This is a genomic window from Microbacterium sp. NPDC076768 (genome assembly GCF_040687205.1).
Lineage (GTDB): Bacteria > Actinomycetota > Actinomycetes > Actinomycetales > Microbacteriaceae > Microbacterium.
Map to the genome: position 1 here is coordinate 1 of NZ_JBFBMU010000002.1, position 57,295 is coordinate 57,295.

Annotated in this window: 50 protein-coding genes and 1 rRNA gene (1 of these 51 cut by a window edge); 29 read left to right on the forward strand and 22 right to left on the reverse strand. The window is 62.3% G+C overall.

Annotation, left to right across the window (positions count from 1 at the left end; all coding sequences use genetic code 11):
• Positions 1-87: ribosomal RNA gene (gene rrf / locus AB0O87_RS06480) — 5S ribosomal RNA — on the forward strand; the annotation flags it as partial.
• Positions 88-177: 90 nt separating this feature from the next.
• Here rrf and AB0O87_RS06485 read toward each other — a convergent pair.
• Positions 178-1,011 carry an IclR family transcriptional regulator gene (locus tag AB0O87_RS06485; RefSeq protein WP_363512987.1) on the reverse strand — a complete coding sequence of 278 codons (834 nt, stop codon included), beginning with the start codon at positions 1,009-1,011 and terminating at the stop codon, positions 178-180.
• Positions 1,012-1,033: 22 nt separating this feature from the next.
• Between AB0O87_RS06485 and hutH the strand changes: the two genes are divergently transcribed.
• The 3 genes from hutH to hutI are packed head-to-tail and all read left to right on the forward strand — an operon-like array spanning position 1,034 to position 5,441.
• The gene (gene hutH / locus AB0O87_RS06490) at positions 1,034-2,575 is read left to right on the forward strand and encodes a histidine ammonia-lyase (protein ID WP_363512990.1); all 1,542 of its coding nucleotides are present in this window, start codon (positions 1,034-1,036) and stop codon (positions 2,573-2,575) included.
• On the forward strand, positions 2,568-4,232 hold the full coding sequence (gene hutU, locus AB0O87_RS06495; RefSeq protein ID WP_363512993.1) for a urocanate hydratase: 1,665 nt from the start codon (positions 2,568-2,570) through the stop codon (positions 4,230-4,232). The genes hutH and hutU overlap by 8 nt, the downstream gene beginning before the upstream one ends.
• 36 nt (positions 4,233-4,268) lie before the next feature.
• Positions 4,269-5,441: an imidazolonepropionase gene (hutI, locus tag AB0O87_RS06500; protein ID WP_363513001.1), complete on the forward strand. Its 1,173-nt coding sequence runs from the start codon at positions 4,269-4,271 to the stop codon at positions 5,439-5,441.
• Between the two features lie 30 nt (positions 5,442-5,471).
• On the opposite strand, the gene AB0O87_RS06505 is transcribed toward hutI, so the two are convergent.
• Together AB0O87_RS06505 and AB0O87_RS06510 are read right to left on the reverse strand one after the other, a co-directional pair.
• Positions 5,472-6,425 (reverse strand): agmatinase family protein, encoded by a 954-nt coding sequence (locus AB0O87_RS06505; RefSeq protein ID WP_363513004.1) that lies wholly within the window; start codon positions 6,423-6,425, stop codon positions 5,472-5,474.
• A gap of 1 nt (position 6,426) precedes the next feature.
• Positions 6,427-7,704: a DUF445 domain-containing protein gene (locus AB0O87_RS06510; RefSeq protein ID WP_363513007.1), complete on the reverse strand. Its 1,278-nt coding sequence runs from the start codon at positions 7,702-7,704 to the stop codon at positions 6,427-6,429.
• On the opposite strand from AB0O87_RS06510, the gene AB0O87_RS06515 reads away from it, so the two are divergent.
• The gene (locus AB0O87_RS06515) at positions 7,703-8,038 is read left to right on the forward strand and encodes a metal-sensitive transcriptional regulator (RefSeq protein ID WP_363513010.1); all 336 of its coding nucleotides are present in this window, start codon (positions 7,703-7,705) and stop codon (positions 8,036-8,038) included. The genes AB0O87_RS06510 and AB0O87_RS06515 overlap by 2 nt on opposite strands.
• Positions 8,039-8,062: 24 nt before the next feature.
• On the opposite strand, the gene AB0O87_RS06520 is transcribed toward AB0O87_RS06515, so the two are convergent.
• Positions 8,063-9,556 carry an amino acid permease gene (locus AB0O87_RS06520; protein WP_363513013.1) on the reverse strand — a complete coding sequence of 498 codons (1,494 nt, stop codon included), beginning with the start codon at positions 9,554-9,556 and terminating at the stop codon, positions 8,063-8,065.
• Positions 9,557-9,715: 159 nt separating this feature from the next.
• On the opposite strand from AB0O87_RS06520, the gene AB0O87_RS06525 reads away from it, so the two are divergent.
• From AB0O87_RS06525 to AB0O87_RS06545, 5 genes are read left to right on the forward strand one after another with little or no spacing between them, the layout of a single operon-like run.
• Positions 9,716-11,071, forward strand: a complete 1,356-nt coding sequence (locus AB0O87_RS06525) for a glutamine synthetase family protein (RefSeq protein WP_363513016.1) — start codon at positions 9,716-9,718, stop codon at positions 11,069-11,071.
• Entirely contained in the window at positions 11,052-11,804 is a 753-nt protein-coding gene (locus tag AB0O87_RS06530; protein ID WP_363513019.1) for a gamma-glutamyl-gamma-aminobutyrate hydrolase family protein, read from the forward strand. The genes AB0O87_RS06525 and AB0O87_RS06530 overlap by 20 nt, the downstream gene beginning before the upstream one ends.
• Entirely contained in the window at positions 11,801-13,162 is a 1,362-nt protein-coding gene (locus tag AB0O87_RS06535) for an aldehyde dehydrogenase family protein (protein ID WP_363513022.1), read from the forward strand. Before AB0O87_RS06530 ends, AB0O87_RS06535 begins: the two co-directional genes overlap by 4 nt.
• 39 nt (positions 13,163-13,201) lie before the next feature.
• Positions 13,202-13,981, forward strand: coding sequence for a 3-oxoacyl-ACP reductase (locus AB0O87_RS06540; RefSeq protein WP_363513025.1), 780 nt, complete (start codon positions 13,202-13,204; stop codon positions 13,979-13,981).
• A 33-nt stretch (positions 13,982-14,014) separates the two neighbouring features.
• Positions 14,015-14,746, forward strand: a complete 732-nt coding sequence (locus tag AB0O87_RS06545; protein ID WP_363513028.1) for an FCD domain-containing protein — start codon at positions 14,015-14,017, stop codon at positions 14,744-14,746.
• 21 nt (positions 14,747-14,767) lie between these two features.
• Here the strand turns inward: AB0O87_RS06545 and AB0O87_RS06550 are convergent, their stop codons facing one another.
• Positions 14,768-16,156, reverse strand: a complete 1,389-nt coding sequence (locus AB0O87_RS06550) for an aspartate aminotransferase family protein (protein WP_363513031.1) — start codon at positions 16,154-16,156, stop codon at positions 14,768-14,770.
• Between the two features lie 15 nt (positions 16,157-16,171).
• Entirely contained in the window at positions 16,172-17,656 is a 1,485-nt protein-coding gene (locus tag AB0O87_RS06555; protein ID WP_363513034.1) for a CoA-acylating methylmalonate-semialdehyde dehydrogenase, read from the reverse strand.
• A 101-nt stretch (positions 17,657-17,757) separates the two neighbouring features.
• Between AB0O87_RS06555 and AB0O87_RS06560 the strand changes: the two genes are divergently transcribed.
• On the forward strand, positions 17,758-19,317 hold the full coding sequence (locus AB0O87_RS06560) for a PucR family transcriptional regulator (RefSeq protein ID WP_363513037.1): 1,560 nt from the start codon (positions 17,758-17,760) through the stop codon (positions 19,315-19,317).
• Here AB0O87_RS06560 and AB0O87_RS06565 read toward each other — a convergent pair.
• From AB0O87_RS06565 to AB0O87_RS06585, 5 genes are all read right to left on the reverse strand, one after another.
• A complete protein-coding gene (locus AB0O87_RS06565; RefSeq protein WP_363513040.1) occupies positions 19,296-19,763 on the reverse strand; it encodes an Lrp/AsnC family transcriptional regulator in 468 nt (155 codons plus the stop codon). The genes AB0O87_RS06560 and AB0O87_RS06565 overlap by 22 nt on opposite strands.
• Positions 19,764-19,847: 84 nt before the next feature.
• Entirely contained in the window at positions 19,848-21,008 is a 1,161-nt protein-coding gene (locus AB0O87_RS06570; RefSeq protein ID WP_363513043.1) for an acyl-CoA dehydrogenase family protein, read from the reverse strand.
• Complete coding sequence (locus AB0O87_RS06575; protein ID WP_363513046.1) at positions 21,005-21,763, reverse strand: alpha/beta hydrolase; 759 nt, start codon at positions 21,761-21,763, stop codon at positions 21,005-21,007. The genes AB0O87_RS06570 and AB0O87_RS06575 overlap by 4 nt, the downstream gene beginning before the upstream one ends.
• A gap of 39 nt (positions 21,764-21,802) precedes the next feature.
• Positions 21,803-22,714, reverse strand: a complete 912-nt coding sequence (locus AB0O87_RS06580) for a sugar kinase (RefSeq protein ID WP_363513049.1) — start codon at positions 22,712-22,714, stop codon at positions 21,803-21,805.
• Positions 22,711-23,919, reverse strand: a complete 1,209-nt coding sequence (locus tag AB0O87_RS06585; RefSeq protein WP_363513052.1) for an MFS transporter — start codon at positions 23,917-23,919, stop codon at positions 22,711-22,713. The genes AB0O87_RS06580 and AB0O87_RS06585 overlap by 4 nt, the downstream gene beginning before the upstream one ends.
• A gap of 358 nt (positions 23,920-24,277) precedes the next feature.
• Here AB0O87_RS06585 and nrdH point away from each other — a divergent pair, with 358 nt between their 5' ends.
• The 4 genes from nrdH to nrdF all read left to right on the forward strand — a co-directional run bounded on the left by nrdH (position 24,278) and on the right by nrdF (position 28,222).
• Positions 24,278-24,511 (forward strand): glutaredoxin-like protein NrdH, encoded by a 234-nt coding sequence (gene nrdH / locus AB0O87_RS06590; RefSeq protein WP_363513055.1) that lies wholly within the window; start codon positions 24,278-24,280, stop codon positions 24,509-24,511.
• A 98-nt stretch (positions 24,512-24,609) separates the two neighbouring features.
• Complete coding sequence (gene nrdI / locus AB0O87_RS06595) at positions 24,610-25,044, forward strand: class Ib ribonucleoside-diphosphate reductase assembly flavoprotein NrdI (protein WP_363513058.1); 435 nt, start codon at positions 24,610-24,612, stop codon at positions 25,042-25,044.
• On the forward strand, positions 25,041-27,185 hold the full coding sequence (gene nrdE, locus AB0O87_RS06600; protein WP_363513061.1) for a class 1b ribonucleoside-diphosphate reductase subunit alpha: 2,145 nt from the start codon (positions 25,041-25,043) through the stop codon (positions 27,183-27,185). The genes nrdI and nrdE overlap by 4 nt, the downstream gene beginning before the upstream one ends.
• A 59-nt stretch (positions 27,186-27,244) precedes the next feature.
• Complete coding sequence (gene nrdF / locus AB0O87_RS06605; RefSeq protein ID WP_363513064.1) at positions 27,245-28,222, forward strand: class 1b ribonucleoside-diphosphate reductase subunit beta; 978 nt, start codon at positions 27,245-27,247, stop codon at positions 28,220-28,222.
• 101 nt (positions 28,223-28,323) lie between these two features.
• On the opposite strand, the gene AB0O87_RS06610 is transcribed toward nrdF, so the two are convergent.
• From AB0O87_RS06610 to AB0O87_RS06625, 4 genes are all read right to left on the reverse strand, one after another.
• On the reverse strand, positions 28,324-29,055 hold the full coding sequence (locus AB0O87_RS06610; RefSeq protein ID WP_363513067.1) for a DUF981 family protein: 732 nt from the start codon (positions 29,053-29,055) through the stop codon (positions 28,324-28,326).
• A 97-nt stretch (positions 29,056-29,152) separates the two neighbouring features.
• Positions 29,153-30,496, reverse strand: a complete 1,344-nt coding sequence (locus AB0O87_RS06615) for a threonine/serine exporter family protein (RefSeq protein ID WP_363513070.1) — start codon at positions 30,494-30,496, stop codon at positions 29,153-29,155.
• 5 nt (positions 30,497-30,501) lie between these two features.
• On the reverse strand, positions 30,502-32,055 hold the full coding sequence (locus tag AB0O87_RS06620) for a LuxR C-terminal-related transcriptional regulator (protein WP_363513073.1): 1,554 nt from the start codon (positions 32,053-32,055) through the stop codon (positions 30,502-30,504).
• 13 nt (positions 32,056-32,068) lie between these two features.
• Positions 32,069-32,320 (reverse strand): LapA family protein, encoded by a 252-nt coding sequence (locus tag AB0O87_RS06625; protein ID WP_363513075.1) that lies wholly within the window; start codon positions 32,318-32,320, stop codon positions 32,069-32,071.
• 193 nt (positions 32,321-32,513) lie between these two features.
• Here AB0O87_RS06625 and AB0O87_RS06630 point away from each other — a divergent pair, with 193 nt between their 5' ends.
• The 7 genes from AB0O87_RS06630 to AB0O87_RS06660 all read left to right on the forward strand — a co-directional run bounded on the left by AB0O87_RS06630 (position 32,514) and on the right by AB0O87_RS06660 (position 40,535).
• On the forward strand, positions 32,514-33,797 hold the full coding sequence (locus tag AB0O87_RS06630) for an amidohydrolase family protein (protein WP_363513078.1): 1,284 nt from the start codon (positions 32,514-32,516) through the stop codon (positions 33,795-33,797).
• A gap of 72 nt (positions 33,798-33,869) precedes the next feature.
• Positions 33,870-35,279 (forward strand): glutamate decarboxylase, encoded by a 1,410-nt coding sequence (locus AB0O87_RS06635; protein WP_363513081.1) that lies wholly within the window; start codon positions 33,870-33,872, stop codon positions 35,277-35,279.
• An 81-nt stretch (positions 35,280-35,360) separates the two neighbouring features.
• Positions 35,361-36,044: a hypothetical protein gene (locus AB0O87_RS06640; RefSeq protein ID WP_363513084.1), complete on the forward strand. Its 684-nt coding sequence runs from the start codon at positions 35,361-35,363 to the stop codon at positions 36,042-36,044.
• Positions 36,041-37,087, forward strand: coding sequence for a DUF998 domain-containing protein (locus tag AB0O87_RS06645; protein WP_363513087.1), 1,047 nt, complete (start codon positions 36,041-36,043; stop codon positions 37,085-37,087). The genes AB0O87_RS06640 and AB0O87_RS06645 overlap by 4 nt, the downstream gene beginning before the upstream one ends.
• Positions 37,084-37,755, forward strand: coding sequence for a GAP family protein (locus AB0O87_RS06650; RefSeq protein ID WP_363513090.1), 672 nt, complete (start codon positions 37,084-37,086; stop codon positions 37,753-37,755). Before AB0O87_RS06645 ends, AB0O87_RS06650 begins: the two co-directional genes overlap by 4 nt.
• Positions 37,756-37,795: 40 nt before the next feature.
• Entirely contained in the window at positions 37,796-38,695 is a 900-nt protein-coding gene (locus tag AB0O87_RS06655) for a DMT family transporter (RefSeq protein ID WP_363516114.1), read from the forward strand.
• A gap of 292 nt (positions 38,696-38,987) precedes the next feature.
• Positions 38,988-40,535, forward strand: coding sequence for a LuxR C-terminal-related transcriptional regulator (locus AB0O87_RS06660; RefSeq protein WP_363513093.1), 1,548 nt, complete (start codon positions 38,988-38,990; stop codon positions 40,533-40,535).
• A 27-nt stretch (positions 40,536-40,562) separates the two neighbouring features.
• Here AB0O87_RS06660 and AB0O87_RS06665 read toward each other — a convergent pair whose 3' ends face one another.
• The 3 genes from AB0O87_RS06665 to AB0O87_RS06675 form a co-directional block, all read right to left on the reverse strand.
• Positions 40,563-41,102: a DUF308 domain-containing protein gene (locus tag AB0O87_RS06665; protein ID WP_363513096.1), complete on the reverse strand. Its 540-nt coding sequence runs from the start codon at positions 41,100-41,102 to the stop codon at positions 40,563-40,565.
• A 63-nt stretch (positions 41,103-41,165) separates the two neighbouring features.
• Positions 41,166-42,257, reverse strand: a complete 1,092-nt coding sequence (locus AB0O87_RS06670; protein WP_363513099.1) for a linear amide C-N hydrolase — start codon at positions 42,255-42,257, stop codon at positions 41,166-41,168.
• Between the two features lie 155 nt (positions 42,258-42,412).
• Positions 42,413-43,177 (reverse strand): sulfite exporter TauE/SafE family protein, encoded by a 765-nt coding sequence (locus AB0O87_RS06675; protein ID WP_363513102.1) that lies wholly within the window; start codon positions 43,175-43,177, stop codon positions 42,413-42,415.
• Positions 43,178-43,278: 101 nt separating this feature from the next.
• On the opposite strand from AB0O87_RS06675, the gene AB0O87_RS06680 reads away from it, so the two are divergent.
• The 3 genes from AB0O87_RS06680 (at position 43,279) to AB0O87_RS06690 (ending at position 47,392) form a co-directional block, all read left to right on the forward strand.
• Positions 43,279-45,009 (forward strand): hypothetical protein, encoded by a 1,731-nt coding sequence (locus tag AB0O87_RS06680; RefSeq protein ID WP_363513105.1) that lies wholly within the window; start codon positions 43,279-43,281, stop codon positions 45,007-45,009.
• Between the two features lie 172 nt (positions 45,010-45,181).
• Complete coding sequence (locus AB0O87_RS06685; protein ID WP_363513108.1) at positions 45,182-47,140, forward strand: BCCT family transporter; 1,959 nt, start codon at positions 45,182-45,184, stop codon at positions 47,138-47,140.
• A gap of 48 nt (positions 47,141-47,188) precedes the next feature.
• A complete protein-coding gene (locus tag AB0O87_RS06690; RefSeq protein ID WP_363513111.1) occupies positions 47,189-47,392 on the forward strand; it encodes a hypothetical protein in 204 nt (67 codons plus the stop codon).
• 23 nt (positions 47,393-47,415) lie between these two features.
• Here AB0O87_RS06690 and AB0O87_RS06695 read toward each other — a convergent pair whose 3' ends face one another.
• From AB0O87_RS06695 to AB0O87_RS06710, 4 genes are all read right to left on the reverse strand, one after another.
• Positions 47,416-49,416, reverse strand: coding sequence for a hypothetical protein (locus tag AB0O87_RS06695; protein ID WP_363513114.1), 2,001 nt, complete (start codon positions 49,414-49,416; stop codon positions 47,416-47,418).
• A gap of 35 nt (positions 49,417-49,451) precedes the next feature.
• Entirely contained in the window at positions 49,452-51,101 is a 1,650-nt protein-coding gene (locus AB0O87_RS06700) for a beta-xylosidase (RefSeq protein WP_363513117.1), read from the reverse strand.
• Complete coding sequence (locus AB0O87_RS06705; protein WP_363513120.1) at positions 51,098-52,477, reverse strand: sulfatase-like hydrolase/transferase; 1,380 nt, start codon at positions 52,475-52,477, stop codon at positions 51,098-51,100. The genes AB0O87_RS06700 and AB0O87_RS06705 overlap by 4 nt, the downstream gene beginning before the upstream one ends.
• A 103-nt stretch (positions 52,478-52,580) precedes the next feature.
• The gene (locus AB0O87_RS06710) at positions 52,581-53,198 is read right to left on the reverse strand and encodes a hypothetical protein (protein ID WP_363513123.1); all 618 of its coding nucleotides are present in this window, start codon (positions 53,196-53,198) and stop codon (positions 52,581-52,583) included.
• Between the two features lie 109 nt (positions 53,199-53,307).
• Between AB0O87_RS06710 and AB0O87_RS06715 the strand changes: the two genes are divergently transcribed.
• From AB0O87_RS06715 to AB0O87_RS06730, 4 genes are all read left to right on the forward strand, one after another.
• The gene (locus tag AB0O87_RS06715) at positions 53,308-54,585 is read left to right on the forward strand and encodes an extracellular solute-binding protein (protein ID WP_363513126.1); all 1,278 of its coding nucleotides are present in this window, start codon (positions 53,308-53,310) and stop codon (positions 54,583-54,585) included.
• A gap of 80 nt (positions 54,586-54,665) precedes the next feature.
• Positions 54,666-55,625 carry a sugar ABC transporter permease gene (locus tag AB0O87_RS06720; protein WP_363513129.1) on the forward strand — a complete coding sequence of 320 codons (960 nt, stop codon included), beginning with the start codon at positions 54,666-54,668 and terminating at the stop codon, positions 55,623-55,625.
• Positions 55,615-56,520, forward strand: coding sequence for a carbohydrate ABC transporter permease (locus AB0O87_RS06725; RefSeq protein WP_363513132.1), 906 nt, complete (start codon positions 55,615-55,617; stop codon positions 56,518-56,520). The genes AB0O87_RS06720 and AB0O87_RS06725 overlap by 11 nt, the downstream gene beginning before the upstream one ends.
• Positions 56,517-57,295, forward strand: the 5' portion of a protein-coding gene (locus AB0O87_RS06730) for a hydroxyacid dehydrogenase (protein WP_363513135.1). Its footprint extends 280 nt past the window's final position; the window shows 779 of its 1,059 coding nt (coding positions 1-779); the start codon lies at positions 56,517-56,519; its stop codon lies off the right edge, out of view. The genes AB0O87_RS06725 and AB0O87_RS06730 overlap by 4 nt, the downstream gene beginning before the upstream one ends.

Here is a 57,295-nt window from a genome sequence, read left to right on the forward strand (position 1 = left end):
GGTTACATTCCGAACCCGGAAGCTAAGCCTCACAGCGCCGATGGTACTGCAGGGGGGACCCTGTGGGAGAGTAGGACACCGCCGAACTTCTTTTAAACAAAATGGCCACCCAATGTTGGGTGGCCATTTTGCGTTAACACGTCGCTATCGCACAACCCACGTAGGTGTCGGCACGGTTCATCGCTTCACACGAGCTTCGAGAGCGTGGGCGCATGCGCGCACCGCTGTGGCTAACGCCTCTTCATCGAGGTTATGGTCAGCCCAGGTGACTGCGACCGCAGCGATCGGCCAACCGGCGTGGTCCCGGACCGCGGCACCTACGCTGCGGAGCCCGTCTTCGATCATGCTGTCTTCGGTGGCGTAACCGCGCGCCCTCACCTCTCGAAGCAGCTCTCGGAGCTCTCGCGGAGTCTGAGGGCCGTTTGCCTGTCGGTCCGAGAAGGCGGAAGCATCGGGGTAGAGCGCGCGTACCTGCTCACCGGGAAGTGCCGCCAACATGGCTCGCCCTGACGCTGTCAGGTGCGCTGGTAGACGCACACCCACATCAGTAACCAACGCGGGCCGGCGTGGAGCGCGCTCTTCTACGATGTAGAGCACATCCCCGCCACTCATGACAGCCAGATGAGCGCTCTCTCCGAGCTGGTCAGACAGTGCGGCGACCAGTGGTCGTCCGCGGCGGGCGAGCGGCTGTTGTCTGGTGTATCCACCCGCGAGTTCGAACGCTGATGTGCCGAGGCCCCAACGTCTTTCTTCACGGAGATGAAGTACGTAGCCGTGCGCCGAAAGGGTAGTGAGCAGGTGGTACACCGTGGATCGCGGGAGCGTCAGGTCTCGTGCAATCGCGGAGGCTGCAACCGGGGTAGGGCGTCCAGCGAGATAGGTCAAGATCCTCAGGGTTTGATCGGCGGCAGGGACTACGGCGCCAGGGGCCACTGTGGCAGGGACGGCTGCGGCGTTGTCGTTGTCTGGGATCACAGACAGAGCATCCCACAATGCCGTGGTGGGGCGCATGGTTCAGGTGTGAAATCGACTCATGAGCGTTCCTCCCTCCATATCTGTCGGTCAGCTACCGCTGACACCCGCCGAGGTCGTCGCTGTTGCACGCCACGGTCGGCCAGTGGTGGTCGACCCAGCGGCTGTGACCAGGGTCGCCGAGACGCGCAGGGTCGTTGATGCTCTTGCGGCAGACCCGCACCCGCATTACGGCGTCTCGACAGGGTTCGGCGCACTCGCCACGACGTTCATTGCGCCCGATCGGCGGCTGCAGTTGCAAGCGAGTTTGATCAGGTCTCACGCCGCAGGCACGGGGGCTGAGGTCGAGAAGGAAGTGGTGCGCGGCCTCCAGCTCCTGCGTTTGCAGACGCTCGCCTCTGGGCGTACTGGTGTGCGGCCGGTCGTGGTGGAGACGTATGCGGCGATGCTCAATGCCGGTCTCACCCCCGTGGTTCGCGAGTATGGCTCTCTGGGCTGTTCGGGGGATCTGGCGCCGCTGGCGCACGTCGCTCTCGCCGCTACAGGCGAAGGCGAGGTGCGCGACAGGGCCGGAAATTTGCTGCCGGCAGCCATCGCCCTCGCGGGGGAGCGGATTGAACCGCTGACGCTGGTGGAGAAAGAGGGGCTCGCGCTCATCAACGGCACTGACGGCATGCTGTCTATGTTGCTGTTGGCGATGCACGACATTGAGATGCTGCTTGTGACCGCCGACGTCGCGGCTGCGATGTCGGTGGAGTCTCAGTTCGGCACGGACGCCGTGTTCGCCGAAGACCTCATGGCGCTGCGGCCACAGGGCGGGCAGTCCACGTCTGCGTCGAATCTGCGCGGATTGTTGCGCAATTCCCCGATAGTGGCGAGTCATAAAGGGCCAGACGATGGCCGTGTACAGGACGCGTACTCACTTCGCTGTTCGCCGCAGGTGCACGGCACCGCACGGGACACTCTCGCTCACGCGGCGATGATTGCGGATCGCGAGCTTGCCAGCGTCATCGACAACCCGGTGATCACCCTGGATGGACGTATCGAATCGAACGGGAACTTTCACGGTGCCCCTGTCGCTGCTGTTCTCGATTTTCTGGCGATCTCGGTCGCGGACGTTGCCTCGATATCTGAGCGCCGAACGGATCGGGCGTTGGATCCGTCGCGCAGTCGCGGTCTTCCGCCGTTCCTGGCAGATGAGGTTGGGGTCGACTCTGGGCTCATGATCGCGCAGTACGCGGCGGCCGGGATCGTCTCCGAGCTCAAGCGCCTGGCTGTGCCAGCTTCGGTGGATTCGATTCCATCGTCGGCGATGCAAGAGGATCATGTATCCATGGGCTGGGCTGCTGCCCGCAAGCTGCGTCGCGCTGTCGACGGGCTTGGCCGGGTGCTGGCTATCGAGGTACTCACCGCTGCGCGTGCGCTCGACCTGCGGTCGCCGCTGCAGCCGGGACCCGCGACAGGGGCGGTCCGTGATTTGGTGCGAAGTGTGGTGCCTGGACCGGGCCCCGACCGCTTTCTCTCGCCGGAACTGGAAGCCGTCACCGCACTCGTTCAGTCGGGCGACATAGCCCGCATTGCAAAGGAGCATCTTGATGACTGAAGAAACCACAGCAGGACACCGTGTCGTTCGCGCGGAGCGAGGAAGCCACCGCACAGCGAAAAGCTGGGGTGCTGAAGCCGCTAAACGCATGCTGATGAACAACCTCGATCCAGAGGTCGCCGAACATCCAGAAGACCTTGTGGTCTACGGGGGCACAGGCAAAGCTGCGCGCAGCTGGGAAGCGTATGACGCCATCGTCCGCACACTCGACGAGCTGGAACCGGATGAAACACTGCTGGTGCAGTCCGGTAAACCCGTTGGCGTCTTTCGCACGCATGAGTGGGCCCCTCGAGTTCTGATCGCCAACTCCAACCTGGTGGGGGATTGGGCCAACTGGCCGGAGTTTCGCAGACTCGAGGCGCTCGGCCTCACCATGTACGGGCAGATGACAGCCGGCTCGTGGATCTATATAGGCACGCAGGGCATTTTGCAGGGGACGTACGAGACGTTCGCCGCCGTGGCACGTTCGCTGGGTCGCGATTCGTTGCGCGGCACCCTCACCCTCACCGGTGGGGCAGGAGGAATGGGCGGCGCACAGCCGCTCGCCGTCACTCTGAACGAAGGCACAGTACTGATCGTCGATGTCGATGAGTCGCGCTTGGCGAGGCGCGTGGCGCACGGTTATCTCGACGAGTACACGACGTCCCTCGACGATGCGGTCGACAGGGTGGTGGCCGCCCGCGATTCAGGCGAAGCGCTCTCGGTGGGAGTCGTCGGTAATGCCGCTGCGGTGTTCCCCGAGCTTCAGCGACGGGGCTTGCCGATTGACATCGTGACTGACCAGACCAGCGCGCACGATCCGCTGGCCTACCTTCCTGTCGGCATCAGCATCACAGATTGGAAGAGCGAAGCCGAGCGCGACGCCGAGGAGTTCACACGACGCGCTCGCGCGTCGATGGCTGCGCAGGTCGAAGCAATGGTGGCGTTCCAGGATGCCGGCGCCGCGGTATTCGACTACGGCAACTCGCTCAGGGCTGAAGCGCAGTTGGGAGGCTACGACAGGGCCTTCGAATTTCCCGGATTCGTACCCGCCTACATTCGCCCGCAGTTCGAGGAGGGGCGTGGGCCGTTCCGCTGGGCCGCGCTTTCGGGCGACCCAGAAGACATCTACAAAACAGACCGCGCGATTGCCGAACTCTTTCCCGAAGACGCAGCCCTGCATCGGTGGCTGGAGAAAGCGAAAGAGAAAGTGCAGTTCGAGGGTCTCCCCGCTCGCATTTGCTGGCTCGGGTACAAAGAACGCCATCTCGCCGGTCTCAAATTCAACGAGATGGTGGCTTCGGGTGAGCTTTCTGCACCAATCGTGATTGGGCGCGACCATCTTGACGCTGGCTCCGTTGCCTCCCCTTACCGTGAGACAGAAGCGATGCAAGACGGGTCCGATGCCATCGCCGACTGGCCGCTTCTCAACGCGCTGCTGAACACGGCCTCTGGTGCATCTTGGGTGTCGTTGCATCACGGAGGCGGGGTGGGCATCGGGCGCTCCTTGCATGCCGGACAGGTGTCGGTTGCCGATGGGAGCACGCTCGCGGCAGAGAAGCTCGAGCGCGTGTTGACCAACGATCCGGGAACAGGGGTGATGCGACATGTGGACGCCGGGTACGAGCGCGCTCGCGACGTTGCACGCGAGCGCGGCCTCCATATTCCGATGCTCTGACCCGCACCGGCATCAGCCCTCTCCGAAAGGATCCAGATGCGCACCCTGATCACTCATATTGCCGAGTTGACGACCAATGTCTCCGAGCAGGGAGATCTATGCGGAACCCGCTATGACGCGGCCGTGCTGATTGACGGCGACCGGATCGCCTGGGTGGGGGATGCGAAGGACGCACCCTCGGTAAATGCGGCTGGGGATGCGACGGTGGATGCCAGCGGGCGCGCGGTTATCCCCGGATTCGTGGACAGCCACAGCCACATTGTGTTTGGTGGAGATCGCGCGACCGAGTTCGAAGCGCGCATGGCGGGACAGAAGTATGCGGCAGGCGGCATCCGGTCGACCGTCGCTGCCACGCGCGCCGCGAGCGACGACGAACTACGCGCACGATTGCGGGCACTGCAGGAGGAAATGCGTGCGCAAGGCACGACCACGGTAGAGATCAAAAGCGGTTATGGACTCACCGTGGTTGACGAAGAGCGCCTGGTGCGCCTGGCCTCTGAAGTGACATCCGAGGTGACTTTTCTCGGTGCACACGTTGTGCCCGCCGAGTACGAGGGGCGAGCAGAGGAGTACGTCGATCTGGTTGTCGGGCCGATGCTCGACGCGTGCGCCCCGCACTCCCGTTGGATCGACGTGTTCTGTGAGACAGGTGCCTTTACGGTGGCACAGTCGAAGCGGGTGCTGGAGGCTGGCGTGGCGCACGGGCTGCTCCCTCGAGTGCATGCCAGCCAACTGGGCCCGGGGGAGGGCGTACGCCTGGCAGTGGAGTTGGGGGCCGCCTCGATCGACCACGGCACCTACCTGACAGAGGCTGACGTGGCCGCACTCGCTGGCTCGGACACCGTACTGACTCTGCTGCCCGGCGTGGAGTTCTCGACGCGGCAGCCCTACCCGGATGCACGGCGTCTGATCGATGCCGGAGTGCGCGTCGCGCTCGCTTGCGATACCAATCCAGGGTCAAGCTTCACCTCGTCGATGCCGTTCTGCATCGCGGTGGCAGTACGCGATATGGGGATGACTCCTGCCGAAGCCGTCTGGGCCGCCACCGCCGGCGGGGCGGCAGCGCTACGGCGAGACGACATCGGTGTCATCGCGCCGGGTGCCAGGGCAGATCTGTTGCTGCTGGAGGCTCCCACCCGCATCCACCTCGCCTATCGACCAGGCGTTCCGCTGGTGCGGACGGTGTGGAAAGACGGCAGCGTCTCTTAGATGTGCGTGATTTAGGCAGATGTGCGTGATTTAGGTGATGTCGCGGGCGGCGAGACCCGTGAGCAATTCGAGGACGCACAGGGCGGCGAGCCGCACGGTACGGCCATCCTCGACGTCGGCGGTCGCGTCGACTTCGGCGAGGTCGGCGCTGGCGACACGTGAGTCCGTCGCCACAGCCCTGGTCAGTGCGCGCAGCTCCCAGGCCTGGAGCCCGCCAGGCACGCTTGCAGGGCAGCCAGGGGCGACAGCCCGGTCGCACACGTCGACGTCGATGTCGAGGTGGATGCGTGGATCTGCGCCCGCTCCCGCAATCTCGACCGCCTCGGCGACCACGTCGGTGATGCCTCGTCGACGTACCTCATCGAGTGTGATCACCCGGATGCCCCACGCGGCTGCGCGCTGGGCGTAGGCGACCGAGTTCGCGAAGTCTGCGATGCCGATCTGCACGATGCGCGTGGGGTCGATGGGAGCGGTGGGAAGCGAAGTGGCGGCGGGGCGGTCCTCGACGAGCCGTCGCACTGGCGTGCCGTTGGAAACGCCGTCTCGGAGGTCGAAGTGCGCGTCGAAAGTGATGAGCCCTGTTGCCTCAGCGCCGAGCGCCACAGGGTACGTAAGGGAGTTGTCGCCACCGAGCGCGATCACGAGGTCTGCCGCGTAGGCGAGTTCTCGTACGCGGGAGATGACGGCTGCTTCGCCATCGTCGCCGTCTGGGTCGGTCACATCACCGGCGTCGGCGATGTCGAGGATCTCGTTCAGGTCTGCGGCGGGCGGCCCCATCACCGTCGCGCCGTAGCGCGGCAGTGCTTCGCGGATGGCGGTCGGCGTGGCATGTGCCCCTGTCGGTGAGAGCGAAGTGCGCCAGGTCGGCACTCCGAGCAACACGGCATCTGCCATGCCGCTGAAGGCCGGCCACGATCCGGCGCGCGGCCACAGTGGATCAGAAGCCAGCGGATCAGAAGACAGGGGATCAGAAGAGAGTGCCATCTCAGACTCCTGGAATCAGTGCGTGGGCGACAGTAAAGATGACGAGACCGGCCAGGGCTCCGACGAAGGTGCCGTTCAGGCGGATGTACTGCAGGTCCCGGCCGACCATGAGCTCGATTTTCTCTGTGGTTTCCACAGGATCCCAGCGTTCGACGGTGTCCGTGATGATCGACGCGATGTCATGGCGATACCGATCAACTAGGAAGACCGTCGCATCTGATACCCAGGTGTCTACGCGATGTTGCAGGGCAGCATCCGTCGTCAGACGCTCACCTACCTCTTCCAGTGCCTCGACGGCACGGCGGCGCAGGCCGCTCTCTGGGTCAGCGAGGGCTGCGAGAAGCCCGTTCTTGGCGGTGTTCCATGCCTCGGCGGCGAGGGCCCCCACTCGTGGGCTGTCAAACAACGAGGCTTTGGCGTTTTCGAGTTTCGCACGAGTGTCTGGGTCATTCTGCAGGCTGTCTGCGAGACGTCCGAGGTAGCCATCAATGGCGAGCCGAGCCGGATGCTGCGGGTCGGCCTGCACAGCCCGAACGAACTTGATCGCCTCGTGATAGACGGTGTCGTCGACAAGGCGGTGGGCGAGTTTGGGAACCCAGCCGGGGAGACGTCGCGAGACCAGCCCCGTGAACGATTCTGCGTTCGTTTCCAGCCAACGCTCGATACTGTCTGCCGCGAGATCGACGGCTCCATGATGGGCATCCGCTTCGACGATCTTCTCTAACCAGGCACCCGCAGGGGGCCCCCATTCAGGGGAGACCAGGTGCTCGCGGGCGAGGTCGGTGATGAGGTCGCGGACATCGTCGTCGCTGAGCGCATTCAGAATGGCGGTCGCGATAGTTGCGCCCTCTGCGCTTACCCGCTCGGCGTGCGGAGTCTCACGCAACCATTCCCCTGCACGCTGGGCGATATGCGTGCTTGCGAGTTTGGTGCGGACAACATCGCCCTCAAGAAAGTTGGTTTCGACGAACTCGCCCAGCGTGCGCCCGATCTCATCTTTGCGGCTGGGGATGATCGCCGTGTGCGGGATAGGCAGCCCGAGGGGGCGGCGAAAGAGCGCCGTCACCGCAAACCAGTCCGCGAGCGCGCCGACCATGCCGCCCTCGGCGGCAGCACGTACATAGCTGAGCCAACCGATGCGCTCTTGGAAAGCGAACGCAAAGACGAAGACGACGGCCATGAAGATCAATGCGCCTAGCGCGACCGCCTTCATGCGTCGCAGCGCGCGAAATCGGTCTTGATCGGCTGGCGAGAGCTGCGTTAGGGGTGTTCGCGGCATGACGTCATCCTTTCACGGAGCTTGGGTGACTGCGTTGGTTGATGGCAGGTACTCTCAAGACGTGATCGAAGACATCAAGAAGCGTGCTCTGCACCGCACCAGCATCCTTGAGGGACAGATGCGCGGCGTCGCGCGGATGATCGAGAACGAGGAGTACTGCATAGACATCATCACGCAGTCGCGCGCGATTCAGCGCTCACTCGAATCCTTGAACCGGCTGTTGCTGGAAAACCACCTCCGCACGCACGTCACCGAGATGTTTGACGATGGCGGTGACGAGCGTGAGAAGGCGGTGAAGGAGCTGCTGAAAGCGTTTGACTTCGACTCGAAGTAGCTCCGCACCGGCCACTCGTGGTGACTACTCCTCGGTGTTGCCACCGGACAGCGCATACTCCTCTTCGGGGGAGAGCACGAGGCGGTGGCGGAAGAAGAGTCCGAAGCCGAGCAGAATGATGGCGTAGACGATCGCGATCGCGATGATGGCGGGGCCGAACGTCGGGTTCAACAGGAATCCGACGAAGATCAGCGCGGCGATCACGAGGGCGATTGCGGCACCTGGCACACCCCACGGACTGCGGTATGGGCGGTTGGCGTTGGGGTACTTCTTGCGCAACACCATGAAGGAAACGAGCTGAAGACCGTAGGCCAACACCGCTCCCCAGACGGCGATGTTCAGCACGATGGCGCCGGCAACTGTTCCGGCTCCTTCGGCATCAACGACCGTGAGTAGGTCGAGGGATACGAGGGCGACGAAACCGATGGCTGCACCGACGACGAGGGCAACCCAGGGCGTCTGGCGCTTGCCGGTGAGGGAGAGAAACCGCGGGTAGTACCCCGCGCGAGACAGCGAATACATGTTGCGTCCGTACGCGAACATGATTCCCTGCAGTGATGCGAGCAGCCCGATGAGGGCGAACAGTGCGAGAACGGCGGCGAGCTGGTCGCCGACGATCGCACGGAAACCATCAAGCAACGGCTCTCCTGCCTTGCCGGTGGCTTCGGCGCCGATCACTCCGGTGTTCAGGAACAAGACCAGGAGGCCGGTGACGATGAGTGTGCCGCGTGCCCAGAATCCTGCCTTCGGGATGTCTCTCGTGGGATTGTGCGACTCTTCTGCGGCCAGCGGCAACTCTTCGATTCCCAGGAAGAACCACATGGCGAAAGGAAGGGCGAACAGGATCGGCAGTACGCCGTGCGGCAAGAATTCTGTCTGGCCTTCATCGGGAACGATGTCCCAGAGTGCGTCCCAGCTGAAGGCGCCGGAGAACGCGGCCATCAGCGAGAACACGAGGATGATGCCGATGGAGATGATCGACACGATGATCGCGAATCGGAACGAGATCGCTGCGCCTGCGGAGTTCAGCGCGATGAAGACGACGTAGAGGATCAAGTACCACAGCCACCCGGGGAGCTCGAGCCCCAGGAGCTCACTGGTGATGCCGTTTGCATACGATGCCGAGAAGTACACGATCACCGCAGTGGTGGCGACGTACTCGATTGTCTCTGCTGCGCCAGTGACGAGGCCGCCCCACGGACCCATTGCCGACCGGGCGAAGGAGTACGCACCGCCGGTGTGCGGCATCATGGCGGCCATTTCGCCGATCGCGAAGATCATGCCGTAGTACATGACGACGAGGATGGCGAAGGCGATCAGCATGCCGCCGAAGCCAGCGAAGTCGATACCAAAGTTCCAGCCAGAGAAGTCACCGGAGATCACCGCGGCGACGGCGAGTCCCCAGAGTCCCCATACGCCAGCCGACCTCTTCAGTGTGCGCTTCTCGAAGTACTCACTTCCGGCCCGCGTATAGGTCGCCCCAGCGACCTTGCGTGACTCGTTTTTTGACTCAGACATCCGCTCTCCGTTCGCATGCGTGCAGGCGCCGGGTGCACCTTGCGGATGATTGTGACAGCCAAATGGTGGTTTCGTCTACCTTTAGACGTCGACTTGATCTACTCTGAGGGCGAAGCAGCTCGGACGATCGCTTCACTGCATACATGACGGGAGACAAAGATGTCGGGGAACTTGAGCATCGAGCAGTTGGATGCCGGCATTGCCGCCGGCGAGATCGACACGGTGGTCGTGGCGTTCGCCGATGCCCAAGGGCGCCTGACAGGTAAACGGGTATCTGCGCGACTTTTCCAAGAAGACATCCTGCATCACGGCGCGGAGGCGTGCGACTACCTGCTGTCAGTGGATGTGGATATGAACACGCGCGATGGCTATGCAATGTCGAGCTGGGAGCGGGGCTACGGCGACATGGTGCTGCGCCCAGATGTGGAGACGCTTCGCCGCATTCCCTGGCTGGAGGGATCGGCGCTCGTGTTCGCCGACCTCGTGTGGCAGTCGGGTGAGCCGGTGGGGCCATCGCCGCGCGCGATTCTTGACCGCCAGCGCGACCGTCTCGCGGAACGCGGGTGGACGGCATTCTCTGGCACTGAGCTGGAATTCATCGTGTTCGACAACACCTACCGCGACGCGTGGGCACGCAAGTATGACGGGCTCACGCCAGCGACCGACTACAACGTCGATTACAACCTCCTCGCTTCCACTCGGGTGGAGCCGCTTCTGCGCGAGATCCGAAACGGCATGGATGGTGCAGGGCTCTACTGCGAGGGGGTGAAGGGCGAATGCAACCTGGGTCAGCAAGAAATCGCCTTCCGATACGCGGAGGCCAGGGAGACGGCTGATCAGCATGTGCTTTATAAGAACGGTGCGAAAGAGATCGCGGAGCGGCATGGGAAGTCGCTGACTTTCATGGCGAAATTCAACGAGCGCGAGGGCAACAGCTGCCACATCCATTTGTCGCTGCGTGAAGCGGACGGTACGCCGGTGATGGCCGGCGACGGGGAACACGGTTTCAGTCCGGTAATGGAGCACTGGATTGCGGGGATCCTCGCCACCCTGCGGGAGTTCACACTGCTCTATGCGCCCACTATCAACTCGTACAAACGCTTCGCGAAAGGCAGCTTTGCCCCCACAGGGGTGGCGTGGGGCGTCGACAACCGCACCTGCGCGCTGCGTGTGATCGGGGCAGGGGCTGGCTTGCGCGTGGAGAATCGGGTACCGGGCGGCGACGTGAATCCGTACCTTGCAACGGCCGCAATCATCGCGGGCGGTTTGTACGGGATTGAGCACGAACTGCCGTTGCCTGACCGGCTGACGGGCAACGCATACGAAGACGCGGTCGAACACCTGCCAACGACGCTGCGGGAGGCTGCGCAACTGTTCAGCGAGTCAAAGATCGCGCGCGCTGCCTTCGGAGACGACGTGGTCGAGCACTACCTGAACCAAGCGCGCATCGAAGTGCAAGAATACGACGCCGCTGTGACGGACTGGGAGCGCATCCGTGGTTTCGAACGACTCTGAGCCGACGCCACTGGTGGGCGTCTCGACCTATCTCGAGCGTGCGCAGCAGGGAGTGTGGGATGTGCGGGCCGCGTTTCTGCCCGAGCAGTATCTCGCAGGAGTGACAGGTTCCGGAGGAATCGCGTTGTTGCTACCGCCGCAAGATCCGGAGGCGGCCGATGCAGCTATCTCTGGCATGGACGGACTCATCCTGACAGGCGGTGCCGATGTGGCCCCCGAGCTTTATGGCGAGCAACGGCACCCGTCCACTGACCCTGCGCGGCGCGATCGTGATGCGTGGGAACTGGCGCTGTTTCGTGCAGCAGAGCGACGCCACATGCCGGTGCTTGCGATCTGCAGAGGGCTGCAACTGGTAAACGTGGCACGAGGGGGCACTCTCCAACAGCACCTACCCGACTCGCTTGGCACCGAGCGTTACCGCCTCGGCGGGGGAGTGTTCGCCGAGAACGCGATCACCATTTCTGACGACACCGTGCTGTCGGAGATTCTGGGGGCGGGCGAAACCCATGTGCACAGCTATCACCATCAGGGCATAGGCAGGCTCGGAAAAGGGCTGGTCGTCGCCGCCCGCTCCGACGATGGGCTCGTGCAGGCGTTCGTTGACGCGTCAACACCGCACATCGTTGGCATCCAGTGGCACCCAGAAGAAAACGCCGATGATCGGCGTCTCTTCGAAAATCTCGTCTCAGAGGCTCGTGCGTTTGCTGCACGACGGAAGGAGGACGCCAGATGAGCGCGTTCACAGTGATCAACCCCGCCACCGGAAGCGCAATTCGGGAAGTTGCCAGAGCCGATGTCGGCGAAACCGATGCCGCGATTGCCAGAGCCGTCGCCGCACAACGCCGCTGGGCGGCTCTCGCTCCGGTGGCGCGCGCAGACGCGCTTCGGTCCTTTGCGCGCGCCGTGGAAGGAGCAGTAGAGGAACTAGCTCAACTCGAAGTGCTCAACTCAGGGCACCCCATCGGGTCCGCGCGGTGGGAAGCAGCGCACGTGGCGCAAGTGCTCAACTACTACTCCGCCGATCCGGAACGACTGTCTGGCCGGCAGATTCCCGTCGCAGGTGGTCTGGACGTGACCTTCCATGATCCGTACGGCGTGGTCGGGGTGATCGTGCCGTGGAACTTCCCGATGACAATCGCGTCGTGGGCGTTCGCGCCGGCGCTCGCCGCGGGGAACGCCGTCGTCTTGAAACCCGCAGAGTTGACGCCACTCACAGCTATTCGCCTGGGGGAACTGGCGCTGGAGGCAGGGCTGCCGGAGGGGCTTTTCGAGGTTGTCACCGGTTCGGGGTCCGTCGTCGGGCAACGGCTTGTGGAACACCCGGACGTGCGCAAGGTGGTTTTCACCGGTTCCACAGAAGTGGGTATCGAGGTGGCAGCGGGCTGCGCGAGGGCGCTCAAGCCTGTGACGCTCGAACTGGGCGGAAAGAGCGCCAACATCGTCTTCGCCGACGCCGATCTCGAACGGGCAGCTGCGGGGGTGCCTGGATCGGTGTTCGACAACGCGGGCCAGGACTGTTGTGCCAGGAGCCGTCTGCTTGTGCAGCGTTCGGTGTATGACCGCTTTCTCGAGATGCTGGAACCCCAGGTGGCCGCCTGGAAGGTGGGGGATCCCGCTGCAACCGAAACCGAGATGGGCCCCCTCATCTCGGCGAGCCACCGCGACAACGTCGCTTCGTTCCTCGAGGGGGCTGACGTCGCCTTCCGCGGCAGCGCTCCGCAGGGTGACGGCTTTTGGTTCGCTCCCACAGTCGTGCTGGCGAATCCTTCCGACCGCATCGCCCAACAAGAGGTCTTCGGCCCCGTGCTTGCGGTGATGCCGTTTGATGACGAAGCTGATGCCATTCGCATGGCGAACGACACCGCATATGGACTTGCTGGGTCGGTGTGGACCGAGAGTCTCGGACGCGCGGTGCGCGTGACAAGAGGGGTGCAGGCCGGAGTGCTCTCGGTCAACTCGCACGCCTCGGTGCGCTATTCGACCCCCTTCGGCGGCATGAAAGCCTCGGGGCTCGGGCGTGAGCTCGGTCCGGACGCCGCAGAACATTTCACGGAAACCAAGAACGTCTTTTTCGCGACCGATGAACTCTAATCGTCTCGCAAATCACCCCATCAGGAACGGAGAGCCCACATGAGCATCGATCTGACCCAGCGGCTGCACGAGCGCGTCGCCATCATTACCGGCGGTGCCAGCGGGATCGGGTTCGCCACAGCGAAGCGCTTCGCGGCAGAGGGGGCCTTTGTCGTGATTGCCGATGTTGACCCCGCCACAGGAGAGGCGGCGGCTGCGGAGGTCGGCGGGGCCTTCCGTCCGGTTGATGTTGCGGATGAAGCAAAGGTCAACGCGCTGTTTGACGGAGTCGCCGCGGACTTTGGACGCATTGACATCGCCTTCAACAACGCGGGAATTTCACCCGCTGACGACGATTCGATCGAGACGACCGAACTGCCGGCCTGGGACCGCGTGCAAGATGTGAACCTGAAGAGTGTCTATCTGTGCAGTCGGGCAGCGCTGCGGCACATGATTCCCGCAGGTCGAGGATCGATCATCAACACCGCTTCTTTTGTCGCCTTGCTGGGGTCGGCGACCTCGCAGATCAGCTACACGGCTTCGAAAGGTGGCGTACTGGCGATGTCGCGCGAACTCGGTGTGCAGTTCGCACGGCAGGGTGTGCGGGTAAACGCGCTGTGCCCTGGACCGGTGAATACGCCTCTGCTGCAGGAACTTTTTGCGAAAGATCCTGAACGCGCACAGCGGCGACTCGTGCACGTGCCGATGGGACGTTTTGCTGAGCCGGAAGAGCTTGCAGCAGCGGTAGCTTTCCTTGCCTCTGATGACTCATCGTTCATTACCGCGAGCGCATTCGTGGTCGACGGTGGCATCAGCAACGCCTACGTCACCCCGCTGTGAACACTCCTCACCTCGCTGTGACAGGGTGAGGATATGAGCAGCGAGCACTCCAGCGATGGCGACCTCGTCGAGGTGCGAAAGGCGGTCTACCGACCGCTCAGGCGCGGCAACGCTCTGGAAGACACGGTGGCACGGCTGGTGCAGACTATCCGGCTCGGGGTAGTCGCTCCTGGCGAGTCGTTGCCCCCGGAGCGGGAATTGGCTGCCTCGTTCGCCGTGAGTCGTGACACCGTGCGCGAAGCGATTCGTGAGCTCGCCGATGCGGGCTACCTCCTGCCGCGGCGAGGCCGTTACGGGGGCACATTCGTCGCTGATCCGCTTCCACATCCCTCCGCATCTGCCGCGGTGACACAGGAGGGGATCGACGACGTGCTGGGGTTGCGCAGTGTGCTGGAAACCGGCGCAGTGCGTGCCGCGGCAAGTCGATCCCTCGATGCCGCTACCCGTGCAGACCTGTGGGCGCGGCACGAGGCGGCGCTGCCCGCGGGGCCAGAGGAGTACAGGCGACTGGATACTCTGCTGCACCTGGCGATCGCAGAGGCCGCTGGCATCCCCTCCCTTGTCGCGCTCGTGGCAGAGAATCGGGCGGCTGTGAACGCGTGGTTGGATGCGATTCCGCTGATGCCGAGGAACATTCAGCACTCGGGAGCGCAACACGAGGCCATTGTGAGCGCCATTCTTGCGGGGCGACCAGACGCTGCTGAGGCGGCGATGCGCGATCACCTTGAAGGGTCAGCGACGCTGCTGCGCGGCTTTCTTATCTGATCGGTTACGCCTGCACTTCGGTCAGCCCACGATTGCCTCGTCGGCGACGGTCAGTGCTTCGTCGATCACGGCAAGCCCGCGCACCAGATCTTCTTCTTCGATCACCAGTGGTGGTGCGACGTGTACCCGATTGAAGTGAGTGAACGGCCAGACCCCGGCCTTTTTGGCGGCAGCGGCGAAGGCAGCCATAGGTGCCGCATCTGCGCCTGTCGCGTTGAACGGTACGAGGGGTTCGCGCGTCTCTTGGTCGCGCACCAACTCGATCGCCCAGAACAGTCCCAGGCCTCTGACATCTCCGACGCTCGGGTGCGTGTCGATCCAGGAGCGCAGAGTCGGCTCGATGACACGGTGGCCGAGATCGAAAACGCGCTCCAGGATGCTGTCGCGGCGAAAGACCTCGAACGTCGCCACACCCGCGGCACACGCGAGCGGGTGCCCTGAGTATGTCAGCCCTCCCGCAAACGGCATGGTGTCGAACACGCGCGCGATGCGATCAGAGATGACGACCCCTCCCAGCGGGACGTAGCCGGAGTTCACCCCCTTGGCAAAGGTGATCAGGTCAGGTTCGGCATCGAACGCGTCGATGCCGAACCACTTGCCGAGGCGTCCGAAGCCCACCATGACCTCATCGGCGATGTACACGATGCCGTAGCGGTCACACAGTTCTCGCACACCCTGCAGGTATCCCGGCGGCGGCACCAGCACACCGTTTGTGCCAACGACCGTCTCGATAATGATCGCCGCGATGGTTTGCGGGCCCTCGAGTTGGATCGTCTGTTCGAGATGCGCGAGTGCCCGTTCGCCCTCCTGCTCCAATCCCTCGGAGTGAAAGGGCGAACGGTAGAGGTAGGGCCCAAAAAAGCGCACCGTGCCTGTGTCGACCGTGTCGTTCGCCCAGCGGCGTGGATCGCCGGTGAGCGAGATCGCTGTCGCCGTCGAGCCGTGATAGCTGCGATACATCGACAGGACTTTGCGGCGACCTGTGAACTGCCGTGCCATGCGCACGGCGTACTCGTTTGCTTCGGCCCCTCCGTTCGTGAAGAAGACCTTCTCGAACCCCTCAGGGGCAACTTCGGCGATGAGGCGTGCGAGTTCGCCGCGCACATCGTTCGCGATCGACGGTTGAATTGTCGATAAGCGCCCCGCCTGCTGTTGAATCGCTGCGACCAGATCAGGGTGCTGGTGCCCCAGGTTCAGGTTTACGAGCTGGCTGGAGAAATCGAGGTACGCGTTTCCCTCGTAATCCCAGAACGTCGCACCCTCTCCCGCTGCGACAGGCATCGGGTCGATCGAGGCCTGCGCGCTCCAAGAATGAAACACGTGGTTGCGGTCATCCGCGCGCACCTGTGCCTCAGCTTGCGGGGCTGGCAGCTGCAGGGAAGCACCGTGTCGATCGGTGAAGTGTGTCATCAGCGGCGTTCCTCGTTAGTGGTTGCTCGGAAAGCCGAGGTCAATCTGGGACGGTGTGTGGTCGGGCCAACGGGTGGTGACGACCTTGGAGCGGGTGTAAAAGTGCACTGATTCAGGGCCATAGATGTGTGAGTCGCCGAACAGTGAATCTTTCCAGCCTCCGAAGGAGTATGCCCCGATCGGTACCGGAATCGGTACATTTACGCCCACCATCCCGACCTCGATATCGAATTCGTACTGTCGGGCGGTGCCACCGTCGCGGGTGAAGATTGCGGTGCCGTTGCCGTAGGCGTTGGCGTTCACGAGGGCAACAGCGTCAGCGTAGGCGTCCACGCGCACGACGGCTAGTACCGGACCGAAGATCTCGTCGTCATAGACCTTCATGCCGGGGCTGACTTGGTCGATCAAGCTGACGCCGAGGAAGAATCCCTCGGAATCGAACTGTTTTTGCGTGCCATCGACAACAACTCGTGCTCCTTCTGCTGCCGCGCCTGTGACATAGGAGGCGACCTTGTCGCGGTGCTCTCGGGTGATGAGTGGTCCCATCTCGCTCGCCGGATCTGTGCCTGGCCCGATTGTGAGTCCGCCGATGCGGTCGGCTATTCCCGCGACGAGGTCGTCTGCCACATCGCCCACAGCGACCAAGACGGAGACCGCCATGCAGCGCTCGCCCGCGGAGCCGTATGCTGCCGAGACGGCGGCGTCTGCTGCGGCGTCGATGTCGGCATCTGGCATCACGACCATGTGGTTTTTGGCGCCACCGAGGGCTTGCACGCGCTTGCCCGCCGTGGAGGCACGCTGATAGATCGACCGGGCGATAGGGGTGGAGCCGACGAAACTGATGGCATTCACGCGGGGTGAGTCAATCAGGGCGTCGACTGCTTCTTTATCTCCGTTGACCACATTCAGCACGCCATCGGGGAGGCCTGCTTCTTGGAAGAGCTTGGCGAGCCAGACGGAAGCGGAAGGGTCTTTCTCGCTGGGCTTGAGAACCACGGTGTTGCCGCATGCGATTGCTGAGGCCACCATCCACAGCGGAACCATGACAGGAAAATTGAATGGTGTGATGGCCGCGACGACTCCGACCGGCTGTTTGACGGAGTGCACGTCGACCCCTCGGGAAACCTGCTCGCTGCGTTCGCCTTTGAGGAGGTGGACGAGGCCGGCGGCGAACTCGATGTTCTCGACGCCGCGCGAGACTTCGCCAGCCGCGTCAGCGAGCACTTTGCCGTGCTCGGAGGTGACGATGGCTGCAAGGTCCGGCGCGCGCTCCTTGAGCAGCTGACGCAGCCGGAAGAACACATCGGCGCGCTTGATCAGGCTCGTCTCCCGCCAGGAAGCAAAAGCGGCGGAGGCGGCGGTGATGGCGGCATCGACCTCGGCGGTGGATGCCAAAGCGACGTGCGAGGACACCTGACCGGTTGCCGGATCGAACACCTGGCCTGTGCGAGTTGCTTCGGCTGTTTCTGAGCCGTTGATGAGGTGAGGGATGACGTTCACGGTGTTCCTCCGAGCGCTGAGTCGTGCAGTGTCGAACACTCTGACCGAGGTTCGCTACGCTGATGCTTCTCAAGGTTCACAGAGTTAAGGAGGGATTCACGGTGTCAGTTCGTCGGGACTTCGGGTCTAATCAGACAGATCGTCCGGGTGGTGCCGCTGATGCATTACTCACGGTGGCGGATGTGCTGGCGATGACGCAGCTACAGGTCGGCGACCCTACCGTGGTGGTCGGCGGTGAGGCGCTGAACGTGGGGGTGCGCTGGGCGCACATCTCTGACAGTGCGGACGTGGCGCGGCTGCTCGATGGCGGTGAGCTGTTGCTGACGACGGGGGCTGGGTGGCCGGAAGAACCCGCTGACCTGCGACACCTGGCCCGCAGCCTCTGCGACGCCGGTGTGGCGGGGATAGTGGTCGAGTTGGGCAGCCATCACGCGGACGTTCCCGATCCCGTTGTCGAAGTCTGTCGCTCGGCCGGAATCGCTCTGATCTCACTGGCGAGCGAGGTGAAGTTCGTCGCGGTGACCGAGGCAGTGCACCGGGCATTGATCGCCGCTCAGACGGGTGCGCTTCGCGAGCGCCAGCATTTGCACGAGGTGTTCACGGAGTTGAGTCTGCGTGGTGCTCCTGCCGACGTTGTTGTTGCGGAAACCGCACGGTCCCTTGGTGCGCCAGTGCTGTTGGAGAACCTGGCGCGCGAAGTCATTGCCGTCGAGGGACTACGAATATCTACCGCGGACGTACTGGCCTCCTGGCAGGAAAACGGTGCACAAGAGCGCGTTCCCGTGCAGGCTCGCGGTATGAAGTGGGGAACGCTCGTTGCACTCGCAGGGCCGCCGCATCCAGCCGGAAGAGCCACTGTTCTTCAGCAAGGGGCCACAGCGCTCGCCTTCGGGTGCCTCGCCGATGGCGGAGATCAGGCCTGGACCCTGCTAGCGCAACAGGGCTTGATCGACGATCTTCTCGGCGCGAGATTCACGCGGACAGAAGACATGGCTGCCCGGTTGGAGGCCAGTGGTCTGCCGCTTTCTGGTCGTCGGTGTTATGCCATGGTGCTGCACGGTGCAGGGGCGACGGAGGGGCTTGCCGATCGCGCACTGCGCGAGCGCGTGAAGCTCGTGACGCGCAGGATCGGTGACGCAGATGTCGCTCTCGTGTCGACACCGGAAGGAGTCCACCTCTCCGACGAAGTCGTTACCCGCATCGCCGGCGCAGGACGCACGGCCTTTCTCGGACCGGCCGCCTTCGGGGTTCTCGAACTGCTTGCCTCCGTGCGTGCCGCCCTTGATCTCGCGGAAGGCGACCGCGGCGGAGGCGCTCATCGTGTGCACAGGGCCGAAGACCGCCCGCTCGACCTCTTGGTCGCATCTCTGCGCGACGATCGGCGCGTGCAGGCACACAGTGAGCGCATGCTCGCACCCCTGCTCCAGTACGACCGGGAGCGCCGCGGCGACCTGCTGGAAGTGCTCTCTGCGCTCGTGGCTCACCCCGGAAACCGATCGGCTGCGGCAGTAGCCAGCCACCTCTCTCGCTCGGTGTTCTACCAGCGCATCACGTTGATTTCAGACCTTCTGGGAGCTGATCTGGAGGACGGAGAGACTCTCTCAGCCCTCCATCTCGCCCTGCTGACCCACCGCCGGTCTTATCGCGTTCCCCAGTTGTAAAGCTGCTTCTGCAGTTTCGCGTAGATGAATGTCTCCGTAGAGAGCACCCCGTCGATCGGGCGGATGAGGTCATTGACGAGCGCAAGGAGGTCGTCGTCGTCTTCGCAAACAACCTCGGCGAGGACATCGAAAGAGCCGACAGTGATAACCACGTAGTCGACGTCATCGATCGCGGCGATCGCTTCGGCAACGCGTCGAGCATCACCGGAAACCCGCACACCGATCATCGCCTGCCGATGAAAGCCCAACTGCATCGGATCTGTCACGGCGACAATCTGCATCACCCCTGACTCGGTAAGCCGCTGCACTCGCTGGCGCACAGCTGCTTCGCTCATTCCGACAGCGCGGCCAATATCCGAATACGATCGACGGCCGTCTTCTTGGAGCAATTCGATGATCGTCTTGGAGACCGCATCGAGGGAAGGGATCTTCTTCGCCGGACTCATGGTGCGATCTTCGCACTCTACGAATCAGTCGGCAACTGATTTCGTGGACGAGAGCATAATATGCGGGGGATTCGGCGAGTTTCGCTACCCTTCCAGCGGTCCGAGCCACGCGCTCGCCGCGGTGGCGTGGGCGGACTCAGGGTCTGAGGGGTGAAACGCTCCAGCCAGCACGTCGCGGTAGAGCCGGGAGAGCTCGTTCGCGGCAAAATACGACCCTCCGCCGGCGACGAGCATCGCCTGATCGACGACGAGCTTGGCCATGGTGATCGCCCTGTGTTTCACTCCGGAAAGTGCAGGGAACCATTGGCCGCCTCGATCGACACGGTTGTCGACGTCGTCGGCCAGCGTGGAAATCTGCGGGGGGAGGGCGTCGTACGCGATCGCCATCTCTGCGATCCGCCAGCGGATATCGGGGTCTTGCGCGTACGAGCGTCCGGTCTTCTTCGAACGCCGTGCCTGTGCGGCCTCGACCGCCAGCTCCACGGCGCGGCGAGCGATGCCGGTGTACACCGAGGCGAGGAGGATTTCGAAGACGGAGAAGATCCCGAAGACGATGGGGTCAGGGCTCGGTCCAGGGTCGATGCGGCGAACGACGTGTGCGGGGTCTGCGACGGCACCGTTCAGTCGTGTCGTACGGCTTTGCGTTGCCCGCATACCCAGGGTGTCCCAGTCGTCTGAGGTGGTGACAGCGGCAGTGCGCTCCACAAAAGCGAACACGAGTTTCGGGGCATCTGGGCTCGTGGTGTCGAGACCGTGGAGTCCCAGCCGTGTCCACACGGGGGCGAGTGAGGTGAAGATTTTGGTGCCCGTAAACGTGTAGCCACCGCGATCGTCTGGCGTTGCGGTGGTGTCGCTCCCGAAGAGCACGAGGTCGTTGCCACCCTCGCTGATCCCGAAAGCGAACACTTCGCCGGCGACAGCGCCGTCCTGCACGAACTCGAGGCCAGAGACCCCTCGGTCGGAGAACACCTTGGCAACGCCGGTCCAGACAAGGTGCATGTTGATCGCGAGCGCGGTTGCAGGTGCAGCGCCGGCCAGACGCTGCTGCAGCGCCGCAGCTTCTGCGAGACCCAGACCTGCTCCGCCGCGGGACTTCGGCACCAAGATCGACAGATAGCCCGCCGCCTTCAACTCGTCGAGATCGTGTTGAGGGAACGTGTTCTCCCTGTCATGAATCGGAGCGCGCTCGCGGATGCGCTGGAGGAGGTCGTCTGGAAGGAAATCTGCCGGATCGAAGTCGCTCATGCCAGTGCCTCCACAAGGTGCCGGATGGATTCGTCTGGTCGGTCGCGGTGCAAGGAATGCCCTGCGCTCGCGACGACAGACATGGTGATGAGGGGATTAGAGGCAAGAACTTCGGCCGCCACGTCGCCGGTAAAGAGGCTGTAAACCTCGGGATCAGCGCCAATCACGTGCGTGGGGACAGCGAGGCGGGTGGCCTCGGGGCGCACATCCCACGGCTGGTTCTGGACGCTGGTCTGCTCGATGGCCCACGCGCTCGCGCGCCGCACGGCGTCTACCTTGAGCTCGTGATCTTGCGGGTGCCAGTGCGGATGCTCCTGCTCGACGGTTTCTACCCTCGCGTCGGCGAATGCGCGCTCTTGGCTGTTGCGGATGATCGCCGCATCGCGGCCGTCGACGTAGATCGCCGGATCGATGAGCACGAGACGACGCGTCCACTCCGGCGCATTTGCCGCTGCGACCGTGGCGGCAGCGGCTCCCAAGGAGTGCCCGATGACCGCATCCCACGCTCCACCGTCTTCGGGGAGCGATGCTGCGAGGTCAGCACTATAGGCACCCACGGAGTAGTCCAGAGCGCGCGGGGCGTCGCCGTGCCCGCGAAGATCAACAGCGGTGGCATGCCATCCCTCCGCCGCGAGCGCATCTCCCAGGCGCCACATGAGGGCGGCAGACGAGCCGAGCCCGTGCACGAGGAGGGCACGTCGAGACGCCGTGGGGTAACCCCAAGAAATGCGGGGCAGGGTGAGGGGCGCAGGCATGCCACCAGCCTACGACTGTGGAAACTGTCCAGCCGAGTATCAGTCCAGCGGAGGCAGATCGGCGGCTATTGTCAGCACGCGTTCCGCCGCGGCGTGACCGGCAGACAGGCGTGCAGCAAGATCTGCGCCATCGAGGGTGGCGGCAAGGAACCCGGAGGCGAAAGCGTCGCCAGCGCCGACAGGTTCGACGACATCGACGACGGGCGCTGGCACGAAGACAGGCTCGGCGTCGCCTTCGAACGCCGTAGCGCCGACATCGCCGTCTTTGACCACCAGCAGTGCGCAGTGGGGGAGGAAGGCGCGGATTTCGGCTGGCGTCACTGTGCCCCAGATGCGTTCTGCCTCATCGCGTCCCACAAAGGTGATGTCGGCGGCATCGGCAAGGCGGGCCAGTGTCGCAGAAGCCTCTTCCCGGCTCCACAGCGGACGGCGGTCGTTCACGTCGAATGACACGAGGGCGTTTGCCGCGCGGGCGGCAGTGAAAAGCTCATCGACCATCTCGCTGCATGAAGCGGAGAGCGCAGGGGTGATCCCGGTGGTGTGCACGATGCGCACGCCCTGGAGTCGGTCCGCCGTCAAGAAGCCTGCGGCCATCCGGGCGGCAGCCGAGCCCTTTCGGTAGTAGTAGACGGCGGAGGATTCAACGCCGGGGTCTTTGAACATCACTCCAGTGGGGGCGTCGTCGTCGCGCTCCACCCATAGATCCATGCCGCGGCGTCCCAGATCGGAAAGGATGCGATCTCCCAGCGGGTCGTTCCCGAGTCGAGAGGCCCAGGCGACTCGGTGACCGGCCGCGACCACGCCGGCGGCCACATTTGCTTCGGCACCAGCCAGGCCGATCGTTGCGTGGGTTGCCTGGTTGAGTCCGGCATCTGTCGGCGTGATCAGTGCCATGTTCTCGCCAACGCAGACGATCTCGGGGACAGAGGTCAAGGTGTCAGGGGAGCTCATGAAGGTGTGACCGCCAGGGGTTCAGTGTCGGGATGGGGGCTTGCGTCGCGGTGACGCAGATCAGGAAACGAGCGAACAAAAACGATGGAGACGAACAACCCAGCCGCGGCGAAGATCGTGGCAGCCAGGTAGGCACCGCGCCAGTCGCCGACATCGACAAGGAAGCCAGCGACTGCCGACCCGGCGGCAGCTCCGATCAGCTGACCGGTGCTCGCCCAGCCGAATGCCTCGGCAGTCTCGCTGAACTTCACGCTAGCCGAAGTGATGGCAAAAAGAACGGCGAGAGCGGGGGCGATCCCGATACCGGCGAGGATGAGGGCGCCGCCAAGCCAGTACACGTTGAGCATGACCATCGTGAGTCCGAGGCCCACCGTCAGGATCAACAGGCGTCGCGCCATCGCCCAGGGGCCGATCGGGATGTGGCCGAAAGTGAGTCCGCCAGCCAGGCTTCCCACCGCGAACACCGCGAGCACAAGGCCCGCAGTGATGCTGCCGTGTTCGAAGGTGGCGACAACGCCGACTTCAACGGCGGCACACGCGCCGATCAAGAGAAAGCCGATCACGGTGGCCAGCATCACCGGAGGTTTGAGGACAACTTTTCCCAGGGCGCTGCGACTTCTCGGGATGCGCACGCGTCCGACTTCGGGGGAGAGGACGAACCATGCCCCGCCAGCGACGAGGATGATCGCTACCAGGATGAGGCCCTCGGTCGTGCCGACCTGTGTGGACACGAGGGTGATGACGACAGGGGCGAGGATCCAGATGATTTCTTGCAGGGAGGCGTCAAGAGAGAAGAGCGGCGTGAGCTGGGAGGAGTTCACCAGCTTGGGGTAGATCGTACGGACGGCAGGCTGGATAGGAGGAGTAGAGAGTCCGGCAACCATGCCGAGAGCCATATATCCAGGGGGCGACAGCGGAAGAAGACCCAAGGTCAACACCGACATCACGCAGACGGTGAGCGTCAGCGTGATCACCTTCCGCATGCCCCATACGCCCATCCAACGACTGGTGACAGGGCCGGCGACGGCTTGGCCCACGCTGGTCGCGGCGAGAACGAGTCCGGCAGACCCGTATGAGCCCGTCTGCTGTTCGACGTGAAGCAGGATCGCCAGCGACAGCATCCCGTTGGGAAAACGTGCGGTCAACTGAGCAGCGATCATGCGCGCCACTCCAGGCGTGCGAAGAAGATCTTGATATCCCGCCACGAGATAAAGCTACCGGCAGACGGCCCGCACGCGACACGCCGAACCTCCAATTCCACAGGGGGTGGAATGTCGGAAGCCCGTCGTAGCGTCCCTCCTGTGGATGGATCGCTCACAGCGGCTTGCCAGCCGCGATTTCATGCGGATGAGATGGCGCTGTGAAGAGGTGTTGCCTGTGGAGGAAACGGTGGAGAACCTGTGTTGAACCGGTGGACAACGGTGGATAACTACACGGATGTAACTACTACCCCTTGTGGTCGCCCTCAATGTCGGTCCCCATATGTAGTATTGAAGTCCCGGCGGAGGTTGCCGGAAATTGCCCGCTGAAAACGGGCCAGAGATTTGAGGGGTAACAAAAAAGATGTCGATCACGGTCTACACCAAGCCTTCCTGCGTTCAGTGCAACGCGACCTACCGTGCACTGGATGCCAAGGGCATTGAGTACGAGATCCACGACCTGTCAGAAGACCCGACGGCGCTGGAGCAGGTCAAGGCGCTCGGCTACATGCAGGCTCCTGTTGTGGTGACCGATGAGGGCCACTGGTCGGGCTTCCGCCCGGACAAGATCGACGAGCTCGCATCTCGACTGGCCTAGTTCGACTGGCCCAGTTCGACAGGCTCACTAACCCGTAGTTCGACTGGCCTAGTTCGACAGGCCTAGTTCGACAGGCTCACTAACCCGAGGAGATGACTATGAGCGCCGTTGCTACCGCTGCGCCGCTTCTGGTCTACTTCTCGAGTGTGTCGGGCAACACGGCACGGTTTATCGAAAAGCTCGGGTTCCCCGCCCGAAGGATTCCCCTCCAACGGCACGAAGAAGACCTCATCATTGATGAGCCTTTCGTGCTGGTCACTCCTACCTATGGTGGGGGTGAGGGACGCGGCGTGGAGAAGGGCGCCGTTCCCAAACAAGTGATCCGGTTTCTCAACGACGAGCGCAACCGGCGTCACATTCGCGGAGTGATTTCTGCGGGGAACACCAACTTCGGCGATTCTTTTTGCCGCGCCGGCGACATCATTAGCCGCAAGTGCCACGTGCCGCACTTGTACAGGCTCGAAATTTTTGGCACACCAGACGATGTGGATCGCGTGAGCGACGGATTGGAACGACAGTGGAAGCTCCAGTGACAGAGGCAGTGGCATTCAAAGCGAATCCTGCCTACGAGGGTCTCGACTATCACTCGCTTAACGCGATGCTGAACCTGTACGACGCGGACGGCAAGATCCAGTTCGATGCAGACAAGCGTGCGGCGCGGGAGTACTTCCTGCAGCACGTGAACCAGAACACGGTGTTCTTCCACTCGCTTCAGGAGCGTCTGGACTACCTCGTAGAGAAGGAGTACTACGAGAGCGCCGTTATCGAGCAGTACTCGATGGAGTTCATCCAGAAGCTCAACGATCTGGCTTACGGCATGAAGTTCCGTTTCGAGACGTTCCTCGGAGCTTTCAAGTACTACACGAGCTACACGCTCAAGACTTTCGATGGCAAGCGTTACCTGGAGCGTTTCGAAGACCGCGTCGTAATGACGGCTCTCGGTCTGGCAGGCGGCGATGAGAAGCTTGCCGTTGCGCTGGTGGAAGAGATCATCTCTGGCCGTTTCCAGCCCGCGACCCCGACTTTCTTGAACTCGGGCAAGGCACAGCGTGGCGAGCTCGTCAGCTGCTTCCTGCTGCGCATCGAAGACAACATGGAGTCGATCGCTCGCGGCATCAACTCCGCGCTGCAGCTCTCCAAGCGCGGCGGCGGCGTGGCGCTGTTGCTCTCGAACATTCGTGAGTCTGGCGCCCCGATCAAGCAGATCGAGAACCAATCGTCCGGCATCATTCCCGTGATGAAGCTTCTCGAAGACAGCTTCAGCTACGCCAACCAGCTCGGTGCTCGTCAGGGTGCTGGCGCGGTGTACCTCAACGCGCACCACCCGGACATCATGCGCTTCCTTGACACGAAGCGTGAGAACGCCGACGAGAAGATTCGCATCAAGACGCTGTCGCTCGGTGTCGTTGTGCCAGACATCACGTTCGAGCTCGCGAAGAACGATGAAGACATGTACCTGTTCTCGCCGTACGACGTAGAAAAGGTTTACGGAGTGCCGTTCGGCGACATCTCTGTCACCGAGAAGTACCGCGAGATGGTCGACAACCCTCGCATCAAGAAGACCAAGATCAACGCGCGCGAGTTCTTCCAGACCGTCGCAGAGATTCAGTTCGAGTCCGGCTACCCGTACGTCATGTTCGAAGACACGGTGAACAAGGCCAACCCGATCAAGGGTCGCATCAACATGTCGAACCTCTGCAGCGAAATCCTGCAGGTGAACACGCCAACGACCTACAACGCCGACCTGTCATACGACAACATCGGTAAGGACATCTCGTGCAACCTCGGTTCGATGAACATCGCGCTGTCGATGGACGCCGATGACCTCGGCCAGACGGTGGAGACGGCGATTCGTGCTCTGACCGCGGTGAGCGACCAGAGCCACATCGGTTCTGTGCGCTCGATTGAAGACGGAAACGACCGCTCTCATGCGATCGGCCTCGGCCAGATGAACTTGCACGGCTACCTTGCGCGCGAGCACGTCTACTACGGCTCCGAAGAGGGCATCGACTTCACGAACATCTACTTCTACACGGTGCTGTTCCACGCACTGCGGGCATCGAACAACCTCGCCATTGAGCGCGGCACGACGTTTGATGGGTTCGAGGACTCGACCTACGCGTCTGGAACGTTCTTCGACAAGTACATCGAGCGAGCCTGGGTTCCTGAGACCGAGAAGGTCAAGGAGATGTTCGCAGGCAAGCACATCCCGACGCAGGATGACTGGGCGGAGCTGAAGGCGTCGATCCAGAAGCACGGCATCTACAACCAGAACCTGCAGGCCGTTCCGCCGACCGGTTCCATCTCGTACATCAACAACTCCACGTCGTCGATTCACCCGATCGCGTCGAAGGTCGAGATCCGCAAGGAAGGCAAGCTCGGCCGTGTGTACTACCCGGCGGCGTTCATGACGAACGACAACCTGGAGTACTACCAGGACGCGTATGAGATCGGCTACGAGAAGGTCATCGACACGTATGCCGCTGCGACGCAGCACGTCGACCAGGGGCTGTCGCTGACGCTGTTCTTCAAAGACACCGCCACCACGCGCGACATCAACAAGGCGCAGATCTACGCATGGCGCAAGGGCATCAAGACGATCTACTACATCCGTCTGCGTCAGCTGGCGCTTGAGGGCACCGACATGGCCGAGTGCGTCTCGTGCATGCTCTGACGCGCTCCTGAAGCAAATTCGACAGTCTCAGTGACCCAGGACTTAGGAACGATACAGATATGACCCCCGAACCCCTCAAGCTGGTCGACCATGTGCAGGCGATCAACTGGAACCGCATTCAGGATGACAAAGACGTAGAGGTCTGGAACCGTCTCGTCAACAACTTCTGGTTGCCGGAGAAGATTCCGCTGTCTAACGACATTCAGTCGTGGAACACGCTGACCCCCGATGAGCAGCTGCTCACCATGCGGGTGTTCACCGGGCTTACGCTGCTTGACACCGTGCAGGCGACGGTGGGAGCTGTTTCGCTGATTCCGGATGCGATCACCCCGCACGAGGAAGCCGTTTACACGAACATCGCGTTCATGGAGTCGGTGCACGCGAAGAGCTACTCCTCGATCTTCTCGACGCTCGCGTCGACAAAAGAGATCGACGAGGCGTTCCGGTGGTCTGTCGAGAACCCGAACCTTCAGAAGAAGGCTCAGATCGTCATGGACTTCTACCGCGGCGATAACCCGCTGAAGCGCAAGGTCGCCTCCACTCTGCTGGAGAGCTTCCTGTTCTACTCGGGGTTCTACCTGCCGATGCACTGGTCTAGCCGGGCGAAGCTGACAAACACGGCCGACCTGATCCGTCTCATCATTCGTGACGAGGCCGTGCACGGGTATTACATCGGCTACAAGTTCCAGAAGGGGCTGGAGAAGGTCACCCAGGCGGAGCGTGATGAGCTGAAGGACTACACGTTCACGTTGCTGTACGAGCTGTACGACAACGAGGTGCAGTACACGCAGGACCTCTATGACGGAGTCGGTCTGACCGAAGACGTGAAGAAATTCCTCCACTACAACGCCAACAAGGCTCTGATGAACCTGGGCTACGAGGCGATGTTCCCCTCGAGCGTCACTGACGTGAACCCGGCGATTCTGTCTGCCCTGTCTCCGAACGCGGACGAGAACCACGACTTCTTCTCCGGGTCTGGCTCGTCGTACGTCATCGGCAAGGCCGAGGCGACGGAAGACGACGACTGGGACTTCTAAACCCCAGCGATAAGCCCCCAGCGGTAAAACCCGCGCTGTATACCGAAAGCCCTCGTCCGCACCTCCTCCGGGAGGGTGCCGACGAGGGCTTTCGCGCTATCTCACCCCATCGTGTTGACGATGAGTCCGATGTGCGTATAGAAGTTCAGTGCTCCAAAAAGCAAGAACACGACTCCGGTGATGCTCCACACAACGCCGAGCACCTTGGCGACGGCGTTCAGCGGGGTGGCGCTAGAGAATGACCGGAGCGCGAACGGGAACAACACCGCTCCGACACCGACGAGAGCGAACAAGCCGGACATGAAGAGAGCTTCGATCCACGGCCATTCGGCGAATGCACCGGAGATCGGCTCCTGTGCAGGTGCCGCGAACAGCTGGAAGATGACGCCGGCTGCGGCGATGCCGAACAGTGCCAGGCCGAGACCGAACACGAAAATACCGAGCGGCTTGGCTGTTGCTGCTGCTTCCTCGGCACGGTCTTCAGCGGTAGCGAGTACGCTTCCGCGCTTCCAGAGGTAGAACGCGGTGGCGAGCAGCAACACACCGAACGCGAGGCTGGTCTCACCGAAGATGATGTTGTCGAACGGGAAGTACTTCGCGAACGGCCATGTGAGGGTCATGTGCCCACCGGTCAGCGTCAGGATAAACCCGAGCACCCCTGCGCTCAGCGCCCAGCCTTCGGGTCTGAAGGTCTTGTCGCCGTGTAGGGAACGGCCAAGTCCAATCAGAAGCAGGAGCCCCGCGCCCGCAGCGATCGACATGATGGTGTTGTAGGTCGCCATCTGCGTCCAGTCAATAACGAGCCCACCTTCTTCGCCCGTGATGAAATCCACCGTTATTCCTCCATTCCTCGCGCAAATTACGCACTATTTCCTCCAGTCTCCCAGCGATCAACGGGTGAGGGCGATTCGAAGAGGGGCGCGACGGACGCTAGGCGCGTCGAGGATTCGCTCGTGCTTGCTTCCACCCACGAGATGCCACGGTGAAGTCGTGGCTGAGCCCACCACCAAGGAGCATTCCGATTGCGATGGCAGTGAGGGATCCGAAGGTGCGCAAGATCGTATCCGTCGCGCCGGAGGTTCCAGACGCCGCTTCGCTGAGGCCGATGAACCCCATTGCTCCAGGCACGAGCAACCAATACGCACAGGTGAGCATGACAGCGGTCGCTGGCGCAGATTTCAGGTGGCCGGCGAGCATTACGGCGGGGATAACGATCATCGCGCCGATGAGGCCAGACATCTCCGGCCCCACCAGCGCATCCCCGAGCAGCTGTGCAGCGTATGCGACCAGCAGGGCGTACAGAATCCATACGAGCGAGCGTCGTGGCGCTGCGGAGAACAGGTAGTAGCCCAAGCTCACCAGTGCGATACCCACCCATGGCGCCCAGGCGCCCAGCTGTGTGGGCGCGGTTGTCGGCGCTGGCGGCTCACCAGCAATGGAGATGCCAGCGTAGACGCCGAAGGCCAGGAGCCCGAGTCGCGCGATGCCGTAGACGAGCCGGCTGGCGCCAGCCATCATCTGCCCGGAGGTGAGTTCGACCGCGGCGATCGTGAGGGTGAGCCCAGGAAGAAACGAGACGAGCGCCGGGGCGACGAGTCTGAGCACATCGTCGTGCACGAGCGGACGCACCAGAAGCGATATCAGGAGGGTGACGGAGAAGGCGGTCACTACCGGCAATATCAGCGACAGTGTGGCAACGCGACTTCCAAACAGCACGATCGGACCCACGATCGCACCCAGTACGACGTACACGGGGAGCGCGGTGACGGTGGGATTGAGCACCATGCCGAAGCCGACAGTCAGGAGGGTGTAACCGAAAACGGTGAGCAGCGCCCCGAACCGGGCGTGGCTCGCACGAATCTCCGTAAGCCGCGCCACGACATCGTCCGGAGGCGTCGACTCTTCAATGGCATGGCGCACCAGACGCTCGACCGCGTCTACCTGATCGAGACGTAGCGCTTCTCCTTTGACCGGAAACAGCGACGTCTGGGACGTCGTGTTTCCGGGATCCTCGATCAGCACAAGCGTCGGGAGAACGAACACGCGCAGGTCGCCTCGACCGTAGTGCTCGGCGAGCAAGTTCAGGGTGTCCTCGACATCGTTGGTCGCTTGCGATGACGACAAGAGCGCTGCCCCGAGCTGTCCGAGCATCGCGGGGATCCCGACCTCCGGCACAGGGCGGGGAGCAGTCGACGAACGAGGTCGAAGCGCCTGGAAGGCGCCGAGGGTGCGACTGAACACGCCAGGTTTCGGGTCTTCGGTGTTGTCAGGCAACGGGGTCACCTTCCCTGTGCCGCACCATCGGGGAGAAGGTGATACCTGATGGCGGCGGCGATCGCTTCTTCTCTGTTGGAGCAGTGGAGCTTGCGGTAAAGCGACTTCAGCTGCGACTTGATCGTGTTGGGGGAGACGAAAAGAGCGGCGGCGATCTCAGCGGTGGTCTTGTGCTGGGGGAGAGCTTTGAGCACTCTGAGCTCGCTTGGCGTGAGGGCAGGAGGGCGCAGATGGTTCACAGATCCAAGGCCAGCCGTTGCTGCATCGAATGCGGCCGCTTCGAAAGACGGCAACTGTTGCTGCACCTTGCGGATGAGCTGCGTCGGCATAGAGGAGAGCAGGCGCCGCATGCTCGGCCGCTCTGCAATCCTCGCTACCTGCAGTGCGGTTTCCTCGCTGAGGGTGTCGGTGAGCAAATACTCCAACCACGCAGAAAGCAGTCCGCTCTCTGCGCGAGGACCAGGCCCCAACGAACGGTCGCGCGCAAGCTCTCGAAGACCCCGCGTGGCATCGTCGAGTTGCGCGTCAAGGAGGTCAAGTCGAATGATCGCCAGCTGCGTGAGGTATCCGGAACGTGTCGCCGACGCCACGACTCGCCGTGCGGCAGACCTATCGCCGGCCGACCACATCGCCTCGATTGATGTGGCGTTGATCACGTCGGAGGCAAAAGCGCCATGCTGGTCGAGATGCGCGTCGCGCGCTAGCTGCACGGCCTCGAGTGCTTCGTCGGTGTGATGGGCCGCAAGCAGGCGTCGTGTGCGTGCCAGCAACGCGAACGGCCAGGTCAATTCGAAGCTGTCATAAGTTTCGAGCTGACCTAAGAGCTGGTCGCTGTCTGATGCCATCCGCTCGATGCTGACGAGCGCTCGTGATGTGCGCTCCGTCGCGTTCGTCGAGACGCGATGGGCTGCAGACGGTGCCGGAAGCGCATCAATCGTCCGCAGCGCGCGCTCGGCGTCGTCGACCGACCCGCGAACCGCATGCGCAAGTGCCATCCGCCCCAAGATCATCCGCTCGGCGTCTGGTTGACGGGAGATTACTCCGAGGTCATACGCCGTGCCGAACTCCCGCAGTGCGGCGGATGAGTCGCCGGCGGCCAGGAACGTTGATCCGATCTGGTGGTGGTAGAACCAGAGCGGTCCATCAACGCGATCGCGAGCCTCACCGTGCTCGCTCATAATGCGTTCTTGGAGACGCCGTGCATAAATCATTGCTGCAGCGACATCTCCGCTCAAACGAAATGCGATCATCTGCACCATCGTCAAAATGTCTAATTCGTCCGAAGACATGTTGCGTGCATCGTCCGGATAGATCAGCGGCTTAAACGGCGCGGCGGTGCGCGCTAAAACCGGAGTCATCCGGTGCAGAATTCGCAAAACCGGATATCTGTGAAGTACCGGCACCGGGAGGGATTCGACGGCGGTGGTCAGCTCATCAAAGTGATTGTTGTAAAGAGGCCAGATATTGCCCATGGCCGCACGGGCAACCATTTCGGGGTCGCCAGTGGCGCGGGAATCTCGCAGAGCTTGAGCGGCACTGATGGCATCTGTCAGGTTCATTTTCTAGGGGGAATCATCTCTTCCGCGGACGAAACCAGGGAAAGAGTGATCCAATCACAACGCCGGCAGCCAGGACGGCGAGAAACCATCCCCAGGCGGGCGTGGTGAACTCCAGAAAAAGAAAGCGGAGTGTCGCCGGACCGACATTCGAAAACACGAATGCGAGGGCAGCGATGGTGATGATAATCGCCACGACAGCTCGTGCGTTGTTCGACTTGGATTGTGGCTCGACTGGTCCACCGGCAGGGTTCTTCGTACTAGACATCGATCTCCTCATACATCCCGCACCGAGGCGAGGGTCCTGTTAAGGACATTACCCACTCTCGCGGTGGGAGACGAGAGGGTGATGACCGGGTGAAACAGAGATTATGCGCAAGATTATGCCCCGAGTGATGCAGGGGGGGAAATCTACCGCGAGGCCCAACGCGGAGGAGGGGAATCAGCATAGTCTCGCGGCCATGACCCCAAGAACACATTCCCCGCAAAGAATCATCATCCGCAACGTTCGTGTGTTCGACGGCGTCAACAACAAGACGCAAGACAACGTTGATGTTCTGGTCGAGGGCCCCCACGTCGTCGCCGTCTCCTCTTCTCCCGTCGCCGGAGATGCCTCGGAAGGGGTCATCGAGATTGACGGCAAGGGCCGCTTCTTGATGCCAGGCCTGAGCGACGCGCACGTGCACCTCATGGGCAACGCAAACAGCATGACGGAGTTCCTGCAGGGACCGACCGGCGCTCTCTACGGCAACACCATCGCCGAGGCGAAGCGGATGCTGCTGCGTGGGTTCACCAGCGTGCGCGACATGGGCGGTGACACAGCGCCGGTGAAGTCGCTGATCGACCGCGGCGTGTTCGAGGGCCCCCGCATCTTCCCCAGCCAGGCGATGATCTCGCAGACTTCAGGACACGCAGACTTCTCGTTTGTCTACGACGTTCCGGAAGAGTTCGGCGGCAAGCCGAGCCGCACCGAAGACATCCACTTCACCCGCGTCGCTGACGGTGTGCCTCGTGTGCTTGCTGCGGTCAGAGAACAGCTCAAGATGGGTGCGAGCCAGATCAAGCTCACACTCGGCGGCGGCGCCGCCTCGATGTATGACCCGCTCAGCACGCTGCAGTACCGTCCGTCCGAGATCAGAGCTGCCGTGCAGGCGGCGGCCGACTACGGCACCTACGTGGCGACGCACGTCTACACGCCAGCGGGCATCGCCCGTGCGCTCAAGGCCGGCGTCACGTCGATTGAGCACGGCCACCTCGCTGACGAAGCGACCATCCAGCTCATCGGTGAGTCGGGTGCATGGCTATCGATGCAGCCGTTCGCCGAAGACGACCACCACTACCCCGACCCTGTGCGCGCCGCCAAGAACACTGAGATCTGCCACGGCACCGAAGAGGTGTACGGCTGGGCCCAGCAGTACGGCGTGAAGACGGCGTGGGGTACCGACCTGTTGCTTGAGCCGCAGTCCGCCGCTCGCCAGAGCGTGATGGCTGCTCGCCTCAGCGATTTCTACAGCAACGTTGACGCCCTGAAAATGCTCACCTCAGGCAACGCCTCCCTGTTTGAGCTTGCGGGGGAGCGCAACACCTACCGCGGCGCCAAGCTTGGCGTTATCGCCGAGGGTGCATGGGCCGATCTCATCTTGGTGAACGGAGATCCGCTCGAGGATCTCTCGCTCATCGCTGACCCTGACTCGAACTTCGCGCTCATCGTCAAGGGTGGCCAGGTCATCAAGAACGAGGCTTAGGAGGCGTCTGCCGCACGACCCGTCCCCCACACACGCAAAGACCCTTTCCGATCTCTTCGTAGGAGCGAAAAAGTGACCACCAACACCAGCAAAGCCCGCCAGTCGAACAACCTAGACGCGACTCTCAGCCTGAACCCTGTCTTCGTCCGTCCTGGCGAGGCCACAGAGTTCGACAAATTCTCCTTGCCTGCAGGGCCCAGCCTCCCGGAGACGGCGTACCAGATCGTCCACGACGAGGCCATCCTCGATGGAAACTCGCGCCTCAACCTGGCGACGTTCGTCGGCACCTGGATGGACGACGAGGCGAAGAAGCTTTACCTCGAAGCTGCCGACAAGAACATGATCGACAAGGACGAGTATCCAGCGACCGCGGCCATTGAGGACCGCTGCTGGAGGATGCTCGCAGATCTGTGGAACGTGCCGGACAAGAACGACACGATCGGCACTTCCACCATCGGCTCGTCTGAGGCCTGCATGCTCGGCGGTCTTGCCATGAAGCGTCTGTGGCAGGAAAAGCGCAAGGCAGAAGGAAAGTCGACAGACAAGCCGAACCTGATTATGTCGGCGGCAGTTCAGGTCGTCTGGGAGAAGTTCTGCAACTACTGGGACGTCGAGCCGCGCTATGTACCGGTCTCGCGCGATCACATCATCCTCGATGGCTACAACCTTGAGGACTACGTCGACGAGAACACCATCGGTGTGGTGTCGATCCTCGGTCAGACGTTCACCGGTCTCTATGACGACACGATCGCGATCTCGAAGAAGCTCGATGAGATTCAGGAGAAGACCGGTCTCGACGTCAAGATCCACATCGACGGCGCCTCCGGGGCCATGGTGGCACCGTTCTGCCAGCCTGACCTGGTGTGGGACTTCCAGCTGGATCGCGTCAACTCGATCTCGACTTCTGGTCACAAGTACGGCCTCGTGTACCCCGGTGTGGGCTGGGTCGTCTGGCGCAACACCGCCGTTCTTCCCGAGAGCATGATCTTCCACGTCAGCTACCTCGGTGGAGACATGCCGACGCTGGCGCTGAACTTCTCCCGCCCAGGCGCGCAGGTTCTGTTGCAGTACTACCAGTTCCTTCGTCTCGGCTTCGAGGGCTACCGCGCTGTGCAGCAGAACTCGATCGACGTTGCCACCTACCTCTCGAGCGAGATCGCGAAGATCGGCCCGTTCGAGCTGGTGAGCAAGGGAGACACGATTCCGGTGTTCGCTTGGGTCCTCAAAGATGGACACACAGACACTTGGACTCTCTACGATCTCGCTGACCGCCTGCGTATGAAGGGCTGGCTTGTCCCGGCCTACCCGATGGCTGACGACATGTCTGATGTCATCCTGCAGCGCATCGTGGTCAAGGTGGGGCTCAGCCGCGACCTCGCGTCGTCGCTGCTGGCTGACATCAAGGGCGAGGTGGCGTTCCTAGAGTCGCTGACCGTGCCGCTGCCTGACAGCCCCGGCAGCGGATCGCACTTCCACCACTGAGTTGACGTCATCGGGGAGGGCACCTGCGGGTGCCCTCCCCGAGCGTCCCAGAACCCTAAACCGAAGGAGATGTGAGCGAGCATGAGCGGCGCCGCAGCGACCAGCATCGATCCACCTCGCAGAATGTTCGTCCCCAGCGTCACCAAGCAGTGCTGGGGGTTCATGATCGGCTCAAGCTTCTTCGCTGTCGGGTCAGCCCCTGGTCTCGGAGACCTGCTGGGCTCGAACGGAGCGAACCTTCTGTTCTTCATCGGCGCGTGGTTTTTTACCGCTGCCGGTTTGATTCAGCTCTTCCTCAGCGGCGCGATCTCTGTTCCGGTTTCGTACGCGCCAGGGCGGATGGTGCGCGCTGAATGGCTCACGGCGGCGACCCAGTCGTTCGGGACGATCATGTTCAACATCAGCACAACGAGTGCGCTCTACGCCAAGTCCGTCACGGCAGAAGAAGAGTTCGTCTGGAACCCAGACGCTGGCGGATCGGTCGCCTTCCTCATCAGTGGTGTGGTGGCTTTCATCGCCTACGCCCATGTTGCGAGCCTGTGGGATCTTGGACGTCGCGCGTGGTGGTCTGTCTTCATCAACTTCGTCGGATGTGTGGCCTTCGGCGCATCGGCCATCGGTGCCTACATCTTGCCGAGCGGTGACGCGATGAACGGCTCCCTCGCCAACAACGGCACGTTCATCGGTGCGCTCTGCTTCCTCTTTGCTTCGCTTATCGTGTTGCCATTCTGGGACCGCTCGCGTCGCCAGAACGTTCAACAGTGAACCTGGTCCGGGGGCGACGCGCACGCCGCTCGCTGGACGATGAATCGCTCGCGCTTTTAGTCGGCACCTTCTTCTTCGCCGTATGCGCGATTGTGGCCCTTTTCGTGTTCTGGGATCGCCAGGTTCCGATCAGTGGTCGACAATCGCTCGGAGACTTTGCCGCCGTGGCTGGTGCAACGGCAGCCACGGCGAGCTTCGCTCTGTCCCGGCTTCGGCCGCGATCAGGGCGCGATGGCGAAGCGCCAGAGGCGAAGGTCGCGAAGTACTGGTGGATCGACCTTGTCGCGCTCGCGGCCGCCTATGGAACGATCGCCTTGATTGGGTGGATCGGCGTCGCGATGATCCTCAACCACAGCTTTATCGGAGCAACGTTGTACGCAACACCCGCCGTGATTCTGGCGGCGACCGCTGCGGCTCTCAGCTCCTACCTTGCCTACGTGAGCGGTGCGGGGCTCTCGCCTCGACATCTCGCCCTGGTGCTCGCGGTTTTCCTCGTGGTCGGGATGCTCACGGCGATGTTGAGTTCGGCGGATCCGCACTGGTGGCAATTGAACCTTTCTGCCCTCGGCAGGACGCACGACATCTCGGCGCTGACGTTCAACCTGACGCTCATTGTGTCTGGAGTCATCGTCACCACGATTGCACGCTTTGGGACAGCCTCCGTGCCCGCCCAGACGTCGTCGGAGCAACGAAGGCGAGCAGTTGTGCGCGCCCTCTTCGTGCTGCTCGGAGTCTTTCTCGCCTGTGTCGGAATCTTTCCGGTTGATCAGTTCTTCCTCATCCACAACACCGTCGCCACGGGAATGTGCGTCGTGTTCGCGGTGCTGGTGATCGGTCTGCCTTGGCTCATTCCCTCTATGCCGCGAACATTCCTCGTGTTGGGCTACGTCTACGTGGGCGTAATCGTTGTATTGGCGGTGCTTTTTATGGTGGGCGTCTATAACCTCACTGCTGTCGAGCTGGTGTCAGCGCTACTGATCTTCAGCTGGATCATCCTGTTTCTGCGCAATGTGCAGAGCCCGCAGACAGCAGTTCACGCATGATCGCGCTGCTTGCTGACCTGCTGATCTTGGGCGTTGCCATCGCCATCAGCCCCCTGTCGATCGTCGCCGTCATCCTGATGGCCACCTCCGGCAAGGGGCGCACAAACGGTACAGCCTTCCTTATCGGCTGCTATACGTGGGGAGTCGTGTTCGTGGGGGCCTTGGTCCTTCTCGGGCGGTCATCAGGTGCCGATGATCCGGACTCGGGACCGCACATCACAATCGACATCATCGAGGTCGTTCTTGGGGTGGTGATGCTGTTTCTCGCTGTGCGGCAGTGGCGGAGCCGATCATCGGACGAGCCCCCGAAGTGGATGGCACGCCTTGACGGGCTGAGCATGGTGAAGGCGTTCGCGGTCGGCATTGTGCTGGCAGGCCCTGCTTCCCCCAAAGATCTGCCGTTGTTGGTCGCTGCGAGCGGACGGATTTCGCAGGCCGTACTTCCCGTCGGCGAGGTGGTGGCTGTGATCTTGATCTTCGGAGTGCTTGGTGTGACCGCGATTGCCGTGCCCTGGTTGGTGAGCGTGGTCTCGCCCCAAAATGTCGAGGTGCGACTCTCTGGCATGCGCGCGTGGCTTGTCACCAACCACGCGGTGATTATGACTGTGCTGTTCGTCATCCTCGGCTTCAAACTCATCGGCTCGGGCATCGCCGACCTCACGGGCTAATGATGTTCGGTGAACTCCACGTAGAAAGCGAAAAGTGACGATGGAACTGGAATCTGCACCTCTTATCGGAATCTCGCTGGCACTGGGATCGGCGGTCGCGCTGGCTGCCGCAAACATGTTGCAGGCGAAGGGGGTGCGCAACCTGCAAACCCAGACGGCTCCAGGTGGCACGAGGTCAAAGGCCGCGCAGCTCATGCGCAGCAAAGTGTGGCTGTTGGGAGCAGCGCTGCTCGGGGTGACAGTGCTTTTGCAGATGGCAAGTTTGACCTTTGCGCCGTTGATGGTCGTGCAACCGATCGGCGTTGCAGCCCTTGTGTTTACGGCGGTGATCACAGCGCTGATCACCAAACAAAAGCCGTCGTGGGCTGTCGTGCGTGCCATCAGCCTCTGCGTGCTGGGTGTCGCTGGCTTTGTGACGGTGGCGGCGCTGGTGAGTAAGCAACACGCGGTAACGGATGTGCAGTTGATAGCCGTGCTCATCGTGCTCACCGTCCTCCTTATCGCTACGGCTGTGATCTGGGTGTCTGGGCGTCGCAGGCGAACACCGCCGATGTTCTGGGTGCTGCTGGGAGGCATCTATTCCGCCTTCGTCGCCACGCTGGGTAAGACAGTGATTCTGCGCGTGCAATCCGCGATTCGAGAGGGCGGCTTCCGCCTCGACACCGCGGATCTGCTGACGATTGCCTGCGTCATCGGAATTGGCGTTGCTGGAGCGCTCTCGGTGTATTTCGTGCAGCGTGCCCACGATGGGAATCGTCCTGAAATTGTCGTCGCCGGGCTCACGGTGGTCGATCCAACGGTCGCCGTCATCTTGGGCATCGTCATTTTGGGGGAGGCCAGCGGAGCCGAGCCGTGGGCCTTCGTCGCCCTCGTTGCGGCAGGCGCGGTGGCGATGAGTGGTGTCTTTGCGCTTGCGAGGGAAGAGAACGGAGCGAAGTAACGAGGCTGACGCAACGCGGGTGAGGGTGAGGGTGAGGGTGAGGATCTGGGTGATGCGATAGCCTGGCCCCATCTGGTGCGGCCGATATATTAGAAATGAGTCACAGGGCCCGTAAAAAGGCCGATCTACCAGGGCGATCGCCGTCGTAATGCGTCGGCAGACCAGGAGAAATGATGACTCGAAACCTCACCTTCGACAGCATTAACTCCAACGCGATGTCGCGCGGGTTAACCCACCGCGACTCGACGACGGCTCCCCGGCTCCCTCTCCAGAGCGTGTGGAGGGCAGCGGCGTGAACCACACCGATACTGACCGGGCACGAGACGATCTCGCAAAAGCGGTCCGTGCTGGCGCGCCCGAGGGCATAGCTCGAGCCATCATCAACAACGTCTGGCCGCTTTACACGGAGCACTCCGATGCTCTGACGGCGGCGGTGGTGGAACTGCCAGCTGCCTTGCTGGATCGGCATCCCATTCTGCGGCTTCTGCACCCGATGACGCCCGTGCTCGCACGCAGGGCGCGCACGTTCAAGCCGGTGGCGCACGCGCAAGACGTGCGCCTTATGAGTGCGGATGAGGCAGACCTCCTCACCCTCGCTCAGATGATCTCTTTTCGCGTCAACGGCGACGTCACGGCTGCCGTGGTCTACGCACGGAGGCTTGAGGACCGGTTGATGGAGGCCCCGGCAGATGGGCGAGATCGCTTGGACGGGCCGTTGTGGTTTCTTCATCAACAGATCGGTTCGACCTGGCTCGCTGCCGGCGAGACGGGGCGAGCGCTTCTCGAATTCGCCACAGCCCGCCAGCTCGGCAGGCTTTCCCGGCAGCCATACGCGGAGCGGATGGCACTTGCAAAGACGGCTCTCGCGCACGCCATTCGTGGCACGCTCGACGATGCAGAGCGCGCGCTCGCCGAAGCAGCACAGATGCCGGAAGTGACGACCTCGAACACGAACGCCACGACTTCTTCAGAAGCAATTGCCGCTGCCCTCATCGCAGTAGAGCGTCGCTCTGCCAACATCGCTGATCTGCTGACAGCCGCCGTTCAGATCGATACCATCGAGCTCAACTGGCCGTTCTCGTTGCTGGCACGCTGTCGTTTCTACCTGTCGAGTCATCGTCCAGAAGATGCTCTCGAGACGATCCGACTCACGTCAGAGAGCCATCCGGTGCAGCACGGATCGTTCGCTGCTGATGTGATTGCGTCGCTGTCTATCGAGTCCCTCATCGCCACTGGTGAGGTGGCGTACGCGTGGTCGATCGTCAAGAACAATCCGAAAGCAGGGGTGCTCACTCAACTCGCGACAGCTCACTTGGCCCTGAATGATGGGCGCTTGGAGATCGCGGCACAGGAGCTACGTCTGTTGGCAGCCGACCAGGCGCTCGGACCCGCTCAGCGTGCGGAGAGTGTTTTGCTGTCTGGGTGGCTGGAGTTCGCGCGAACGGGCGATGTCAGCCCAGAATCCGCGCGACAGATCTCCAGGATCGTGCAGCGGCGTGACCGGCGACGGTTGCTCGAGGTGATGCCGCGTCAGCTCGTTGAACGAGTGCGCGAAGCAATCGCGAGCGAGGGTGCAGGAGAGTTCGATACGGTGACCGAGAAGCTGGTTTTCGGTGATCATCAAGCGCGGCCCACGCTGACCTCCGGAGAGCTACGCATTCTTAATCCGTTGCCTGCGCAACGCTCGACGGCATCGATAGCGTCGACTTTCCACGTATCGCCGAACACGGTTAAATCGCAACTGAGATCGATCTACCGCAAGCTCGGCTGCTCGACGAGGGAAGAAGCAATTCGCGCTGCAACGCGCATGCGGTTGCTGGCACCGACCGCCCACGACTGATTCTCGTCGTGAGCGGCCGGTCGGGATCTACGCCCGTGAGCGGCCGAGGGCTGCTGCGCGTACGACGTTGACCACGCCGAGCACGACAAGCGAGATGCCCAGCAGCATCCAGAGCACCATGGCACCCCAGAGCGGCGCGAACAAAATCACGACGCCAGCCGCAATGGAGAGGATGGCGAAGAGGATCGGCCATACCTTGGAGCCCGAGTCTGGCAACGTGGTGAGTGCCACCACACCCTCGACAATCCACAGCACACCGACGAGAACTCCGAGGAAGATCCCCAGCCAGGTGGCTGTTTGTCCGAGGTTCGCAAATGCGATCACTCCTGCGGCGATGAAGACGAGACCGAGCAGCACATGGCCGACGCGCGACCATCCGCTCTTGCGCTTGCTGAGCCCACCGATACCCGCGTAGACGAGGCCAGCAACCACGACATACACGGCCACGATGGCAGCAACGATCATCGCTGTCTTATCTGGCCAGATGAGAATCACCACGCCGACGGCGAGCGAGAGCAGACCGCCGATTCCGATCGCGATGCGAATCCCGTCAAAGACGTTCTTCATGGGAGCGGGTTCAGACGCTACAGCTGTTTTCATTAATGGTCACTTCTCAATCGGGGGAGGAGGTTAGGCGGCGTGCGAGCTTTTCGTGCCGACCAAGCTCTGCACGGCCTTCGCGATCGAGGCGAACTCGTCTTGCTTGCGTGCAATGAACTCGAGAGCCTGTGTGGCGGTGGCCAGAACTTCGTGTCCCAGCTCACCCACATCTTCGAAGTGGTGGCTCGCGTTGCCCACCAGACCACCTTCGAGAGCCAGGCGTCCGACCAGGTCCAGCTTGAGTACCTTGCTGCCCTCGTTGAAGCTCATGTCATCGAAGTCGACCCAAACGATGTTCGGACGAGTCGTCGACTCGAACGCGTACCGCTTGTTGGTGAGGTCGAGCACAACCTGCCAGATGGTCTGGGAGGCGTCTGGCTTGCCCTCCTCGGGAGTACGGAACGGCTGCGCGGCGTTGCGGATGATGCTGAACATGGCCGCCATCGCCTCGATCTGAGTCTTCGGCTGCTTCTGGTGTGCCACGTAGAACGAAGCGCGAGCGAAGCGATCGCTGGCTAGCGTCGAGCCCGGCAGCGGCTTGCTGCCTCCCAGGCCTTCGACCTCTTTCACCAGTTCGAGCTGCTTGTCGAAGGTGGGGGAGTTGGTCATGACCTGGTACTCGCGGCCGTGGTACACCTTCGGAGTTCCGTCTGTGTACTCGATGATCGCTGAGTCGCCGCTCGCGTCGTTGATCGCCAGGTGCAGCGTCGGCACGAGGTGCCCTGTGGGATCGAAGAGCTGAGAGATCTGTACCTGCGTGTCGTTCGTCCACGCCACAGCTTCAGCGACTGTCGCGAAGTTGTCGAGGTAGTACTGCAGCCACACTGTCTGGCTGAGCTGGGTGGCGGTCGGCTCGGGGGTTCCGTAGTCGGACTCTGCCAGCCAGAGGATGTGGCCGGCGAACCCCTCTTCGTTCATTCCGTCACAGGCGATGAGGTCGAAAGCTGTGGCGACGAGGCTGCCGTACTTCGACGTCCACTTCAACGTCCCGTTCACGCCGTCGGAGCGCTCCATGCCCCGGGGGAACTTCCAGAGGTTGGAGAGGAGGTCCATGTGGAAATCCATGTTTCGGCCAACGATGACCGCACCGTTAGCATCGGGCCATACAACTCGTGTGCACATGAGCGCCGTGTTTCCAATCGTCGAGGTGGGCGCCCGCGTCAGAAAAAAGACACAGGCTCCCTGCCGATTATTCGACGATTTCGGGCGGTATTGCGCGACAATCCGGCGAATTCACCCTCACCAGTCACCCGAGCCCCACCCCGGGATCACCCGGCCTATGCGCCTGCCCCAGAAACGATCGTGATTCCTGAGGTGATCGTGGTCACTGCGCCGATGATGCCCAACACGATCACCACAGCTCGCCCCCATTTTGCGGGCACTCGATGGTGCAAGAGCTGACCGCCGATGAGTCCGCTGGCGAGCGCGATTCCGACCAAAACCCACACTGTCAGAGAAAGCTGGGGCACGGCGTCTGGCGTCGAAGAAAGGACAGCGCCGGCGCCGATCAGCGAGGAGAGTGCGACGAAGGGCTGCATAGTCGCGGCAAATCGGTGATGCTCCCATCGGGTGGCAACTGCATAAATAGACATGGGTGGTCCGCCGATGCCAGACATCGTGACGAGCATTCCTGTCGCGCCTCCGGCGACAAAGGTGGCAGGTGTAACGGGAACGACGTGTCTGGTTCTGCCGAGGAGCAGTGACGCGACGATTCCCGCGAGCAGAATGCTCCCCACAACGATCCGGAAAACGCCGACGTCGAGACCGCGCACCACGAGCGCTCCGGCGAACGCGCCAACGACGCTCATGCCGGTAAGGATGATCAACCGTTTTCGATCAATGTCTGCCCGTACTGGCCAGATCAGCGCGATAGCCGCGATAGCGCCGCACAGATTCGCGAACACGACGCCCTGTTGGCCAGACAGCAGTAGCACAGCGAATGGTGCCACCACCATTGCGAAACCCATACCGGCGATGCGCTGAAGTGCTGCGCCGAGCAAAACAGTGCACACGAGTGTGATCTCGACTATCCCACCTGTCATTCCGCTCCCTCGTGCCGTGTCTACGTTAGTCCGCGGGCAATGTCGGGTGATGGGAATAAGATGCGGAAAATGAGCACGACCAGAAACAGAGCCAGCGAACCATGCCTCTAACGCGCGAGCTTCTCTTGCAAGAGATGGAGGCGACGCTGAGTCGCGCCGGGGTCAGCATGAATGCGTGGCCCGAAGACGCCGATGTTGAAGAGCTATCCCCTCGTGGTCAGCTCGTGGCGCTGTTGCTGATCATGGACATCAGCCCGGCGCGCGTGAATGGATGGCCACACGGGTCAGTGGAAGACACGATCGTGAGTTCGCTGCCTCGCAAGTCTCTGCCCTGGGATTCAGACACGGCCGTCTTCGCGTTGCAGGCTGCCCTGAAGGTCGACTGCATGAACTACATCTGTGGTCCGGCGCTGCGCGGTGCAGAGAAAGCAATGGCCTCTGGTCGCTTCGAGTCTGCGCTCTACGAGGCGCTCGACGCCTGTGCGACCCATCTCGCAGGACTCATGCACGGACGGTTCGCGCCGCGTTGGAACGTCGACAAAGATCTCAAGACCGCCAATCGGCTGCTGGCCACATTTTTGCCGCCGGGCGTGCTCGACCTTACGGCCGTGCACGACGGCGACGAGTGGGCGGAGCCCGCACGGAGACTGGCGCGTGCGCATTCCGCAGACGACGTCGAGCCCCTCGTGCGACATCTCACGCTTCTCGGACATAAGGCACCCTCCCAGACATGGCAGCGTCAGCTGCGCGAGATACTGCGTCTTGAAACAGCACGCGCTCTCGTCAAGGAGTGGGTGAGCGCGGCAGAAGCGACGCGAGTTGCGGACGACGGGCACCTCTACACACCATCGAACGAGGACTTGGTGCGGGCGGCTGTCATCGCGGCGCGGTGGTTGCCTGCCACGGAAGTGTCCGCGAGGCAGCTGGGCGCATTGGTACGGCAAGGAGCTGAGACTCGCCCTCCCGCCACAGAATCCTTGGCTCTTCGCGTGGCCAGCGCTGCTGTTGACACGCTCGCCCAGCGCGGGACTGAAGCCGATCTGGCCGAACTGGAGCGGCTGGTCGACAGTGTGTCCCGGCGAGACTTGCTGAAGCGAATCGGTGCCGCGCTGGGACCGGAAGCTATCGCTCGCGCGGGGAAGCGCGACGCCGAACTGAAAAAAGAGAAGGCCGCCGCAGTGCGTGCAAAGGCGAACCCGACACCCAAGCTCCTGCGGGCGGAGGTAGACGGTATGCTCCGCGAGCGAGTTGATGGCACGATGCGCGAGCTGGGGTTCCGGAAGTCGGGTCGCACATGGCGACGTTCGATCGACGCTCGCGTCGAACTCGTTGAGTTCTACTCCAGCGGCCTGTTCATGAGTATTCAGTACGGCGTGCTGTTTGAAGAGCTTCACCCCGTAGATGGGCCAGCTGTGCAGCGGGATCCGAAGCGCGTCAAACCTTTCGAGCTTGACTTGCTTGTCTCCGAAACCGGATGGTACGCCGACGCAGAACGCCTCGATCTCCTCGCAGAGCGGGTGCGTACCAAAATTGTTCCTTTTCTAGGCCGTTGCGGGGATCGCGCGGCGCTCGCCGACCTCTTGCTACGAGGCGTCGGGTTTCCGCTGGCCGTCAGTCCCAAACCGGCGAGATCTGGTGACGGGGGACGCCCCGTGTCGTGGCGGAACGTGCCCACTCAACCCGGTCTGATGCTCGGCGCGCTTGCGTGCCTCGACGGTGACCGCGTCGCCGCCGAAGGTTGGCTCGATACGGCCCGCCCACACAGCCGCCCCGAAGCTGCACAGGAACTCGACTACTGGCGCAAGCGCGTCGCTGCCTTGCCCGCGTCGTAGAGGCGTCTCCGTGCACCCGATCTGCGGGAGGGGTCTGCATGTGATCACGCCAACACGGTGTGTCATGGGGCGATCTGGCGCGGTGTCCTCCTAACGTAAGCCTCGACCGCTACACGCGTGCGTTCGAAAGCGCCTCACCCGACGGCGCGGGATGCGCGCTGGGAGATCTCCGATGAGTGAGAAGAAGAGCGAGACGAACACTTCAGGACCGGCGATGCCGTCTCCCAAGAAGATCCTGCGTGAGGTGACGCACCCGGCGCTGATTCCAGGAATCGGAGTGGAAGACACCCCTCGGGTCTTCAGCACGAACTGGGCCGTCTTCGGGATCGCGGGTTTTTCCGTGCTCGCCGTGGTCATTTGGGGTTTCTTAGCGCCGGAGAGCATCAGTGAGGCAGGAACGGCGTCGCTCAGCTGGGTGACCACGAACTTTGGTTGGCTGTTCTCGCTGCTGGCTGTGGTGACGATCATCTTCATGCTCGTTGTCGGGTACGGCCGCACCGGAGGTATTCGCCTCGGGTCAGACGATGAGTCGCCCGAGTTCTCGACGGTGTCGTGGATCGCGATGCTGTTCTCCGCCGGCATGGGTATTGGGCTGTTGTTCTGGGGGCCAGCAGAGCCGCTCGCCTACTTCAACGACGTGCCCTATGGCTTCACTTCGGAACCGGGAACCCGGGACGCGATGCTGGACGCACTGGCGCAGTCCATTTTGCACTGGGGTCCGATGGCGTGGGCCTTTTATGCGTTGGTGGGTGGCGCGATCGCGTACGCCGCGTATCGCCGAGGAAGGGCGCCTTTGATCTCGGCTATCTTCCGTCCGATCTTTGGAGAGCGCACAGAGGGATGGATCGGCGCGGTGATTGACGTGTTTGCGATCATCGTCACGCTGTTTGGCACCGGAGTCACCCTCGGCATGGGGGCATTGCAGATTTCCAGCGGTATCGAGGTCGTCACCGGCATCGGTCCGCTGGGGAACACCGGACTGGTCGTGATCATCACCGTGCTTACCGCCGCGTTCGTGGTCTCGGCGGTCTCCGGTATCAAGCGGGGCATTCGTGCGCTGTCGAATATCAACATGGTCATCGCCGCCGTGATCGGTCTTTTCATCCTCATCGCTGGCCCCACGCTGTTCATTCTGAACATGGTGCCAGCGAGCATCTCCGCGTTCTTCGGCGACCTGTGGACGATGCTGCTGCGCAACCCCGCACAGGGTGACGAAGCCGCTGCCTTTATGTCGAGTTGGACGAACTACTACTGGGCATGGTGGATCTCGTGGACACCGTTCGTGGGTATGTTCATCGCGAAGATCTCGCGGGGCCGCACTCTGCGGGAGTTTGTGACCGTGGTCATCGTCGTCCCCTCGGCAGTGTGCGTGGTCTGGTTCGGCATTCTGGGCGGCACCACCATGCTGTTCGAGTCGGAGGGACGCGGAATCAGCGACGCAGGGTCGTCGGAGGCAATACTCTTCGCCGTACTGCAGGAGCTTCCCTTCGGCGTGATCCTCTCTGTACTGGCGATGATCTCGATCATCCTGTTCTTCGTGACGTCTGCCGATTCTGCGGCGATCGTCATGGGATCGATGAGTCAGCGCGGCAAGCCAGAGCCGTCGACTTGGGTGACGATCACTTGGGGCGTGCTGCTCGGCGCGGCTGCGCTAGCACTGCTCCTGGCCGGTGGGGAAACGGCGCTGTCTGGGCTGCAATCGATCATGGTCGTTTCTGCTCTTCCGTTCGCCGTAATCGTCGTCGGGATTATGATCTCGTGGGCGAAGGAGCTTCGAACGGATCCGTTCATCCTGCGCCGACGCTACGCAAGTGCGGCGATTGCCCAGGGTGTTCGTTTGGGTATTGCCGAGCATGGAGACGACTTCGTGTTCGGTGCGACCGAAGTCGCGGCAGACGAGGGTGCAGGAGCCGGTATCGACTCCGACGATCCTGCCCTGACCGAGTGGTTTGAGACCGCGACGGGGCAGATTCCCGTCGTGACGGCGCTTGACGTGACGAGAACCCTCGAGCCTGGGCGCATTCAGCCCATGGGGCCAGGAAATCCCGCGCACACCGCCTCTGGCGATGCTTCCCTCACCGTGGGTGAGGAGCGTCGTGAACAAGCGAGGAAGCGGAAGGACGATGAGTAGTCAGCGTCCGGGCTATCCTGGTACACGGCACCGACGACAGGAGATCCCGTGATCCTCAGCTTCTTTTTCTTCATGTTCCTCTTCCTCGGAGGCTTCTGGCTGATGGGCATCTCTTTTGGGTTGCCGGAGTTTCAGGCGTTGGCTTTCTGCGGAGGACTGGCGCTGGTAACGCTCGCGATGGCATTCATGCTGCGTGAGCGCGGCACGGCTACCCGTCGCACCAAAAACTGGGCTGGCAAGCCCACCGAGTAAACGCTGAAGGCACCGCCAGCGCGTTACTCCTCGATATCGAGGTCGATGGCGATGAGGCAGTGTCCTGTATCGAAGGATGCGTCGAAACTCACGTACCCGTCGGCGACCTCGAAGGGGAGGGGTTCCCCGTCGAGCGGCGTCACTGATCGCGGCTTTTGGCCGTCGAGACGCACGCGCACTGCGACGTTGCGCGCGGGAACCGGATCGAGCACCGTCTCCACGTCTGCGAGCATGCGGCGTGAGGGAAGGTAGCTCAACAGGTGCACGAACGACGCCGTAGCGTGACGTTGTAGCGTGCCCTCCAGATGCGCGGGGCCGTCGAGGTGAAGAGCTGGGCGCGGGAACACCGCTGCGAGCGCGGCTTGTGCGAGATCTCCGATTTCAGGGATCGCTGTCGCGCCGTAGGTTTCAAACAGTTCGAAGGCCGCTGAAGCCACCCGTCCGCGCACCACGATGGCCGGGTGCGTTGTTGCGTGTCCTGCTGGCGTGTATTCGTGGCCGCTGAAGCGCTCAGGGGTGCGGTCAAAATATGGTTCGGTCACGGTGGCGAGCACGACGGAATCGTCGTCGGTACGCACGCGCCGCACGCTACCGGGGAGCACATAGTCGAAGTCGGCGAGGCCGGTTTCTGCAGGAACGGGGCGGACGAATTCGCGGGTGAAGGCGGCGAGGTCGTTTCGCGCGCTGAGCCCGGTGAGCTCACGGATCGCGATCAGGTCATCCGGCAGGCCAGACAACACGAGGGCGCCGTCTGCTTCCACATGCAGGGTGAGCTTTTGCACAAGCTTGTCTGTGAACTCGACACCTGCCAGCACGATGATCGCCCGATAGGAGGAGAGGTCGTGATCGGCATCGACAAAGTCGAAGTCGATGCCTCGCGCGGTGAGGAGGCGCAGGGCCGCGAGCTCGCCGGGGCCAGGGGCGTCCGCATGGATGACATCGCCCTCAGCGCTGGCGGGGGCTCGCATGACGGCCACCTCGACAACCCTGGCCGCGCCTTTTGATTCGTTCTGCACTCGGCGCACGTGCGCAAAGGTCTCTGCAAGGCGCGCCGTCACCGCTTCATGGGATCGCCCTGAGGGCGGCAGTGAATCACCGATACAGATACCCAAGCCCAGCGCGCTCATCTGTAAGGACTCGTACTTGAGCGCCGCTGCGGGATGCACGCTTGCGCTGTCGCCCCAGCTTCCGAAGAAGCGGCCGGTCATCCCGATAGCGCGTGGCTGAATGGGGATGACGCTTCGGGCCACGGACGGCGCATAGGCATAGCCCCACCCTCCCGTCGGCAGGGCTTCGATTTCGTCGTGGGTGCTGTAGCCGAGCTCATCGGCAAGGCGCAGTCTGGGGCGGGAGTTGAAGAAAACGCTGCGGGGAACGCCGTCATGGCCCGCGCCAGCGACCATGTCGCGAAACTCCCGCATGTAGTCGTGCGAAACGGCGGATGCCGCGTCCCGCCTCCCCGTTTCGTGGTCGGGATTGAACCCCGAGGCGATGGCGGCTGCGCGCGCGCTGGCGCTGAATCCCGGCTGGTCGAAGCAGATGTCGAAGAAGAAGCCATCGGCGTCGGGGAAGTGCTCCAGCACATCGGTGATTTGATCGGCGAGGTACGAGCGGTACCCGCTGGTCATATCGAGGATGCGCCACCCTGGAACGCCGTGGGAGTCGACGCGAGTGGGGGCACCGTTGTCGTTTCGCGCCACCCACTCGGGGTGCGCGGCTGCGGCATGTTCATCGAAGAGCACGCTGAGATAGATCGGGGTGCGAATCCCGAGGGGACGAAGCGCCTCGATCTGTGCGCGGAGCAGATTCACCTCACCAAGACCAGGGTGCCGCTCTTCGCGGCTCGTGTCGTAGTAGAGCTGACCGTGGTGACACTTCGCAAACAGCGTGACGGAGTCGACCCCCAGTTGCGCGAAGCGCTCCGCGAATGCCTCGGAGTCGAACTCCTGCGCGATCGGTGTAATCAGCGGCGATGTATGGAAGTCGAGGTGGACCGATCGGCGGGGGAGATGCGCGGTAGGCAAGGGGTGTTCCTTTACTTCAGCAGGTCTCATCGTTCTCACACTTCCGCCAGGAGGGCGATACCCCATGGCGGCAGGGTCACCTCGAGCGAGAGCACTCCGTCGACCGCCCTGTGCCGTTCGACGAGGAGCGTTCGTGCCGCGTCGTCAATCGCGGACTGATCGGCGCGGCTGAGGTTCAGGGGAGCTCCGCGTTGCTTCCACGTCGGGAGCGCGTTTCCTGCTTCATGGGTGACGATTTCAAGGGTGAAATCTGCGTCTGCTGCAACACCAGTGATCTGCACGGTGAGAGTGCGGGGCGTGCCGCTCGCCAACGTCTGTTCAGCGATGTCCCACTCGTCGATCGAGGCGGGAACCGTCAGCGTGACTTCCTCGGGGTAGTGATACAACGCGCCGACGATCTTGCCGTCTGTGCTCCGCCGTGTGATCGCGCCCGTGTCCGTCACGGAGAGCAGCTCATCGCCGAGCTCCTTGAGGAACCTGTAGGCGTGATAGGTCGGTTTGGGAATGCCGTGGTGATTCAGTAACCCGAACCCGCCGTGGAAGGGTTCCTGACCGCCACCCGCTTCTTCGAAGATGTCGCTGAACGCCCAGTACGACAACGAATCGACCAAGCCGATGGTGTCGAGGTTGGCCTTCAGCACGAACGTGGCCGCTTGGAGATGATCATGGGTGCGGTCGCGCGAACTCGACGAGGACGACCATTCAGTGAGATGGATTTCCGCATTCGGATATGCGCACTCGTCGATCAGGCCGCGCAACAGTCGCAAGTCGCGTGCTGTCGCATTCACATCACGCGTGAGCTTCGCCCCCTGCCCGTGTTCGTCCAGCGCCCAATTGGTGGGGTACGGATGCACAGACACGAAGTCCACTGGCAGGTGCTCTGTCTCGGCGAACTGCAAGAACTCGGCAAGCCAGACCGGCTTCCAATCCAGCGCGGCCAGGTCATCAGCTTCCAACACAACTGCATGCTCGCTCGTGTCTTCGGTCTCACCGTCGAAGCGGCCGTCCGGCACAAAGTTGCTTGTCGCTGGACCTCCGACTCTGAGCTGTGAATCGACGTTTTTCACGGCACGGACTGCGCGTCGATACATCTCGAGATACTCCGAGCGCGTGCCTTTGAAGAATGGAGGAAGGTTCGGTTCGTTCCAGACTTCGAAATACCACGTTCGAATCTCTTCGAGTCCGTAACGGTCGCGCCAGTGCTCTACCGTGCGGGCGACCAGCTGCTCCCACTTGTCGAAGTCGGTGGGAGGGCTACCGTTCGCTCTCCACCAGAACGCCGTTGCCGTGTGCACGGCGATTTCACTGGGCATGAACCCCAGCTCTACGAAGGGGCGAATGCCGATATCGAGCATCGCGTCGAAGAGACGATCCACGTATTGAAACGACGGGGAGACGGTGCCGGACTCGTCTTCGCGGTAGACGAACATGTCGTCGTGGAAGAGCCCGTGGAATCGAAGGTACTGAAACCCATGAACCTGCACGACTTCCTGCAACTGCTGCTGCCAGTCGGCGCGTAGTCCCTCGTTGGCACGCCCGGCTCCGACCACCACATTCCAGTGATGGGCGAGAGGTGTTCCTGCGGCGCGCGCGTCTACGCGCATGCCGTGGTCGTTCGCCTGCGGATTTTCGCTAACCTGCGGATCTTCGTTGATCATGATGCCTTTCTGGTTGGGGGAGGTCATGGCAAGGTCGCTCGCCGGCTGGCTTCTACGTCGTCGAACCAGCTATGTAGTGCCGACGTCATCGAACGCAACCGGTCTGGTTGGGTGGCGGAGAGGTCGCACGCTTCCAACGGGTCAGCGCGCAGGTTGAACAGCAGGGGAGCGGAGGCTGCTGGCCGCGTGAACTGCGGAGTGGGATCGGCGTCGAGCGCAACGAGCGCCTCCGGATTTCTTTTGATCTCCGCATCACGTTCCAGGTCGCTCTGTAGTGCGTCGAGAGTGCCTTCCCATGCAGGGAATACCAGCTTCCAGTCGCCGTCGCGCACGGCGGCATTCGATTCGGCGAGGGGCGTGTATCTCGTCCACTGCCAGAAACGCAGCGGCCCTTTCGATGAGTCGCCGCGGAGGGCGGGAAGCCGGCTGATGCCGTCAACTGTGGCCGTTGACCCTCCGACCCCCGTAGCGTCGAGGAGCGTGGGCATCCAGTCCACGAAGTGCACCAGATCGTCACGTGTGACGCCGCCGTCGAGCCCTGCGGGCCAGCGCATGATCATCGGCACTTTCACGCCGCCTTCGAAGACGTGGGTCTTTGAGCCGCGCAGGCCTTCATTGAAGCGGTGAGTGGAGTGCTCGCCCTTCCCATGAAAATCGGGACCATTGTCGCTGGTGAACATGACGATCGTGTTCTCGCTCAGTCCCAGCGCGTCGAGATGCTGCAACAGTGCGCCGACGCCATCATCAACCATTGACAGCATTGCGTAGATAGTAGCCACCGCCCGCGTAACTGTGCCGTCGCGGTAGAAGTGATCGACGAGGTATTCCGGAGCCTGCAGAGGAAAATGGGGGGCGTTATAGGCGAGGTGCAGGAAGAACGGTTCGTCGGCATGCCTGGTGACGAAGTCGATGGCCTCCGCCGTGAAGACATCGGTGAGGTGACGACCGTCGCTTGCCAAGACGGCCCCGCCTTTTTGGATCGTCCAGTTCCAGTAGTCCTGCCACCCGCCCTGGAAACCGACGAACTCGTCGAAGCCTCGTTGAACGGGATGAAACGCCGCATCAAAAGCACCGTTGTGCCACTTGCCTACCAGGCCGGTGGCATACCCAGAGGCAGCCAGTTCATCGGCGATGGTGCGCTCGCCGACAGCGAGGCGATCGGTGCCACGCGCCTCCATGGTGTCGATCACCCCGGTGCGCTGCGGATAGCGTCCGGTGAGCAATGCTGCTCGGGCAGGTGCACACACCGGCGACCCAGAGTAGTGCTGGCTGAGACACACTCCCTCTGCCGCCAGTTGATCAAGTACGGGCGTGGCTGACGCGCCGTTGTTGATGCTCGATAGATCTCCGATCCCCATGTCGTCGACGACGATCTGAAGCACATTGGGGCGGGGATTCATCATTGATCCAGTTCTGCGTCGAAGACGTCGGCAGAGACGTCGGCGGAGAGAGTTTCTTGTGAAGGCTCCATCCAGACTGGCACGTCAACGCAAAAATGGAAAGCGGTTACCGTTCGACATTCTTGATCCGCGACTGGCCCCACGCTCGCCAAGAGATCTCGACCAGTACTGCACCGATAGCCACGATCCCCACCGTGGGTACCCGGAAAGCCAGAATGACAGCGGCGACGGCGGCAGCGAGCGCCAGTACGCTCACCAGCGGGCGACTCACCGCGAGGCGGATAGCTTGTCTTGCCGTTTCCCGGCGGCTCACCCCCGGTGTTGCGGCGACGGGGATTGCGAGCACGAGGATCGAGAAAGCGGCGAGCGGAGACAGGATCGCTGCCATCATGATCACCCCGAGGGGAGCGGGGGCGACAAGCCAGAAAGCGGTAGAGATCCAGCCCACGATCCCCAGGGTGACAACGATGGGGCCGAGTGGCCACAGCGCTCGGAAGTGGACCCTTGTGCCGGAAAGGAGGGTCCTGACCGGAGTGGATGGACCACTCATGCTCACCTGTTTGCGTGCCTCGATTGCGGCAGCCGATGCGGGCCCTGCTGTCACGACGCCGAGTAGCAGAACGAGCAGGGTTACCGAGATGATGATCATGTCGCCTACTGCGGTGAGCGTGCCCAGGAGGGTGCGTCCAGGCTGAGGTTTGTTGGGGGGCGTCTCCGCGGTCATTTGTCCAGTCTTGCATCACTAGTTGGTTGTGAAGCATTGACTATGGAATGCGCTTTCCGTAGCATCAGTGAAATCGCATTCCCTGCCACGCAGTCACAAGGAGGTTCTCGTGGAGATTCGATCACGGTCCATTGCATCGGTCGCAGCGATCGGCGCGCTCGCTCTCGTCGTTGCCGGATGTTCCGGCGGCGCCGAAGAAACCAGCGCCGAAGATGCAGCAGAGGTGACGGGTACGCTGCGCGTACTCACGCCGAGCTACCCCGCCAGCAACGAAGGCACAGCCGCATTCGACGCTGTCGTCGCCGAGTTCAATGAGGTGTATCCCGGGGTTGAAGTCGAGGCGGATTTCGCCACGTTCGGCAACCTGAACGAAAAGATCTCGACGTCGTTGGCTGGCGGTCAGCCCTACGACATCATCGTCACCGGCATCGGCTGGGTGCCGCCGTTCGCGTCCCAGGGCGCGTTCCTCGACCTCGCGGAGTTTGGTGTCGATGCCGACACGATCGCCGAAGACACCAATGAGGCAATGCTGCCTGCGGTGACGTACGAGGGTGACGTATACGCATATCCGCTCGTGATGGGAGCGAAGCCTGCTGCCCTCAGCCGGTCCGCTTTTGAGGCGGCAGGGCTCGACCCCGATTCGCCGCCGGAGACTCTTGCCGAGCTCGCTGATGCCGCGGAGCTTTTGACCGTGCGCGAAGACAACGGCACGATCAGCCGCGTGGGGTTTGATATGTGGGCACCGACAAGTGGCTACCGACACACCTACACCACCATTTTGGGCGCGCTCGGTCCTGACCTTTACGAAGACGGCGCTCCCGGCTTTGACGGGGCAGAGGGAGAGGAAGCTCTCGACTGGATCTCCGACATGGTCAATGACAAAAACGTCATCGACTATGCGCAGGTATCCGCCTCTGGCTCGCCTTTGATCTACTCCGGTGAGGCCGCGATGGGTTTCACCGGTGGCTACATTGACTGCGAAGCCGTGGGGCAAGCGGTATGTGACGACCTGGTGTTCTTCAACATCACTGACGAGCGTCCTGTGCTCTTCACCGGCGGTCAGGTCGCTTCCATCGGTGCAGGCACCGATCTGCCGGAAGCGGCATGGAGCTTCATCGAAGCGATGTCGACCCCCGAGGCAGAAGCAGCGATGGCGGAGATGAACTTCGCCGTTCCTGCCGCATCTGGTGCGGAAGACAGCGACGTTGTCACGAGCAACCCGGCGAGCCAGTTCGTCTACGACAACCTGGAGTACGTCGTCTTCGAAGGTGGCGCAGCGAACTGGCTTGAGCTGCGCGACACCTGGAACACGGAGCTGGACAAGGCGCTGCTTGGGCAGTCCAGCACAACCGAGGTCCTTGACTACTTGGCCGCAGAGTCCGAGTAATTCGACAGTTCTGACGGTGTGGGGTGGGGGCCCAGCGCTCCTGCCCCACGCCTTCAGAGCGACACGATAGGAGGCTCATCGTGACGACGAGCATCGATAAGCCGGACGCTGCAGACGAGGCGCCCGCTTCGCAGAAACGCCCCTCAACGCCGAAGCGTCGGCACTCCGGAATGATTCGAGCGCAACGCCGCGCAGGCTACGTGATGATGGCGCCGGCGCTGGTCAACATCTCTATCTTCTTGGGGTTGCCGCTCGTCTTGGCTTTCGTGTTGAGCTTCACGGATTACGGCTTCTTTGCCGATCCGGAGTTCATCGGCTTTGCCAACTACGCGGAACTCGTGCAAGACCCTGACTTCCAGATCTCGGTCGTCAACACCATCCTCTATACCCTCATGGTCGTGCCAGGTGCGATGGCGATCGCCCTGGTGATCGCCCTCGCGTTGAACATGGCGATCCGCGGACGCTCGGTGTACCGCGTGATGTTCTATGTTCCTGTCGTCACCGCAACGGTGTCGATCGCCACGGTGTGGCTTTGGATTCTGAACCCCAGCTACGGTCTGGCAAACGAGATTCTCGGACTGTTCGGACTCCCACCTTCGCGCTGGCTCGCCTCTCCGGACACCGCGCTCACGAGCCTCGCCATGATCGGAATCTGGCAGGGCCTCGGCACCAAGATGGTGCTCTACCTCGCGGCGCTGCAAGGCGTCGACCCTGCTCTTGTTGAGGCCGCTCGTCTGGATGGGGCGAACAAATGGCAGACATTCTGGAACGTCACCTGGCCGGCTCTTGGTCCCGCGCACTTCTTCGTGTTTGTCACTTCGATCATCGCGTCGTTCCAAGTCTTTGACCTGGTCTACGTCACGACCCAGGGTGGGCCAGCGAACGCCACCCGTGTGCTCGTGTTCGATATCTACCAAAACGCATTCTCGAAGCTTGATCTGGGCTATGCCTCGGCGGAGTCCGTCTTCTTGTTCATTCTGATCGCGATCTTTATCGCGGCAGGTCTGCGGTTGCAAAGGAGTAAAGCCGATGACAACTGAGGTCATTCGCTACCCGAGCACGAAGAAACGCTCACCCGGTGCGATCATCGTTCGCGCACTCTTCTATGTCGTGCTTTCGTTGGCCGCGCTCGCCATGGTCGTCCCGTTCATCTGGATGGTGCTGACCTCGTTGAAATCCCCCGCGGAGGTCAACTCCTTTACCTGGCTCCCCACAGAGCTGGTGTGGCAGAACTACGTCGATGCCATGACGGCTGCTCCCTTTGTGGACTACTTCAAGAACAGTTTGATTCTTGCTGTGGGGCAGACCCTCCTGACTCTGATCTTCGCGACGGCAGCCGGTTATGCGCTGGCGAAGCTTCCGATCCCAGGCGCGAAGTACTTTCTCGGATATGTGATCGTGCTTCTGATGGTCCCGTTCCAGGTCGTCATCGTTCCTCTCTTTCTGGTGGTGAAACAGATTCCCCTCTTTGGCGGGAACGACATCTTCGGCCAGGGGGGCAGTGGCTGGCTGGACTCCTGGTGGGGTTTGATTCTGCCGCTGTCGGTAGGACCGCTGTTCATCTTCCTGGCGCGCCAGTTCTTCACCACGCTGCCGAACGAACTCGCGGAGGCTGCCCGCATCGATGGGGTCAGCGAGTACGGCATTTTCGGACGCATCATGCTCCCACTCGTGCGTCCGGCACTGGTGACCATCGCCGTGTTCCAGTTCGAGGCTTCATGGAACGCGTTCATCTGGCCATTGATCGCGACGAGCTCGGCCGACCTTCGTCCGCTGCAGTTGGGCCTCGCCATCTTTGCCCAAGACGAGCTGAACGTGCAGTGGAACTACTTGATGGCCGGCGCGACGCTGGCGACCGTACCCATGATCATCATGTTCATGTTTGCGCAGAAACAGTTCGTGCAGGGGCTTGCGAGTTCGGGGCTCAAAGGATGACGAATCTCTACGAAACGCAGCTGACCGGCGCGCGCGCCTCGCCCCAATCCGCAAACTCGGTGGCGGCGCCCAGCGGCACGTATGCCGTGGCAATCGGCTCGGAGCTTCTTGCTCGGCGTCTGTTTGGCGACCGCTTCGAGCTCCTCGCCGATGTGCCGGGCCGAGCGCTACTTCCGATCGTCACGGAGTGGGACGACGATGCGCTCGCGCGGCTGGCCGATATCGATGTTCTTGTTACAGGGTGGGGAGCTCCCGCGCTCGACGATCACGTCGCGGATGCGTTGCCCAATCTCAAGGCTGTCGTACATTCTGGCGGCGCTACGAATTCGCTCCTTTCTCCCAAGATGCAGCGCACCGTTCGGCTGTCCAGCGCAGCAGAGGTGAACTCCGTTCCTGTGGCGGAGTACTCACTCGCGATGATCTTGCTGGCGTGCAAGCAGGTGTTCCGGTCGCAGCGGATGTTCCGGGAGCGGCGCACCCACATCAATCGAGAGATCGACTTTCCCGAGGCAGGGAACTATGGCCAGGTGGTCGGCATCGTTGGTGCGTCAAAGATCGGTCGTCACGTCATCGACCTGTTGCGACCGTTCGCCGTGCGGGTGCGAGTGTACGACCCCTACCTCAGTGAACAGGAGGCGGCAGAGCTTCAGGTAGAACAGGTGTCGCTCCACGAGCTGATGTCGGAGAGCGACGTGGTGTCTTTGCATGTGCCGTTGAACGACGAGACTGCTGGCATGATCGGTGCGGCCGAGCTGGCGGCGATGGCGGAGGGCGC

Bases quoted from the DNA above. Each gene is read 5' to 3' on its own strand.
- AB0O87_RS06485 (WP_363512987.1), bottom strand. From the start codon at position 1,011: ATGCGCCCCACCACGGCATTGTGGGATGCTCTGTCTGTGATCCCAGAC.
- hutH (WP_363512990.1), top strand. From the start codon at position 1,034: ATGAGCGTTCCTCCCTCCATATCTGTCGGTCAGCTACCGCTGACACCC.
- hutU (WP_363512993.1), top strand. From the start codon at position 2,568: ATGACTGAAGAAACCACAGCAGGACACCGTGTCGTTCGCGCGGAGCGA.
- hutI (WP_363513001.1), top strand. From the start codon at position 4,269: ATGCGCACCCTGATCACTCATATTGCCGAGTTGACGACCAATGTCTCC.
- AB0O87_RS06505 (WP_363513004.1), bottom strand. From the start codon at position 6,425: ATGGCACTCTCTTCTGATCCCCTGTCTTCTGATCCGCTGGCTTCTGAT.
- AB0O87_RS06515 (WP_363513010.1), top strand. From the start codon at position 7,703: ATGACGTCATCCTTTCACGGAGCTTGGGTGACTGCGTTGGTTGATGGC.
- AB0O87_RS06510 (WP_363513007.1), bottom strand. From the start codon at position 7,704: ATGCCGCGAACACCCCTAACGCAGCTCTCGCCAGCCGATCAAGACCGA.
- AB0O87_RS06520 (WP_363513013.1), bottom strand. From the start codon at position 9,556: ATGTCTGAGTCAAAAAACGAGTCACGCAAGGTCGCTGGGGCGACCTAT.
- AB0O87_RS06525 (WP_363513016.1), top strand. From the start codon at position 9,716: ATGTCGGGGAACTTGAGCATCGAGCAGTTGGATGCCGGCATTGCCGCC.
- AB0O87_RS06535 (WP_363513022.1), top strand. From the start codon at position 11,801: ATGAGCGCGTTCACAGTGATCAACCCCGCCACCGGAAGCGCAATTCGG.
- AB0O87_RS06540 (WP_363513025.1), top strand. From the start codon at position 13,202: ATGAGCATCGATCTGACCCAGCGGCTGCACGAGCGCGTCGCCATCATT.
- AB0O87_RS06545 (WP_363513028.1), top strand. From the start codon at position 14,015: ATGAGCAGCGAGCACTCCAGCGATGGCGACCTCGTCGAGGTGCGAAAG.
- AB0O87_RS06550 (WP_363513031.1), bottom strand. From the start codon at position 16,156: ATGACACACTTCACCGATCGACACGGTGCTTCCCTGCAGCTGCCAGCC.
- AB0O87_RS06565 (WP_363513040.1), bottom strand. From the start codon at position 19,763: ATGAGTCCGGCGAAGAAGATCCCTTCCCTCGATGCGGTCTCCAAGACG.
- AB0O87_RS06570 (WP_363513043.1), bottom strand. From the start codon at position 21,008: ATGAGCGACTTCGATCCGGCAGATTTCCTTCCAGACGACCTCCTCCAG.
- AB0O87_RS06575 (WP_363513046.1), bottom strand. From the start codon at position 21,763: ATGCCTGCGCCCCTCACCCTGCCCCGCATTTCTTGGGGTTACCCCACG.
- AB0O87_RS06580 (WP_363513049.1), bottom strand. From the start codon at position 22,714: ATGAGCTCCCCTGACACCTTGACCTCTGTCCCCGAGATCGTCTGCGTT.
- nrdH (WP_363513055.1), top strand. From the start codon at position 24,278: ATGTCGATCACGGTCTACACCAAGCCTTCCTGCGTTCAGTGCAACGCG.
- nrdI (WP_363513058.1), top strand. From the start codon at position 24,610: ATGAGCGCCGTTGCTACCGCTGCGCCGCTTCTGGTCTACTTCTCGAGT.
- nrdF (WP_363513064.1), top strand. From the start codon at position 27,245: ATGACCCCCGAACCCCTCAAGCTGGTCGACCATGTGCAGGCGATCAAC.
- AB0O87_RS06620 (WP_363513073.1), bottom strand. From the start codon at position 32,055: ATGAACCTGACAGATGCCATCAGTGCCGCTCAAGCTCTGCGAGATTCC.
- AB0O87_RS06625 (WP_363513075.1), bottom strand. From the start codon at position 32,320: ATGTCTAGTACGAAGAACCCTGCCGGTGGACCAGTCGAGCCACAATCC.
- AB0O87_RS06630 (WP_363513078.1), top strand. From the start codon at position 32,514: ATGACCCCAAGAACACATTCCCCGCAAAGAATCATCATCCGCAACGTT.
- AB0O87_RS06640 (WP_363513084.1), top strand. From the start codon at position 35,361: ATGAGCGGCGCCGCAGCGACCAGCATCGATCCACCTCGCAGAATGTTC.
- AB0O87_RS06650 (WP_363513090.1), top strand. From the start codon at position 37,084: ATGATCGCGCTGCTTGCTGACCTGCTGATCTTGGGCGTTGCCATCGCC.
- AB0O87_RS06655 (WP_363516114.1), top strand. From the start codon at position 37,796: ATGGAACTGGAATCTGCACCTCTTATCGGAATCTCGCTGGCACTGGGA.
- AB0O87_RS06665 (WP_363513096.1), bottom strand. From the start codon at position 41,102: ATGAAGAACGTCTTTGACGGGATTCGCATCGCGATCGGAATCGGCGGT.
- AB0O87_RS06670 (WP_363513099.1), bottom strand. From the start codon at position 42,257: ATGTGCACACGAGTTGTATGGCCCGATGCTAACGGTGCGGTCATCGTT.
- AB0O87_RS06675 (WP_363513102.1), bottom strand. From the start codon at position 43,177: ATGACAGGTGGGATAGTCGAGATCACACTCGTGTGCACTGTTTTGCTC.
- AB0O87_RS06680 (WP_363513105.1), top strand. From the start codon at position 43,279: ATGCCTCTAACGCGCGAGCTTCTCTTGCAAGAGATGGAGGCGACGCTG.
- AB0O87_RS06685 (WP_363513108.1), top strand. From the start codon at position 45,182: ATGAGTGAGAAGAAGAGCGAGACGAACACTTCAGGACCGGCGATGCCG.
- AB0O87_RS06700 (WP_363513117.1), bottom strand. From the start codon at position 51,101: ATGACCTCCCCCAACCAGAAAGGCATCATGATCAACGAAGATCCGCAG.
- AB0O87_RS06705 (WP_363513120.1), bottom strand. From the start codon at position 52,477: ATGATGAATCCCCGCCCCAATGTGCTTCAGATCGTCGTCGACGACATG.
- AB0O87_RS06710 (WP_363513123.1), bottom strand. From the start codon at position 53,198: ATGACCGCGGAGACGCCCCCCAACAAACCTCAGCCTGGACGCACCCTC.
- AB0O87_RS06725 (WP_363513132.1), top strand. From the start codon at position 55,615: ATGACAACTGAGGTCATTCGCTACCCGAGCACGAAGAAACGCTCACCC.